The 57,671-nt window shown below is 36.1% G+C and carries 55 protein-coding genes, 1 tRNA gene and 1 pseudogene (1 of these 57 running past the window's edge); 52 read left to right on the forward strand and 5 right to left on the reverse strand.

The features are described from left to right. The coding region (locus APF76_15485) for a hypothetical protein (GenBank protein KUO50699.1) at positions 1-497 on the reverse strand (497 nt) is incomplete at its 3' end. Positions 498-737: 240 nt separating this feature from the next. Here APF76_15485 and APF76_15490 point away from each other — a divergent pair. The 16 genes from APF76_15490 to APF76_15565 all read left to right on the forward strand — a co-directional run bounded on the left by APF76_15490 (position 738) and on the right by APF76_15565 (position 19,032). Next, the gene (locus tag APF76_15490) at positions 738-1,466 is read left to right on the forward strand and encodes a hypothetical protein (GenBank protein KUO50700.1); all 729 of its coding nucleotides are present in this window, start codon (positions 738-740) and stop codon (positions 1,464-1,466) included. Positions 1,467-1,472: 6 nt separating this feature from the next. Beyond that, entirely contained in the window at positions 1,473-2,735 is a 1,263-nt protein-coding gene (locus APF76_15495) for a hypothetical protein (protein ID KUO50701.1), read from the forward strand. Between the two features lie 191 nt (positions 2,736-2,926). Beyond that, the gene (locus APF76_15500) at positions 2,927-3,559 is read left to right on the forward strand and encodes a methyltransferase (GenBank protein ID KUO50702.1); all 633 of its coding nucleotides are present in this window, start codon (positions 2,927-2,929) and stop codon (positions 3,557-3,559) included. Positions 3,560-3,627: 68 nt separating this feature from the next. Next, positions 3,628-4,428 (forward strand): methyltetrahydrofolate--corrinoid methyltransferase, encoded by an 801-nt coding sequence (locus tag APF76_15505; GenBank protein KUO50703.1) that lies wholly within the window; start codon positions 3,628-3,630, stop codon positions 4,426-4,428. Positions 4,429-4,452: 24 nt separating this feature from the next. Beyond that, complete coding sequence (locus APF76_15510; protein ID KUO50704.1) at positions 4,453-6,270, forward strand: hypothetical protein; 1,818 nt, start codon at positions 4,453-4,455, stop codon at positions 6,268-6,270. 97 nt (positions 6,271-6,367) lie between these two features. Then, positions 6,368-7,666, forward strand: coding sequence for an AraC family transcriptional regulator (locus APF76_15515; protein ID KUO50705.1), 1,299 nt, complete (start codon positions 6,368-6,370; stop codon positions 7,664-7,666). Between the two features lie 15 nt (positions 7,667-7,681). Continuing rightward, positions 7,682-8,323: a methyltransferase gene (locus tag APF76_15520; GenBank protein KUO50706.1), complete on the forward strand. Its 642-nt coding sequence runs from the start codon at positions 7,682-7,684 to the stop codon at positions 8,321-8,323. A 411-nt stretch (positions 8,324-8,734) separates the two neighbouring features. After that, positions 8,735-9,808 carry a glycine cleavage system protein T gene (locus APF76_15525; protein ID KUO50767.1) on the forward strand — a complete coding sequence of 358 codons (1,074 nt, stop codon included), beginning with the start codon at positions 8,735-8,737 and terminating at the stop codon, positions 9,806-9,808. Positions 9,809-9,813: 5 nt separating this feature from the next. Continuing rightward, positions 9,814-10,197 carry a glycine cleavage system protein H gene (locus APF76_15530; protein ID KUO50707.1) on the forward strand — a complete coding sequence of 128 codons (384 nt, stop codon included), beginning with the start codon at positions 9,814-9,816 and terminating at the stop codon, positions 10,195-10,197. After that, positions 10,198-11,544: a glycine dehydrogenase gene (locus APF76_15535; protein ID KUO50708.1), complete on the forward strand. Its 1,347-nt coding sequence runs from the start codon at positions 10,198-10,200 to the stop codon at positions 11,542-11,544. Beyond that, a complete protein-coding gene (locus APF76_15540; protein KUO50709.1) occupies positions 11,541-12,998 on the forward strand; it encodes a glycine dehydrogenase in 1,458 nt (485 codons plus the stop codon). Before APF76_15535 ends, APF76_15540 begins: the two co-directional genes overlap by 4 nt. 2 nt (positions 12,999-13,000) lie before the next feature. Then, complete coding sequence (locus tag APF76_15545; protein KUO50710.1) at positions 13,001-13,831, forward strand: hypothetical protein; 831 nt, start codon at positions 13,001-13,003, stop codon at positions 13,829-13,831. Between the two features lie 290 nt (positions 13,832-14,121). Next, positions 14,122-14,781, forward strand: a complete 660-nt coding sequence (locus tag APF76_15550) for a hypothetical protein (GenBank protein ID KUO50711.1) — start codon at positions 14,122-14,124, stop codon at positions 14,779-14,781. 12 nt (positions 14,782-14,793) lie between these two features. Beyond that, positions 14,794-16,416, forward strand: a complete 1,623-nt coding sequence (locus APF76_15555; GenBank protein KUO50712.1) for a hypothetical protein — start codon at positions 14,794-14,796, stop codon at positions 16,414-16,416. A gap of 89 nt (positions 16,417-16,505) precedes the next feature. After that, the gene (locus APF76_15560) at positions 16,506-18,536 is read left to right on the forward strand and encodes a hypothetical protein (protein KUO50713.1); all 2,031 of its coding nucleotides are present in this window, start codon (positions 16,506-16,508) and stop codon (positions 18,534-18,536) included. Further along, on the forward strand, positions 18,526-19,032 hold the full coding sequence (locus APF76_15565) for a gamma carbonic anhydrase family protein (protein ID KUO50714.1): 507 nt from the start codon (positions 18,526-18,528) through the stop codon (positions 19,030-19,032). Before APF76_15560 ends, APF76_15565 begins: the two co-directional genes overlap by 11 nt. A 108-nt stretch (positions 19,033-19,140) precedes the next feature. On the opposite strand, the gene APF76_15570 is transcribed toward APF76_15565, so the two are convergent. Continuing rightward, positions 19,141-19,428, reverse strand: a complete 288-nt coding sequence (locus tag APF76_15570; protein ID KUO50715.1) for a hypothetical protein — start codon at positions 19,426-19,428, stop codon at positions 19,141-19,143. A 182-nt stretch (positions 19,429-19,610) separates the two neighbouring features. On the opposite strand from APF76_15570, the gene APF76_15575 reads away from it, so the two are divergent. The 9 genes from APF76_15575 to APF76_15615 all read left to right on the forward strand — a co-directional run bounded on the left by APF76_15575 (position 19,611) and on the right by APF76_15615 (position 27,927). Continuing rightward, on the forward strand, positions 19,611-21,131 hold the full coding sequence (locus APF76_15575) for a hypothetical protein (GenBank protein ID KUO50716.1): 1,521 nt from the start codon (positions 19,611-19,613) through the stop codon (positions 21,129-21,131). A gap of 74 nt (positions 21,132-21,205) precedes the next feature. Then, on the forward strand, positions 21,206-21,709 hold the full coding sequence (locus APF76_15580) for a hypothetical protein (protein KUO50717.1): 504 nt from the start codon (positions 21,206-21,208) through the stop codon (positions 21,707-21,709). 108 nt (positions 21,710-21,817) lie between these two features. Further along, entirely contained in the window at positions 21,818-22,666 is an 849-nt protein-coding gene (locus tag APF76_15585) for a hypothetical protein (protein ID KUO50718.1), read from the forward strand. Between the two features lie 15 nt (positions 22,667-22,681). Further along, a complete protein-coding gene (locus tag APF76_15590; GenBank protein KUO50719.1) occupies positions 22,682-23,365 on the forward strand; it encodes a GntR family transcriptional regulator in 684 nt (227 codons plus the stop codon). A 53-nt stretch (positions 23,366-23,418) separates the two neighbouring features. Then, positions 23,419-24,180 carry a hypothetical protein gene (locus APF76_15595; protein KUO50720.1) on the forward strand — a complete coding sequence of 254 codons (762 nt, stop codon included), beginning with the start codon at positions 23,419-23,421 and terminating at the stop codon, positions 24,178-24,180. Further along, positions 24,177-24,986 carry a hypothetical protein gene (locus APF76_15600; protein KUO50721.1) on the forward strand — a complete coding sequence of 270 codons (810 nt, stop codon included), beginning with the start codon at positions 24,177-24,179 and terminating at the stop codon, positions 24,984-24,986. Before APF76_15595 ends, APF76_15600 begins: the two co-directional genes overlap by 4 nt. A 155-nt stretch (positions 24,987-25,141) precedes the next feature. Further along, positions 25,142-25,396 (forward strand): transcriptional regulator, encoded by a 255-nt coding sequence (locus APF76_15605; protein KUO50722.1) that lies wholly within the window; start codon positions 25,142-25,144, stop codon positions 25,394-25,396. Positions 25,397-25,530: 134 nt separating this feature from the next. Further along, positions 25,531-26,898 (forward strand): bifunctional N-acetylglucosamine-1-phosphate uridyltransferase/glucosamine-1-phosphate acetyltransferase, encoded by a 1,368-nt coding sequence (gene glmU / locus APF76_15610; protein ID KUO50768.1) that lies wholly within the window; start codon positions 25,531-25,533, stop codon positions 26,896-26,898. An 81-nt stretch (positions 26,899-26,979) separates the two neighbouring features. Beyond that, the gene (locus tag APF76_15615; GenBank protein KUO50723.1) at positions 26,980-27,927 is read left to right on the forward strand and encodes a ribose-phosphate pyrophosphokinase; all 948 of its coding nucleotides are present in this window, start codon (positions 26,980-26,982) and stop codon (positions 27,925-27,927) included. Here the strand turns inward: APF76_15615 and APF76_15620 are convergent. Beyond that, positions 27,924-28,640 carry a hypothetical protein gene (locus APF76_15620; GenBank protein ID KUO50724.1) on the reverse strand — a complete coding sequence of 239 codons (717 nt, stop codon included), beginning with the start codon at positions 28,638-28,640 and terminating at the stop codon, positions 27,924-27,926. The two genes, APF76_15615 and APF76_15620, sit on opposite strands and share 4 nt — an antisense overlap. Positions 28,641-28,756: 116 nt before the next feature. Here APF76_15620 and APF76_15625 point away from each other — a divergent pair, with 116 nt between their 5' ends. The 11 genes from APF76_15625 to APF76_15675 all read left to right on the forward strand — a co-directional run bounded on the left by APF76_15625 (position 28,757) and on the right by APF76_15675 (position 41,187). Continuing rightward, the gene (locus APF76_15625; protein ID KUO50725.1) at positions 28,757-29,395 is read left to right on the forward strand and encodes a hypothetical protein; all 639 of its coding nucleotides are present in this window, start codon (positions 28,757-28,759) and stop codon (positions 29,393-29,395) included. A 65-nt stretch (positions 29,396-29,460) separates the two neighbouring features. After that, entirely contained in the window at positions 29,461-30,027 is a 567-nt protein-coding gene (locus APF76_15630; protein KUO50726.1) for a peptidyl-tRNA hydrolase, read from the forward strand. A gap of 25 nt (positions 30,028-30,052) precedes the next feature. Continuing rightward, entirely contained in the window at positions 30,053-30,439 is a 387-nt protein-coding gene (locus tag APF76_15635) for a hypothetical protein (GenBank protein KUO50727.1), read from the forward strand. A 62-nt stretch (positions 30,440-30,501) separates the two neighbouring features. Next, positions 30,502-34,038 (forward strand): hypothetical protein, encoded by a 3,537-nt coding sequence (locus APF76_15640; GenBank protein KUO50728.1) that lies wholly within the window; start codon positions 30,502-30,504, stop codon positions 34,036-34,038. Between the two features lie 61 nt (positions 34,039-34,099). Beyond that, the gene (locus APF76_15645; protein ID KUO50729.1) at positions 34,100-35,116 is read left to right on the forward strand and encodes a hypothetical protein; all 1,017 of its coding nucleotides are present in this window, start codon (positions 34,100-34,102) and stop codon (positions 35,114-35,116) included. 374 nt (positions 35,117-35,490) lie between these two features. Beyond that, a complete protein-coding gene (locus APF76_15650; protein ID KUO50730.1) occupies positions 35,491-36,054 on the forward strand; it encodes a stage V sporulation protein T in 564 nt (187 codons plus the stop codon). 157 nt (positions 36,055-36,211) lie between these two features. Further along, positions 36,212-37,810, forward strand: coding sequence for a hypothetical protein (locus tag APF76_15655; protein KUO50731.1), 1,599 nt, complete (start codon positions 36,212-36,214; stop codon positions 37,808-37,810). After that, positions 37,807-39,309, forward strand: coding sequence for a hypothetical protein (locus APF76_15660; protein ID KUO50732.1), 1,503 nt, complete (start codon positions 37,807-37,809; stop codon positions 39,307-39,309). Before APF76_15655 ends, APF76_15660 begins: the two co-directional genes overlap by 4 nt. Before the next feature lie 106 nt (positions 39,310-39,415). Then, positions 39,416-39,691 carry a DNA-binding protein gene (locus APF76_15665; protein KUO50733.1) on the forward strand — a complete coding sequence of 92 codons (276 nt, stop codon included), beginning with the start codon at positions 39,416-39,418 and terminating at the stop codon, positions 39,689-39,691. Between the two features lie 67 nt (positions 39,692-39,758). Further along, entirely contained in the window at positions 39,759-39,998 is a 240-nt protein-coding gene (locus APF76_15670) for an RNA-binding protein (protein KUO50734.1), read from the forward strand. Between the two features lie 241 nt (positions 39,999-40,239). Next, positions 40,240-41,187 carry a stage II sporulation protein SpoIID gene (locus tag APF76_15675; GenBank protein KUO50735.1) on the forward strand — a complete coding sequence of 316 codons (948 nt, stop codon included), beginning with the start codon at positions 40,240-40,242 and terminating at the stop codon, positions 41,185-41,187. Between the two features lie 13 nt (positions 41,188-41,200). Here APF76_15675 and APF76_15680 read toward each other — a convergent pair whose 3' ends face one another. After that, on the reverse strand, positions 41,201-41,473 hold the full coding sequence (locus tag APF76_15680) for a hypothetical protein (GenBank protein KUO50736.1): 273 nt from the start codon (positions 41,471-41,473) through the stop codon (positions 41,201-41,203). Positions 41,474-41,615: 142 nt separating this feature from the next. On the opposite strand from APF76_15680, the gene APF76_15685 reads away from it, so the two are divergent. The 10 genes from APF76_15685 (at position 41,616) to APF76_15730 (ending at position 49,388) form a co-directional block, all read left to right on the forward strand. Beyond that, complete coding sequence (locus APF76_15685) at positions 41,616-41,885, forward strand: hypothetical protein (protein ID KUO50737.1); 270 nt, start codon at positions 41,616-41,618, stop codon at positions 41,883-41,885. 18 nt (positions 41,886-41,903) lie between these two features. Beyond that, positions 41,904-42,443, forward strand: a complete 540-nt coding sequence (locus APF76_15690; GenBank protein ID KUO50738.1) for a hypothetical protein — start codon at positions 41,904-41,906, stop codon at positions 42,441-42,443. A gap of 434 nt (positions 42,444-42,877) precedes the next feature. Further along, on the forward strand, positions 42,878-44,239 hold the full coding sequence (locus APF76_15695) for a hypothetical protein (protein KUO50739.1): 1,362 nt from the start codon (positions 42,878-42,880) through the stop codon (positions 44,237-44,239). Between the two features lie 495 nt (positions 44,240-44,734). Then, positions 44,735-45,580, forward strand: coding sequence for an ABC transporter substrate-binding protein (locus APF76_15700; GenBank protein ID KUO50740.1), 846 nt, complete (start codon positions 44,735-44,737; stop codon positions 45,578-45,580). Between the two features lie 65 nt (positions 45,581-45,645). Next, on the forward strand, positions 45,646-46,317 hold the full coding sequence (locus tag APF76_15705) for an ABC transporter permease (protein ID KUO50741.1): 672 nt from the start codon (positions 45,646-45,648) through the stop codon (positions 46,315-46,317). Positions 46,318-46,331: 14 nt separating this feature from the next. Then, positions 46,332-47,054 carry a polar amino acid ABC transporter ATP-binding protein gene (locus APF76_15710; protein ID KUO50742.1) on the forward strand — a complete coding sequence of 241 codons (723 nt, stop codon included), beginning with the start codon at positions 46,332-46,334 and terminating at the stop codon, positions 47,052-47,054. Positions 47,055-47,315: 261 nt separating this feature from the next. After that, the gene (locus tag APF76_15715; protein ID KUO50743.1) at positions 47,316-47,543 is read left to right on the forward strand and encodes an RNA polymerase subunit sigma-70; all 228 of its coding nucleotides are present in this window, start codon (positions 47,316-47,318) and stop codon (positions 47,541-47,543) included. Further along, complete coding sequence (locus tag APF76_15720) at positions 47,543-47,950, forward strand: hypothetical protein (GenBank protein KUO50744.1); 408 nt, start codon at positions 47,543-47,545, stop codon at positions 47,948-47,950. The genes APF76_15715 and APF76_15720 overlap by 1 nt, the downstream gene beginning before the upstream one ends. A gap of 94 nt (positions 47,951-48,044) precedes the next feature. Next, the gene (locus APF76_15725) at positions 48,045-48,443 is read left to right on the forward strand and encodes an RNA-binding protein S1 (protein ID KUO50745.1); all 399 of its coding nucleotides are present in this window, start codon (positions 48,045-48,047) and stop codon (positions 48,441-48,443) included. Positions 48,444-48,524: 81 nt separating this feature from the next. Beyond that, positions 48,525-49,388, forward strand: coding sequence for a hypothetical protein (locus APF76_15730; GenBank protein ID KUO50746.1), 864 nt, complete (start codon positions 48,525-48,527; stop codon positions 49,386-49,388). Here the strand turns inward: APF76_15730 and APF76_15735 are convergent. After that, positions 49,385-50,335, reverse strand: coding sequence for a hypothetical protein (locus APF76_15735; GenBank protein KUO50747.1), 951 nt, complete (start codon positions 50,333-50,335; stop codon positions 49,385-49,387). The two genes, APF76_15730 and APF76_15735, sit on opposite strands and share 4 nt — an antisense overlap. Before the next feature lie 211 nt (positions 50,336-50,546). Here APF76_15735 and APF76_15740 point away from each other — a divergent pair, with 211 nt between their 5' ends. The 6 genes and pseudogenes from APF76_15740 to APF76_15765 all read left to right on the forward strand — a co-directional run. Next, positions 50,547-51,005: a hypothetical protein gene (locus tag APF76_15740; GenBank protein ID KUO50748.1), complete on the forward strand. Its 459-nt coding sequence runs from the start codon at positions 50,547-50,549 to the stop codon at positions 51,003-51,005. Between the two features lie 106 nt (positions 51,006-51,111). Beyond that, positions 51,112-51,188 (forward strand) — tRNA-Met (locus APF76_15745). A gap of 211 nt (positions 51,189-51,399) precedes the next feature. Continuing rightward, the gene (locus tag APF76_15750) at positions 51,400-53,787 is read left to right on the forward strand and encodes a hypothetical protein (protein KUO50749.1); all 2,388 of its coding nucleotides are present in this window, start codon (positions 51,400-51,402) and stop codon (positions 53,785-53,787) included. A 122-nt stretch (positions 53,788-53,909) separates the two neighbouring features. Then, a complete protein-coding gene (locus tag APF76_15755; GenBank protein ID KUO50750.1) occupies positions 53,910-55,343 on the forward strand; it encodes a hypothetical protein in 1,434 nt (477 codons plus the stop codon). Between the two features lie 78 nt (positions 55,344-55,421). After that, positions 55,422-57,209: pseudogene (locus APF76_15760) on the forward strand. Positions 57,210-57,449: 240 nt separating this feature from the next. Then, positions 57,450-57,671, forward strand: partial view of a nucleoside-diphosphate kinase gene (locus APF76_15765; protein KUO50751.1) — the beginning only. 231 nt of this gene lie beyond the right edge of the window; 222 of the gene's 453 nt are visible here — the first part of the coding sequence; it begins with the start codon at positions 57,450-57,452; its stop codon lies off the right edge, out of view.

Below are 57,671 nucleotides of genomic sequence, written 5' to 3' on the forward strand. Positions count from 1 at the left end.
CCTTGAGTACCTTGGCCAGACTGATTTTCATACTGCTGTACAGTCTGCCTGAACTGTTGTGGACTATAAGTAGCTTGACTGCCTTGACCTTGCATACTATAGCCTTGCGTACCATACCCTTGAGTACCTTGGCCAGACTGATTTTCATACTGCTGTACAGTCTGCTGAAATCTCTGAGGATCAAAGTGAGCTTGACCAGTATATCCTGATTGGCCAGATCCCATGGTATATTGTTGTCCACTAGTGCCCATTGAAAGCTGTCCCATTGGAACTTGCTGTATCAATGATCCAACCTGTTGAATGTCCTGGGATGCTTGCTGAGCCAACTGCTGCAGTTGTTGTAGCTGTTGAGCCACGGAGCCCTCTTTTTGTGAGAGCTGCTGTAATTGCTGCTGGTTTTGCTGCTCTGATTGCTGAATTTGCCGAGCTATTGAGCTAATTGAGCTTAGTTCCTGTTGACATTGTTGTACTTTGCTTTGAATTTGTTGCGGATTCAAAGTTTCACCTCCAAAAGTTTAATTATTGTGATGGTCTTACCATCTAAAAATTATTCTTTCCTTGCAGAAAAAAATAATACCTTTTTAGGAATGTAAAAAAAAGGAAGGGATTCTATCCCAAAAAAAAATATTCATCTCGTATTAAACTTAAAGGAAAAAGTTTCATAATACAATTTGCAGGTAAATACCAAAGAAAAGGAGAAATCATAGGGCATCAAATCTATAGAGGGTGTTAAGTTAATGAATTCGAATTCCCATAATAATTGTGCAATACATAAGGCTCAAAATGGAAATGAAATAGAAAGAGAAGCTTTGCTTCTTACACATACAGAGTTTATTAGGAGAATAGGTAGTAGAGTTTGCGGACGACGGCTTGATTTTCATGATGATGAAATGAGTATTTGTTTAATTGCATTTAACCAAGCACTTGACAGCTACAAACATGAAACTAAAGTTCCATTTAAAAGTTATGCCGCAGTAGTTATTAGAAATAAAGTAATAGATTACTTGCGAAAGGAAAATAGGCACAGGCATCTACCATTAGAAATATCTAACGACAATATTGAGGAAGATACATATAGCCCAGCTGAGATTCGCGAAGCAGTAAAAATATATCAAAGTGATTCAGATGAGGAACTTAGAAAGTACGAAATAGTCCAGTTGGGTAATCTTCTTCAAAGATTTGATATTACTTGGAATGATCTACTTGAATATTGCCCTAAACATCAAAGGAAAAGAGTTTTGTGTCTTAAAGCTGCAGGCATTCTTGTTAGTGATGATGAAATGTGGGAGTATTTTTGGCGAAATAAGATGGTGCCGATTAAGAAACTGACACAGGAATTGAATGTTAGCAGAAAAACTATTGAGCGAAGCCGAAAATATATTGCCGCGACTGCTGTTCTTATAAAGTATAAAGAAGAATTTATTCTATTATATGAGTACATAAAGGATGAATTGGAAAGGGGGTGAAATACATTGGGGAAGCGTAAGGGCTTGATTACTGATATCCAAGGTAAAAAGGCAATAGTATTGACAAAAAAGGGGGAATTCCTGAAAGTTAATCTTCCTAAGGAAGCAGACGTTGGTAGCGAAATAGAATTTTCCACAAAGCTGAATTTTTTACCACTAGTTGCTGGTATTATTTTAATATTTTTTATTGGCTGGTCAATGATGTATATTACAAATCCGGCTATTGCAGCTCATATGACTTTAGAGGTCAATTCTGGATTAGAGTTAGCACTTGACAAAAAATTAAATGTAATCTCTGTAAAGTCCACAGATGAAGCAGGGGAAGAGTTTGTTAGCAAATTAAAGGTAAATGGAATGCAAGTAAGAGATGCTGTAGAAATAATTATGGATGAAGCGATAAGCCAAAATATTTTGAAACAAGGTCAAGTGGAGAATCCTGAAATAATATTAGCAACCGTAACTTCAAATAGTCCAAAGGTATCTCTAAATGAAGAAGAAGTGGGCAAGTGGGTTTCTGCTAATTTAGATAAACATGAGCTGACAAATGATGTAATGGTACAAAGAGGTTCCACAGAAGACTGGGAAAAAGCTAAAAAAGAAAAAATGCCTCCAGCAAAATACATAATGATCAAGAAAATTGAAGAAGAAGGCATTGTTGTGGCCGAAACCCAAGAGGAATTGTTGGAAATTGATGTAAGAGATCTAGTTAGAATAATCAATGAAAAGAAGACAAAATCTAATATTAAGGACCAAAAAAACCAAAAAAATCAAAAAGACCAAAAAGACCAAAAAGACCAAAAAGATCAAGAGCTTGTCATGGATGAATTCAATGAAGATCCTCATGAGGAAGACATTAATGAAAAACCGGATATGAAAGAGTCTACGAAGGAAGAGCGAATTAACAATAATAATTCATCTAGGAACGAGCCAGGTAGAGGTCATAAAGATAATAATTCACAGCAGGGATCTAAGGAATCTAGAGTTTCTAAGGAAGCTACTATGGAAACTGAATCTACTATGACTGAATCTCCTATGGTAACCGAAGCTACTATGGAAACTGAAGCTCCTAAGGAATCTAAAGATTCCACTAGGCCAAATAATATATCAGATCAGGATGAAGTGAAGGATAATGAAATAGAGAGGAAATGGAATAAAGAGAATAATAATAAAGACATACTAAATTACATAAAAATATTTGACAATAATAGGAATGTAGATGATTTCTCAATTCACTTAAAAAGAATACCCGGTTTTAAAAAGCCATATTAGCAGAATAATTTCTGTTTGGTTTACAGAAAATATAAAAAGTATCATATTCTGCAGGAGATAATAGGATTTTACCGAGGAGATTCAAGTTTTAAAAAGAATTAAACAATAAAGGCTACTTGGGTACATAATTTTTGTTAATATGTGCCCACTTTAAAAAAATAGAGAACAAAATTTTAAGGAGGTAAATGTAAATGGCAAACTTTGAAGAGCTGTCAAATGCAGTAATTGCTGGTAATGAGGCAAAGGTTAAGGATCTTACAAAAGCTTTAGTTGACCAGGGAGGAGATCCATTAGAAATTATTAACCAGGGTTTAGTAGCAGGTATGACTGTAGTTGGAACAAGATTTAAGGCTGGGGACATGTTTGTTCCTGAAGTTTTAATGGCAGCAAGATCTATGCATGGTGGGATGGATATCGTTAAGCCACTTATTGCTGATGCTGATGTACCTACTAAAGGTAAAGTTGTTATAGGAACTGTTAAGGGTGACCTTCATGACATTGGTAAAAACTTGGTTGGTATGTTAATGGAAAGTGCTGGATACAATGTAGTTAACTTAGGAGTAGACGTTCCTCCAGAAAAATTTGTTGAAGCTGTTAAGGAACACAATCCTAGATATGTAGCTATGTCTGCACTTTTAACAACTACTATGTTGGCTATGAAAGATACAATTGAATTATTAAAAGAAGAAGGCTTAAGAGACAAAGTTAAGTGCTTAATCGGCGGAGCTCCAGTTTCTCAAGAATTTTCAGATGAAATCGGCGCTGATGGATATGCACCTGATGCTGCTTCCGCAACTGAACTTTGTGACAAGCTACAAGCTTAATAATCAAAGACCAATGGGAGAAATCCCGTTGGTTCTTTAATAAAAAGAATTTGTTGGAGGTAATAAATATGTTAATAGTAGGCGAATTAATTAACACTAGTAGAAAGGATATCAAGCCTGCAGTTGAGAATAGAGATGCAGCTTATATTCAAAAGATTGCTAAAGAGCAAGTTGAAGCTGGAGCAAACTACGTTGATGTAAACTGTGGGACTCAAGTATTTAATGAGCCAGAAGTTATGGAATGGCTGGTTAAAACAGTTCAAGAAGCAGTTGAAGTTCCTTTATGTATTGATAGTCCAAATCCAAAAGCGCTAGAAGTTGGGTTAGCTTTAACTAAGACTAAAAAGCCAATGGTTAACTCCATTACTGCAGAAAAAGAGAGATTTGAAATAATACTACCTTTAATTCAAAAATATAATGCAAAAGTAGTTGCTTTATGTATGGATGATTCCGGAATGCCAGAAACAGCTGAGGACAGAATAGTAATTGTTGACAAATTAATTAAAGATCTTACTGCTAACGGAATAGCAGAAGATGATATTTACCTTGATCCTCTAGTAAAACCTGTAAGTACAGGCGATAAAGCTGGTCTGGAAGTTCTCGATACTGTTAGATACATCAGAGAAAACTATCCAAAAGTGCATGCTATTTGTGGCCTAAGTAATATTTCATATGGTCTTCCTAACAGAAAAATATTGAACCAAACTTTTATGATTCAAACTATGACCATGGGTATGGATGCTTATATTCTTAATCCAATTGATAAGAAGATGATGGGCTTTATTTACTCAGCTTCTGCAACATTGGGTCAAGATCCTTTCTGTGGAAAATATCTCACTGCTCACAGAAATGGTTTATACGAAGACTAAAATATCACAATAACGGAGGGTATTATGAAATCATTCCAGATTACTGTGCTTCCAACGAACAGGAAGATAGAGGTAACAGAGGAAAAATCCCTTCACTCAGCGTTAACTCAAGCAGGTATTGATATCGAAGGTACCTGTGGTGGAAAAGGAACCTGTGGTAAGTGTAAGGTAAGAGTCTTAGAAGGCAAAAAGGCTTTAGCCAAAGACGCAGGCAAGAAACTCTCAAAAGAAGAAAAAGAGGCAGGCTGGAGATTAGCCTGCCTTATTCCTATTGAAGAGGACATGACTATTTCCATTCCTGCTAAAGCTGAGGAAGGCGACAGAAAGACTCATTTAAGTGGTAAGGACCACTATCAAGTTGACACACAGTTTAAGAAAACAAATATTACTATGCCAAAACCTTCTCTTGAGGATCAAAAGTCAGATATTAATAGAATTATAGCAGAATTAGGAGAAGATGATTATGAAATAACTTTACAAGTTTTAGAAAAAGCACCAAAAATGATACGTGATTCAAAATTTAATGTTACCGTAACTAGTTACGGCAAAAAGATTATTGATATTGAAAAAGGAGATACCACAAAGGAAATTTATGGTGTTGCTTTTGACATTGGCACAACAACTGTTGTTGGCACATTAATAAACCTTGTCACAGGGGAAGTTACAGCCGCCAATGCAGCGGCAAATGCACAAAGGTCTTATGGGGCTGACGTTATAGCTAGAATTACTTATGTTTCTGAGAATAAAAACGGTTTAGAAGTACTAAAGAATAAAGTAGTAGAAACAATGAATAATATTATCAACTCACTTATAGACACAGCAAAGATAAATCCAGAAAATATATATAGTATTGTTACGGTTGGTAATACTGTTATGCAGCACCTTCTTATTGGATCAAACCCAATAAATATTGCTATGGCTCCTTATACCCCTGTTTTTCAGAATTCGTTAAAGCTAAATGCATACACCATGGGGATCCATGTAAATAAAGAGGCAGTTTTATATACTACCCCAAATGTAGCTGGATATGTGGGAGCAGATACAGTAGGAGTGATTTTGGCTACTCATATAGAAGAAAGTGAAGATATTCTTTTGGCTGTAGATATTGGAACAAATGGAGAGATAATGCTTGGAAACAAAGACAGGATTATAGCTTGTTCAGCAGCAGCAGGACCAGCCTTTGAAGGAGCTCAGATTAAAAAAGGTATGAGAGCTGCAGATGGTGCTATTGAAAAAGTAACAATTACAGACGATGTGTATATAGATGTTATTGGTAATAAAAAACCTATTGGCATTTGTGGTTCCGGCCTTGTAGATGCTGTGGCAGAACTTATAAAAGTAGGGATTATTAATCTGGGAGGAAGATTACTTCCATCAGATGAAGTACCCAATTTAACCAAAGCGCTAAAAGATAGAATTGTTGAGGGCCGAAATGGATATGACTTCGTAATCTATAAAGGCGAAGACTCACTTGAAGATGTGGTATTAACACAAAAGGATGTTCGAGAACTGCAACTTGCGAAGGGTGCCATATACGCCGGTATCAAGATTTTGATAAGTGAGTTAGGAATTGAGGTCAAGGATATTAACCGTGTATTATTAGCTGGAGCATTTGGTAACTATATACAGGTTGAAAGTGCTAAAACTATTGCTTTACTACCTGAGGAGCTTGAAGTTGAACAGGTAGGAAATGCAGCTGGCATTGGTGCTAGAATGGTGTTAGCATCTGATAGTGAAAAGGCTAGAGCAGACTATATTTCTGATAAAATTAAGTATATCGAGTTATCAAGCAGAAAAGACTTTCAGGATGTATTTATGACAGCCTTAGGCTTCGGAAACTAGGATGATTTGTAAGATGGTATAAAAAGAAGGAAAATAACAAGAAATATAGAATGCTATTATAATGGAAGGCCAACAGTAAAAGAGGGAGATATTGCCCATGCTGCATTCTATTGAGTTAAGAAGTTTAATAGGAGATGAAATTCTCCAAAAAATATTAAGTTCCTTCAAAAAGGCTACTGGGCTGAGGGCAATAATAGTAGACGTCAAGGGCGAGGGGCGTATTGTTCCTACAGAATTTCCTGAAGATTGTAAATTATGCCAGGTTGTCCGAAGCTCAGAAAAAGGATTAGAGAAATGCCAACGGTCTTACGAAAGAGCAGGTAAAGAGGCTGCTAAATATGGTGAGCCCTATATATTCCGTTGCCACGCGGGCCTAGTAGGGTGGGCTGCTCCTTTGATGTTGGAAGATAAACACTTAGGAGCAATAATTTGTGCTCAGGTACTTATGTGGGAACCAGAGGAATACTTTTTAGAAGAAATTAAAGAAATGTGCTCAGGCTTGGGCATTGATTTGTCAGAATTAATAGAAGCAACTAAAAGCTTAGCTGTGATTTCACCCCAGATGGTTCAAGGGGCAGCTGATTTATTATTTGTGGTAGGTAACCATTTGATGAAAACTACCATGATTACACAACAGCAGCGCAAAGAAATTGCTGATCAGCAAGCACGACTTGGAGAAGAGATGTTTGCTAGAAAGCAGCTTGAGGATGCTTTTAAAAAAATAGAAACTCGATCAAATAGAGTTTATGCCCTTGAGAAGGAACAGGATTTAGTTACTAAGGTTAGAAATGGTGATTGGGATGGCACATATAGGGTATTAAATGAACTACTAGCGGATATTTTGCAAAAATATCCTGGAGATATTCAAGAGATAAAGACTCGTGCATTGGAATTGTTGGTTGTTATGTCACGCGCAGCAGTTGAAGGTGGAGCAAACTTAAAAAACCTACTAAGTCTTAATTCTAGGTACATGGATGAAATGATGCGATTGGACAATATTGAAGACTTATGCCTATGGCTTTTAAAGATAACCCAAAAGTTTGTTGATAGTGTAGATGAAGGTGATGATATTAAAAATCTTCAGGTTATTCAAAAAGCGGCTGAGTACATGAAGGCTAACTTCATTGCAAAGCTAACAATTGATGACATCTCGCAGGCTGTATACTTGAGTCCGTGTTATCTTAGTAAAATTTTCAAGCAGGAGTTGGGATGCACCATAATGGAATTCCTAACTAAAATTAGAATTGAAGAGGCTAAGAAACTGCTAAAAAATCCTAAATATAATATTATGCAAGTTGCAGATGAAATAGGATTTGAAGATCCCAGCTATTTTACAAAGGTATTTAAGAGGAGTGAAGGAGTTACTCCCAGCCAATATAAAAGAAAAGCTCTATAAGTAGGGGGTAGTGTTGTGGCAAAAGAGTATGAAGACATTCTTAATGCAGTATTGGTCGGAGATGCCAATAGAGTTAAAGCTCTTGTGGAAGGTTTGCTATTGAGTAAGTATGATCCTATGGATATTTTAAACTATGGATTACTAAAAGGAATGGAGAGTGTTAGTTCTTTATTTAAGAATAATAAGGTATATATTCCTGAGGTATTGATATCATCTAGAGCTATGCACGCAGGAATATATGTTTTAAAACCATATATTTCTTTACCTGGAATGCATGTTCCTGGTAAAATATTAATAGGCACAGTTGCAGGTGACTTACATGATATAGGTAAGAACTTAGTAGTTATGATGTTAAGGGGTAAAGGGTTTGAGGTAATTGATTTAGGAATAGATGTTTCTCCAGAAGAGTTTGTTTATGAAGTCAAAAACCAAAAACCTGACATTCTTGCCGTATCGGCTTTATTGACTACGACAATGCCTGTAATTCCAGAGACAATTAAGCTCTTGAAAAAAGAAGGTTTAAGGGATACTATTAGGATAATGGTCGGAGGGGCACCCCTTACGAGAGACTATGCTGGAGCTGTTGGTGCTGATGCATATGGATCTAGTGCTCAACAAGCAGTTGAAGTTGCTACAGGTATTTTGAATAATAAGTAAATAAAGGTGAATGACTTTAAACGGGAGAGACCTATTTAGGCGCCGAAGAAGAAAGGCAGTTTATTGCTAATGGATTGCTGAAACTTTCAGGCAAAAGAACCGTTTGAAGGACACATCTCTGGAGAGTTTTCTTGAAAAAGAAAACACCAAAGGGGAAACCGGTATAATAACCGGCTAATCTCTCAGGTTACAAGGACAGGGAAGACAGCATTTTATTCATGTTGTCTTTTTTTTGTTGACCAAGGAGTAATGGTAATCTAAATATTGCATACTTTCAAAAGAGTTCGTTTAAAACTTTGACCAGCTTGTAATGCACGTAGAAAAAGGCAGGCATTGAAGGGGGTGGTTAGAAAGTAGAAATAATTACAATAATAATAAAAGAAAAGGGAGGTTTACAAAGTGGAATTAAAAATGACCCCTTTAAACGAAGCTCATCAAAAACTAGGGGCTAAGATGGTAGACTTTGGTGGTTGGCATATGCCAGTACAGTATCAGGGTATTATTGAGGAGCATATGGCAGTTAGAACAAAAGCTGGGCTTTTCGATGTGAGTCATATGGGTGAAGTCTGGATAACAGGTAAGGATGCTTTAAAGTTTGTTCAAAAAATGGTTACCAATGATGTATCTAAAATAGATAAGGGGCAAATACAATACGCTATCTTTTGTAATGAAAAAGGTGGCACGGTGGATGATTTACTAGTTTATATGATGGATCAAGATCAGTACCTGTTAGTAGTAAATGCAGGTAATAAGGAAAAAGATGTGAAGTGGTTGTTTGACAATAAGGAAGGAAATATTTCAATTGATGATAAATCAGATGCTACAGCCCAATTGGCCTTACAAGGACCACTAGCATTAGAAATTTTACAGCAGATAACTGACATAGAGTTAAGTAGAATAAAATATTATGGTTGGGAATATGGTAAGGTAAATGGTATTGAATGCTTGATTTCTCGTACAGGCTATACAGGCGAAGATGGATATGAAATATATATGGGGTCAGAGTATGCAGTAGAACTTTGGGAAAAAATACTTGAAATTGGTAAGGGGAATGTTGTCCCTATTGGGCTTGGAGCCAGGGACACGCTACGTTTTGAAGCAGGAATGCCCTTATATGGTCATGAGTTAGGAGAAGACATATCCCCACTTGAAGCTAAACTGGGTAAATTTGTTGTGCTTGATAAGGACTATTTTATAGGAATAGAAGCTTTAAGAAAGCAAAAAGCAGAGGGTGTTCGTCGTAAGCTAGTTGGTTTTGAAATGGTTGATAGAGGTATAGCAAGGTCAGATTACAAGGTATATGTTGAGGATAAGGAAGTTGGATTTGTAACAACAGGTTCACCAGGGCCTTATCTTAATAAGAATTTGGCCAATGCTTTGATAGATGTAGAACATGCAACTATTGGTAAAGAATTATTAATTGATATTAGAGGGAAAAAGAAAAAGGCAATTACAATTGCCACACCATTTTATAAAAGGAGGTAATTTTAATGTATCCAGTAGAATTAAAGTATTCAAAAGACCACGAGTGGGTAAAAGTAGATGGAAATGAGGTTACTCTAGGTATTACGTTTCACGCCCAAGAAGCAATGGGTGATGTAGTATTTGTAGAATTACCTGGAGTTGGTGATGCTTTCGAGGATGGAGAATCATTTGCAAACATAGAATCTGTAAAAGCAGTTTCAGATTGCTATACACCTGTTAAGGGTACGGTAACAGCAATTAACGAAACTCTAGAAGATTCCCCAGAATTAATAAACAACGAACCATATGGAGAAGGTTGGATTATTAAAATGGAGGTAGAAGATATATCCGTTTTAGATAGCTTAATGTCATCCGAGGAATATCAGGAGTTTCTCAAGGAGGAAGAGTAAATGAGATATAGTCCTAATACCTCTGAAGATAAAAAAGAAATGTTAGCAAGTATTGGATATGAGAAAATTGAAGAGTTATTTCAGGATATTCCAGAAGAAATAAGAAAGAAGGCCAATCTTGACGTTGGTAATGGAATGTCAGAGCATGAGCTTAAAAAACATGTAGGAAAAATTGCTGCACGAAATGAGACTTTAGATGACTTAATAAGCTTTTTGGGAGCAGGAACTTATGAACACTACATCCCAAGCTTTGTTGATCAACTGCTTTTAAGGTCAGAATTCTATACAGCTTATACCCCATACCAACCAGAGATCAGCCAAGGTACACTTCAGGCTATATTTGAATATCAGAGTCTAATTTGTGAGTTGACGGGGATGGATGGTACGAATGCTAGCGTGTATGATGGGGCAAATGCTACGGCAGAGGCCGCAAGTATGGCAGTATCAGCTACAAGGCGTACCAAAGTATTGTATTCCAAGGGATTACATCCAGAGTATGTACAAACCATAAAAACTTACGGTTGGGTACAGGATCTTGAAGTTCTAGGAGTAGAAGTTGAGAATGGAACTACTTCAATTGAGGAAGTTGAAAAGAATCTTACCAAAGATGTCGCTTGTATAATAGTACAATATCCAAATATATGTGGCTGTGTAGAGGATTTGCAGAAAATAGCAAAGATAGCCCATGCCCAAAAAGCCCTATTAGTTGTGGTAAATACTGAACCTGTAGCTTTGGGAGTACTGAAAACACCAGGTGAACTAGGAGCTGATATTGTGGCTGGCGAAGGACAGTCCTTTGGTAACCCTGTCGCTTTTGGAGGTCCTCACTTAGGTTTTATAGCAACAGCTGGTAAACTTATTCGTAGACTACCAGGAAGAATAGTTGGTAAAACAAAGGATGTTGATGGAAAGATTGGGTTTGTATTAACCTTGCAGGCTAGGGAACAGCATATTAGAAGGGAAAAGGCTTCTTCAAATATTTGTTCAAATCAGGCCTTATGTGCCCTTGCTGCAACCATGGCAATGTGTGCAATAGGTAAGGAAGGCTTAGTAGAAATGGCAGAAACAAATCTTCAAAAAGCACATTATGCCTATAAAAAGCTAACAGCAATAAAAGGTGTAGAAGCAGTCTATCCAGAAAAGCCATTTTTTAATGAGTTTGTAGTGAAAACACCAGTCCCAGCAGCAACAGTTATCGCTTCTTTATCTAAACAGGGTATCCTTCCTGGGGTAGATCTTGGCAAATTTGATGCTTCTATGGCTAATCACCTATTAGTATGTGTCACAGAACTTAAAACTAAAGATGAAATAGATCTCCTAGCAGAAAGATTGGAGGGTGTAGTATGAGAGAGCCTGTAATATTCGAAAAGAGTAAAAAAGGCAGAAGGGGTTGTTATTTACCTCCATGTGACGTTCCTACTCAACCGTTAGCAGAGCTTGTTCCGCAAGAGTATCTACGCGAGGAAAAAGCAGAATTTCCTGAGGTTGCTGAAATCGATGTAGTTAGACATTTTACAAAGCTTTCTAGCTATAATCATGGAGTTGATTCAGGGTTTTATCCCCTTGGATCCTGTACTATGAAGTATAACCCTAAGGTAAATGAAGAGCTTTGTAGATTAAATGGTTTTACTAGGTTACACCCATATCAGCCTGAGGAAATGGTTCAAGGTGCATTGGAATTGATGTATACCCTTGAACAAGATCTAGCAAGTATTACTGGAATGAACAGAATTAGTTTGCAACCTGCTGCAGGTGCCCACGGTGAATTAGCTGGTATAATGACTATCAAGGCTTATCATGAAAAACGAGGGGACACTAAAAGAAATAAAGTTATCGTGCCAGATTCGGCTCATGGGACTAACCCAGCTACTGCAGCCATGGCAGGATATCAGACAGTAGAAGTACCGTCAAACTCTGAGGGAGGAGTAGACTTAGCTGCTTTAGAAAAGGTCTTAGATGATTCAACTGCAGCTTTGATGCTCACTAATCCAAATACACTCGGACTTTTCGATAGTCAAATACTTGAAATTGCTGAAATGGTCCACAAAGCCGGAGGACTACTCTATTATGACGGTGCTAATATGAACGCAATTATGGGTTATGCAAGACCAGGTGATATGGGATTTGATGTGGTTCATTTAAATCTTCATAAAACCTTTTCTACTCCACATGGCGGAGGTGGACCTGGTTCTGGCCCAATAGGTGTAAAACAACACTTGGAAGAATTTCTGCCTGTTCCTACAGTAGATAAAAGAGATGATGGCACCTATTATTTGAAGAATGATATTTCTAACACCATTGGTAAAGTTAAGGGATTTTATGGGAACTTCCTAGTATTGGTGCGAGCGTATTGCTATATCAAAGCATTAGGGAGTAGTGGACTTAAAGAAGCAAGTGAAGCTGCTGTCTTAAACGCTAATTATATGATGGAAAATCTTAAAAAGACCTATTATCTTCCATATGATAAGACTTGTAAGCATGAATTCGTAATTAACTCAAAGACACTTAAGTCTCAAGGGGTTCACACATTAGATATAGCTAAAAGGTTGTTGGACTTTGGGTATCATCCACCAACAGTCTACTTCCCATTAATTGTGGAAGAAGCTTTAATGATAGAGCCAACTGAAACTGAAAGCAGAGAAACTCTAGATGAGTTCATAGAAATCATGGAAAAAATCCATCAAGAAGCATTTGACAATAAAGAGGTTGTGATAAATGCTCCTCATGACACACTAGTTCGTAGATTAGATGAAGTATCAGCAGCTAGAAACCCTGTTATTCGTTGGAAAAGAGATGAGTAAGATTGGTAGAGACCTGGAGACTCATAGATTCTAACTATAATGACGGTTTTTATAATATGGCTGTCGATGAGGTTTTGCTTAGTAGTGTTATTGAAGGTAAATCTCCTCCTACAATACGCTTTTATAGGTGGCAGCCAGCAACTGTAACCCTAGGCTACTTTCAAGACATGGATAAAGAAATAGAAACAGAGATATGCAAAAAAAAAGGTATTCAAGTGGTTCGCAGGTTAACAGGTGGCAGGGCAATTCTTCATGACAATGAGTTGACCTATAGCCTAACTGCTAATGAAAAAGAAAAACAAGTCTCTGGAAGTATAATTGAATCTTATTTGAAGATAAGCCAGGCACTTGTAAATGGTTTAAATATTTATGGGGTAGAAGTAGAGATGATGGCAAGGCCAAGCAAAGAAAAAGGCTCAGCTGCTTGTTTTGATGCGCCATCTTGGCATGAGATTGTCTGGAATGGAAGAAAGCTAGTTGGTAGCGCCCAAACAAGAAAACAAGGGTTTCTCCTGCAGCACGGTTCTTTACCATTCTCTTTAGATGTGGAATTGCTTTTTCAACTTTTAAGAATTTCCAATGCTCAGGTAAAAGAAAGATTAAAGAAAAACTTTCAACAAAAAGCTGTTTCTCTTGAAGAAATAACACAGAAAGAAGTTGATTACAAAAAGCTAGTTGAAGCTTTAGTTCAAGGTTTTAGCCAGACTTTTAATATAAAGGTTGCATGGGATGATTTAAGTAAAGAAGAAAAGGCAAATGCTCAAGAGCTAAAAGAAACTAAATATAGTCAAAATGCGTGGAACAATCGTAAAGGAAATACCTCCTGCTCTTAGTAGGAGGTATTTTTTAAAGTTAGGCTTAAAATGTTATGAGTTAGGTGATATAATAATATACTAAAATAAAGAATTGAAGTAAGATCTTAATTCAGGGGGAGATTCTACTCCTACTGAATTTTAGAGCTACGAATGAATGACTTAGTTGGCGTTGTACTCTCACTTACGCCAGTATAAGTTAATTTTAGAATAAAATTTTACTTATACCAGTGCAAAGCTAGAAGATGGGAGACTTACGCCAAGTTAGTCAGTTAAAAAGAAAAGTCAAAACTAGGTGGTGAGGGTTAACTTTGAAACGGATTAATTTTTATGATCAGTCACTAAATAAACTGTGGGATCAGGTAATTGAGATGGGTTCAAATGTTGAAAAGTTATTAGAAGAAGCCCTAGAATCTCTTTTAAAAAAAGATCCTTCTAAACTATCCCATATTAATGAACTAGAAGAAAGCATAGACAAGTTTAATGATAAAATAGAGATGCAGGCTCTTGAACTAATTTCTTTACAACAACCTATGCCAAAAGATCTAAGAAAACTAGCTGCCTTTATGAGAATTATTAAAGAACTAGAAAGAGTTGGAGATTTGGGTGTAAACCTTGGGGAAGCTGTAGTTAGACTTGATAAAATGGGGGACTATTTTAAACCATTAATAGATATACCCAAGATGGCCAGATTAGCTATAGAAATGATTTCCAAAGCACTTAAAGCCTATAAGACTCAGGATACTTCTCTGGCGGAAGAAACATGTAAAATGGAAGAAACAATTGATAAAATGTATGTTTATCTTCTGGAGGAGCTTGTTGAGTATATGAAAAAAGATGTAACCTATATAGAACAATCCTGTCAATTTCTTTTAATTGCAAGAGATTTAGAACGCATAGGAGATCATGCAGAAAACATTGCTGAAATGGTAAACTATATGGTAACTGGAAAAAAGAATTTGTTTGACTAGAAGGGACCAATTATGGAAACGGTTTTTATTATAATAGGCTTATTGGGTGGTCTTGGTTTATTTCTTTATGGGATGAATCTGGCTACTGAAGCCTTACAGAAATATTCAGCAAGTAAAGTAAAGGATATGTTTTCCAAGATAACCAAAACTCCAGCTAGAGGAGTTCTAGCAGGGATTATTATTACTTTCTTGTTGCAAGGGAGTAGTGCAGCAACAGTACTTATAGTTGGTTTTGTAAGTGCTGGTTTGATGACTTTTCCTAATGCTATTGGGGTTATAATGGGATCTGCAATAGGGACAACGTTTACAGTACAGTTAATAGCCTTTAGAGTAACTGACTATGCTCTGCTACTGGTGGCTTTAGGGGCAGGTGTTTTTGTTTTTTCTAATAAGAAAAAAGTTCGTTATATAGGACAGATACTCTTGGGTTTCGGGCTAATCTTTTATGGAATGGGAGTTATAACAACTGCCATTAGTCCACTAAAGGATAATCTAGCCTTTACTAATTTAATGGCTGAATTGGTAAATAGGCCATTTTTGCTTTTACTTGTAGCAACGGCATTTACTGCTATCGTTCAAAGTAGTGCCGCTACTCTAGCCATAGCTATGTCTTTAGCAATGGGAGGAGTTATTTCTATTGGAGCTTCAATGCCAATTATATTTGGTGCAAATATAGGAACAACAGCTACAGCTCTTCTTTCTAGCCTAGCTTCTACTAGAGAAGCTAAAAGGGCTGCCCTAGCAAACCTCATTTTTAAAGTAATAGGAGTACTTGCAATAATTCCATTTCTTACACCCCTGGTTGACGTAGTGCTTGTTTCAAGTAAAGATATTTCAAGACAAATTGCAAACGCCCATACCTTTTTCAATATAATAATAACTTTACTCTTTTTCCCTGTTATTAACTGGTTTAGCTTATTAATATATAAGCTTGTCCCTGAAAGAGAAGAAGAAATGGAGCATAAACAAAAGCTTACGAAATTTATTGATGAAAGTGTATTGGATGTACCTGACCTTGCTCTCTGGCAAGCCAAGAATGAGATAATAGGTATGGGTAATTTAGTAGGTCATAAGATGCTTGCAAAAGTGAATTTTTATATCAAAACAAAAGATGAAAGTTATTTAAGAGAATTTGTTATAAGAGAACACCAAGTGGATAGCCTTTATATGGCTATTTCAAAATATATTACCACCATTGCAGAAAGGGATTTACATGAGGAGCAGTCACAACTTCAGGTAAAATACTTATATATTATAAATGATTTAGAGCATATAGGGGACATAGTTCTAAGCCTTTCAAAAGGTTATCAAAAAGTAGTAGATGAAGGGGCACATTTTCCAGTAGATGATACAGAGGATTTTAACACCATGTTTGTTAAAATAAAAGAGAATTATTATAAGTCATTAGAGGCATTTTCAGAGGACAATTATGAATTGGCTGCTGAGGTTATAAAGGGGCAACCAGAAATTTCGAAGTTGGAGAAAACGCTACGATTTAACCATTTTTCTAGAATGGCCTCAATTGAAGGAAAGAGTTTGGATAGTAGTTCTACCTATTTGGATATGGTTAATGACTTGTTGAGAATAAATCTTCATTCTGTAAGTATTAGTCAAACTATTATGGGGATTGTTTAATAATTGTACAACAAGTCAGAAGTCTGAAGTCAGAAGTCAGAAATCAGAATGATACTGAGAGTAAGTTTTTTTACGGGAGTAGGAATGAGATGGACATAATCAGTAATTATTTTAAGGAAGAATTATTAAAACACCGTCCTGATTTTGAAATTCGGGAAGGGCAACTTGCGATGGGAATTGAAGTGGAGAAATATCTTGCTTCCCAAGACAACTACTTTATCGAAGCAGGAACTGGTGTAGGTAAATCTTTGGCTTATTTGATTCCTGCTGCCCATTGGTCCATAGAAAACAGCCAAACGGTTGTGGTTGCTACTTTCTCAAAAGCTCTTCAAAATCAGCTAATTGAAAAAGATTTACCTTTGGTAGAAGAGTTATTCAAATCCATTGGCCCCTTAAGGGTTGCTATGGTCAAGGGACGAAGTAATTATATATGTCTTAGGCGCTACAATAACGCACTAAACAATACTCAAGAGACAGCTTCCTCAAATCAAGTAAAATTTTGGGATGATGATATAAATGACCTTAAGAAAGAACAGCTTAGTCAAATTAATGCATATGTTGAGAAGGATATAGGTGAAAAGGATTATCTTGAATGTGCCACTGATTTGATTTGGGAGGATATATGTAGTCAGAGATTTAACTGCTTGAAATATAGATGCCCCTGGAAAAAGCAGTGCTTTGTTAATACTGCCAGAGAAGCACAGGCAAACGCCCATATCTTAATAGTTAATCATGCCTTATTTTTTGCAGATTTAGCGCTTAGAACCTCCGGTAACCCATTGATGCCGGATTATGCTAAAGTTATATTTGATGAGGCACATCACATTGAGGATGTTATTGCGGAATCCTTTGCAATTGAAATCAATGGATTTAAAATTCGAAATTATTCACAGATGATTGTCAATCCCTATTCTAATTTTGGACAAGCTATCAGACTGCATGAAAGCTTTTATGAAGATGTTAAAAAGTTACGTAAAGCTTTAGAGGAAGAAAGTAACAAATTTTTTAATGAAACTGGGAATCTTATGATGGGAGCAAATACTTTTCCATACCAATCTGAGCATGTAAAGGAAAATGGACTAAGGGAAAAAATTAGCGGTCTAATCAAATATCTTAGTGCTCCAGAAGTAGGAGATATATTAGGGCTTACTTATGAAGCAGAAGGTGAAAGAGAAAACTTGGTGGCTGCGGGTAATCAACTTTTGGCGGACTTGGAATTTTTGACTTCTGCAGATTCAAGTGAATTTGTTTACTGGATTGAAAAGGATGAAAGTGGTTTTGCTAGAATAAAATCTTGTCCCATTGAACCAGCAAGTATTTTGGAGATGGAGCTTTTTAGTGACTCAAAGGCATTATTTACATCTGCTACTCTAGCCACAGAAGGAAGCTTTGCATATATGGCAGAAAGGCTTGGCGTTAATAAATATTGTTATAAGATATGTGATTCGCCCTTTGATTTTAATAAGCAATGCCTCCTGTTAATACCTAGAAAGGGTTTAAATCCTAGAAGTCCAGATTATAATGAATACATTGTTCAGTGCTGCAAAAGGATACTGTCCCAAACAATGGGTAGGGCCTTTGTGCTTTTTACATCGTATAGTGCCTTGAATTACTGCTATGATAAAATGCATGAATGGTTTGAGGAAGAAGGGTTAACCCCAATGGCACAGGGTAGGGGTATATCCCCTTTTCGGCTGCTTGAGCAGTTTAAAAAGGTCGATAATCCTGTGTTGTTTGGCACAAGTAGCTTCTGGGAAGGAATGGATGTCCCAGGGGAAAAGCTATCTTGCGTGATTGTTACAAAGCTTCCATTTGCAGTTCCTAGTCATCCATTAGAAGCCGCGAGAATGAAGAAAATAAAATCACTAGGAAGAAACGATTTTCTGGAATATTCAGTTCCTAAGGCAGTAATTAAATTTAAACAGGGCTTTGGAAGGTTGATAAGAACCAGAAGTGACAAAGGGATTGTGGTTGTTTTAGATACAAGAATAAAGCTCAATACTTATGGCAAGTTTTTTTTAAACTCTCTACCAGATGTTTCTATATCGAATTATCTTTCTGACATTAGCCAGTTTTTAATGGATGAAAGTGCCACAGGAGGCTCATGCAATGATAAATGAATTTAGACAGTCTAAACCTGATCTAGACCATGAGAGCTATATTGCTGAAACAGGGGTAGCCATTGGCAGGGTGAAGCTGGGTTTTGGTAGCAGCATTTGGTATAATGCAGTAGTTCGAGGAGATATTAATTATATTACAATTGGAGATCATTCTAATGTTCAGGACAATGCTGTACTTCATGTGGGCATGAAGCACCCTGTAGAAGTGGGCGACTATACAAGTATAGCTCATGGGGCTGTTCTTCATGGCTGTACGATAGGGAATTACTGCTTAGTAGGTATGAATGCAGTAGTTTTAAATGGTGCCCTAGTAGGTGATAATTGCATGATAGGGGCGGGAACTGTTATCACCCAGAACATGGTGATTCCGGTAAATTCATTGGTCGTAGGTACCCCTGGAAAGGTAGTAAGGGAAATAAAACCTGAAGAATTAAAAGAAATTCATGTATTTGCTAGAAGATATGAATACTTATGGAGGAAATACTACAGCAAATAGAACAGAAGACAGAATTCAGAATACAGAATTCAGAAGAAAATCTAAACTGTGCAAATGGTTTTTGCCTCTTTTCTGAGTACTGGCTCCTGTATTCTGACTACTGTTTTTCTATTTACTACATCTGGGTGAAGCAGCAACTTTTACGATAGCTTTTGTTAATGCCCCTATAATATCTGCCCGGTATTGACTTTCTAAAATATTACTTTTACTATAAACCTCTCCTATTTCAGTAGCTACATACATGGGTGGAAGCTGATTGAGAGCAAGTGCAACTATGTCACTCCTACAACCATTGCAACGACAAACCTCAGGAAACTTTGGCACAATATCATTAACCATCTGCCACACGAGAATTTCCATAGTATTTTTAACTAAATAATTAGGCCCTTCTGTCATCTAAAATCCTCCCTTAACCAGATACTCTGTAATCTTAAATTTTCGCCTTTAATTTTAAATTACCTTCTTTTTATGCATTTTATATGGAAAATATTACGTGTAAATATAGGAGCAACTTAGGCTCTGGTTGTTTAACTATAACCATTATTGAGACATATAATATGTGGAGAGGGGTGAATGAAATGACTGAAGAGATACAGGACTATGGTTATGTCTGGACTGGCTATAATTTACCTGTGAATATTGAGATTTTTGTAGCTGATATTACTGGGAATGGACAGGAGGAAGTTGTTGCTGTACATCCGACTGGAAGCATTTTTATATTTCGGTATGATGGGAAGATTTTCAGAAGAATATCTGCTTTAAATCTAGGAAGAAGGATTACTAAAGCTGTAGTGGGAGATGTAGATGGAGATGGACGAAAAGAAATAGTAGTTGCATCAGGTAATGTCTTTGTTGTCTTTAAATGGATCGGTGGAAGATTTGAAAGAATTTATATCTCACCTGTTATAGAGCCTGAAATAACGGATATTACCGTAGGTGACTTAACAGGAGACATGGTTGACGAAATAGTCGTAGTTGCAGGTAGAACAAGAATAAAAGTATATAAGCATCAAGCTGGTTCTTATGTTTTGACGGCTGAAAAAACCTCAATGATGCACTTAGAAGTTAGGATTGGCAATGTTGCTGGCCTAACGAAAAAACAACTAGTTACGCTGGAATATGTGGCTACACCTGGGGGTGACAAGTTAACCCTATTTGTACTTTCTAATGACCAACTTGAAATTGTAATGCAAGGAACAATAAGAATGAATGCAGATAGACTTCTGACAGTTAAAGATGTTGATAACGATCATATGGATGAAATTATAATTGCTACCTCCAAGAGGAGGAGGCTACTTGTTATTGGAGTGTCAGGGCAGACATTTTCAAGAAAATGGCTTAGTAGCGGATTTCCTGGTGCAATCGAGGACGTTGAAACTGCTGACTGGGATAAGGATGGAGGAACAGAGATATTCATATCTGTTGGAGCACATGTTTATGTATACAAGTTGCGAGGTAGGGAATATGTACTTGTTAAGAAGATAGAAATGGACATATTTGTAGTAAGTTTTGCAAAAGGTGATGTTGAAAAGGATGGCTTTATAGAAGTTATTGTGGTTAGTAAAGCAGGGGTTATTATTATTCTAAAGGACTTTTTTGAGGCAAAAAGTCAATTTCTTGTTCAAGAAACTATTTTCATTCCAAAAAAGCAGCCACCTGCTATCAAAGTAGCAGAAGTAAAGGTTGATAAAGTTATCATTTTTAAAAAGGAAGCTATAAAAGGAAAAGTTATAATTTCTGGAAAATTTTTGGTTAACATACTGTATGTAGCTGAACCTGATAGAAGGGTGTTTGCTATAGATGCTGAAATACCATTTACTCATTTTGTACCGGTTCCAGGTTTAGTACCCAGTCATAGGATCTTTGTGGATGTAGATGTTGAATATGTTGACTTTAGGTTTAACCCAAACTCTCCAAGAGAAATTGAAGTAGTTATAGTTGCCCAAATTAATGTTTTTGATGTTATTGTAAAGGAAAGGAAATCCTTAAATGTCTTTGCAGAGGAATATGGCATTTCCTCCGAAAAACTAGCTAGAATAAATAAAAAGTCCATTGGGGCAGATATAGAGCCAGGTGAGAAGATAAAATTACCAGTATAACTGCATAAATATTTTTTGCCAGGTAAGAATACAAATGGATGCATTTTCCTAAATTGCTGCAAAGGAGTAAAGTAATGTATAATCCTGGTGTTATGCCCACAGTATTTTTACATCCAGACCTCTACATAGAAAAATACGTAATTCATTTGCTTATTTCACAAGACATTAAATGGAGGAGTATAACAAATAATTTAGCAGAAAGATTATTAGGTTATGAGCCTGAAGCACTAATTCTATCACCTGAAAAACAAAATGTAATTGTTAATCTAGGTACAAAAATAGAATTTAGACCTCGCAGAAATATTCCCATGATCTGTATTTCTGAAAGAGATGATAATATTTTTTTAAAATACTTTTTAGCATTCGGTGGGGAAGCAATCTTTTTGAAAGGTGATGAGATTATACTAGCGGTGGGTTCTAATTCACATTCGGTAGGGAGTCCTGAAAACTATAGGTTAAATGGGGTATTTGACCACAGTATAAAAGGCATACTGTTAAGTATAGCAATAGGTTACGCACTAGATATACCGCTAAATATTGTTTTACAAGAAGAAGACTATTCTTTAATTTACCAATAAGGCTAATATTTTAATCCTTTTTTCCATTTGAAAAAAGGATTTTGCAGTTAAAACAAGTATATTTATAGGAATAACAATAATAAAAATAGCTAAGGGGAATATATTGATGTGAATAAAGTTGATTTGAAATCATATGCAAAAATCAATCTATGCTTAGATATAGTAAATAAAAGGCTTGATGGTTATCATAATCTTAGGAGCATTATGCAAACTTTAGATTTATGTGATGAACTAGAAATTGAAAAGAGCCAAAATATACATATTGAATGTAATCATCCTGCAGTACCGCTAAATGAAAGTAATTTAGCATATAAGGCTGCAAAAGCTATTTTTCAGCGGGCTGGTTTTAATGGAGGGGCAAGGATTAAGATTAGAAAAAATATTCCTGTTGCTGCGGGACTAGCTGGTGGAAGTTCGAATGCTGCGGCCGTTTTACATGGAATAAATATTTTATATAATTTAAATTTTACAGTAGCTCAGCTTATTCATATAGCTAAAGGCATTGGGGCTGATGTTCCATATTGCTTGGTGGGAGGTACTGTGCTGGCCACAGGTATAGGGGAGAAGTTAAACATTATCTCTCCTATCAATGAGTATAGTATTATATTAGTAAAGCCCAATATTGGAGTTAGTACTAAACAAGTGTACGCTAAGGTTGACTTGAATAATCTAGGTTCAAGGCCAGATATAGAAAAGGCTATTGTGGCCATAGAGGATAATGATTTACAAGGTTTATTAAGGTCTATGGGGAATGTTTTAGAGCCTATTACGTGCTCAATGATAAAGGAAGTTCCAGAAATTAAAAATAAAATGCTTGAAATAGGAGCAGATGGAGCACATATGTGTGGAAGTGGTCCTACAGTATTTGCAATATGCTCCTCCAAGGATAAGGCAGAGGATATATGTAAGTATTTTAAAAATGTTTATTCAGAAGTATATTTATGTAAGACTATTTGAGGAAGGGGTCTGTATATGGGACAAAGGTTATCACCTGTAAAGCTCGAAAACTATAAGCCCCTTAGAGAGATTGTGTTAGAAGCTCTTAAGGATGCTATTGTTAATGGTCAGTTAAAGCCGGGAGAAAGATTAATGGAACAGCAGGTTGCTGAAGAATTAGGGGTAAGTAGAACACCTGTGAGAGAGGCTATTAGAAAGCTGGAAATTGAAGGATTTGTAATTATGATTCCTCGGAAAGGTGCTTATGTATCAGATATTTCTCTAAAGGATATTGCTCAGGTTTTTGAAGTAAGAGCCGCAATGGAGGCATTAGCTGCTGGACTTGCAGCGCAAAGAATAGTAGATGAACAAGTGGAACAATTAGAAAGGAAGCTAGTTGAGGTTAAAAAGGCAGTAGATAACTCAGATTTAGAAGGTACCATACAATATGATACAGAGTTTCATGAAATAATTTATAGTGCTAGTAGAAATGATAGACTAGTACAGTTTTTAAATAATTTAAGAGAACAAATTCAGAGATATAGAAGTGCGTCACTAGCATCACCAGGAAGACTTAAAGATACTCTTGAAGAACACAAGGAGCTTGTTGACGCCATATCTGCAAGAAATGTGGAATTAGCCCAGAGGCTTGCTAAGGAGCATATTGAAAATGCGGAGAATAGTATTTTAGAAGCATTTAAAGCAAATCCGCTTTCCTAAGTCAAAGAGAATAGTTTATAGGTATTGTTTTTGTAGTGAAAGGAGCTTTATGTATGCAGATAGATGCCCTTGTGATAGCCGGAGGATATAATAATGATAAACTGCAAAAATGTAGTGAAGTGGCAAAAGAGGCCTTGATTCCAATAGGTGATAAGGTAATGGTAGAATATGTGGTGAATGCACTAGAACACACGCCAGGCATTAATAAGATTGTAGTGGTTGGGCCGATAGAGCTTAAAAATATTTTTGCAGATAAAAAACACTTACTAGTGGCAGAGGAAGGGAAAACTGCCATTGATAGTGTTATTAATGGTTTAGAATTACTTAAACCTCAGGGGAGATTACTTATTCTCACAGCTGATATACCACTTATCAATCCAACCGCTATTACGGGCTTTTTAGAAGCATGTCAAGAAAAAGATATTGATATTTATTATCCAATTGTACCAAAGGAAGTAAATGAGGCTAAATATCCTGGTATTGAAAGAACATATGTGACTATTAAAGACGGTACTTTTACAGGGGGCAATGCATTTTTTGTTAATCCCAAAATAGTTAAGAAATGTGCTGAAAAAGGTAAAAAGCTTGTTAAGCTAAGGAAAAGTCCACTAGCACTTAGTAGTCTAATTGGATGGACTTTTATCCTAAAACTGGTTTCTAAAAGACTTACTTTAAAAGAGGCAGAGGAGAAATTTTCTGGGCTTCTTGATGTCAAGGCTAGAGCGGTAATTAGTCCATATCCAGAGATTGGGATAGATGTGGATAAACCAAGTGATTTACAACTTGTAAAGAAAGTAATTTTAGGTGTTTTATGAGCAAACTACGAAGAACCGAAAGATTATTGATTATAAGTAAGTTTCTATTTGATAATCCTGGCAAATTGTTTGCTTTAAATTATTTTGAAAATATGTTTAGTGTTGCCAAGTCTACAATTAGTGAGGACATTACCTTTTTTAAAGAAACTATGGAAAGTGAACATCAGGGTGAAATTGTTACCATAGCAGGTGCTACTGGTGGTATTAAATACTACCCTTGGGTAAAAGAAAGTGCCATACCTGAGTATTTAAGTCAGATAGCAGATATGCTCAATGATCCTAATAGAATAATGCCTGGAGAATTCCTTTATACTAGCGATATTATTTTTGATCCATATCATTCTCAGATGATAGGAAGAGTTTTTGCTACAAAATATAAGAACTCAAACCCAGACTATATAGTTACTGTAGAAACAAAGGGAATACCTCTTGCTCTAATGACTGCACAGGTCTTTAAAGTTCCATTGGTGATAATTAGGGATCATAGTAGAGTAACTGAGGGCACCTCAGTTAATATAAATTATGTATCTGGCTCATCTAATAGAATCCAAACCATGTCTTTGCCCAGAAGAGCAATGCAGGAGAACTCATCAGTATTGATAATTGATGATTTCATGAAGGGTGGAGGTACCATCCTCGGATGCTTAAGCTTAATGAAGGAATTTAAAGCAGAAGTAAAAGGGATAGGTGTATTGCTAAGTACAACTGAGCCAGAAAATAAACTAGTAAATGATTACTACTCACTTTTAAAGATGAAAAATATTAAAGACTTGGAAAAAGATAAATTTATTATTTCAACCCTTTAAATCACAAAAAATTGATAAATACACTACTTTTTGGTAAAAATGTTTAAAATATTATAATTTTGAGTAAAATTATAAGGAAACAAGAAGGAATTTTATGCCAGGCAGAGAATATTTAATAACTACGACTAGTAATGTGCATGAAGGGTGGTGAGGGCTTGAATATTACCGATGTAAGAATTAGAAAGATTAATCAAGATGGCAAGATGAAGGCTATTGTATCTGTAACCTTGGATGATGCATTTGTAATTCATGATGTAAAAGTTATAGAGGGACAGAATGGTTTATTTGTCGCAATGCCTAGTCGCAAGATGCCCGATGGTGAGTTTAGAGATATAGCTCACCCAATTTGTTCATCCGCCAGAGAGACTATCCAGTCTGCAGTATTAAAAGCATATGATGAAGCAATGTAAGGTTTTTAATTAAGGAGCATATATAGCTCCTTAATTTTTTTAAATATTTTGTAAAAGATGCTCAAGTGATAGATTGCTGGATTTTTATAAAGAAATGTGATATTTTTATTAAAAAGTGCTTCAAGGGGGTTTTAATAGTGATAGCATCCATTGTGCTGGCAGCTGGAAAAGGAACTCGCATGAAATCAAAAATTCCAAAGGTTTTACATGAAGTTTCTGGGAAAACTCTTATAGGGTATGTTTGTGAAGCTGCTTCACAGGTTGGTATAAAGGAATCAGTAATTGTTGTTGGCTATAAAGCAGATGAAATAAAAGCGAAATTGGGAGATAAGTTTAACTATGCTTTGCAGGAAGAGCAGCTTGGAACAGGTCATGCTGTGATGCAAGGGGAAAACTACATTAGTCAAGATATAGATACTATTATTGTTTTATGTGGAGACACACCATTATTAACGGGAATAGCTTTAAAAAAGCTACTGCTACACCACCAGGCAACAAAGGCTTCCGCAACAATCTTGTCAGCTATTATTTCCGATCCTACAAATTATGGAAGAGTAGTGAGAACCCCTGCGGGTCTTGTAAGTAAAATAGTTGAAGAAAAGGATGCATCTCTTACAGAGAAAAACATCAATGAAATAAATTCTGGCACATACTGTTTTAACAAGGAATTACTCTTTAAAGCACTTAAAGAAATCACTCCTGAAAATAAGCAGGGTGAATACTATTTAACTGATGTTATAGAAATATTAGTAAAAAACAATCAAACTGTTGAAGCTATACCTGTTGAAAATCCGGTTGAAATTTTGGGAATTAATAACAGGATCCAGTTAGCGCAAGCTGAAAAGGTAATAAAAAACAGGGTAAATGAAAGACTAATGCTAGAGGGTGTTACCATTGTTGATCCAGAGGTTACATACATTGAAAATTCTGTAGAAATAGGTATGGATACAGTAGTCTTTCCTTTTTGTCATCTTAAAGGGAATACTAAAATAGGTGAAGATTGTTTAATTGGTCCAAATACTACATTAGAAAATACTGTTGTAGATAATTCAACTAATATTAAAAATACAATAGCCATTGATGCAGAAATAGGTTCAAATTGTACCATAGGTCCATTTAGTTATCTGCGTCCAGGAACAAAATTATCCGATAATGTAAAAGTTGGAGACTTTGTTGAAATGAAAAAGACTTTTGTGGATAGAAATAGTAAAATTCCTCACCTGTCATATATAGGGGATTGCAATATTGGAGAGAATGTTAATGTAGGTGCAGGTACAATCACCTGTAATTATGACGGTAAAGATAAGTGGCAAACTATCTTAGAGGACGGATCATTTATAGGGAGTAATACAAGCTTAGTAGCTCCGGTTACTATTGGAAAAAGTGCAACTATAGGAGCAGGTTCTACAATAACGGGAGATGTCCCAGCTGAAGCTTTAGCAGTTGCTAGGCAAAAACAGAGGAACATATTGAATTGGGCAGATAAAAAGAAAAAATTATAAAAAGTTGAATTATAGAGGATTTTGTCAAAAAATATAGAACCTTGTTATGTTCATATCTTGTAGAGTTAGCGGAGGTTTAAAATGAATAGTTTTAAAAAAAAGATAAAGTTATTTACTGGTAATGCTCATCCTCGTCTAGCAGAAGAAATATCTGAATACCTGGGTATGCCACTTGGCTGTTCACAAATTCAACGTTTTAAAGATGGGGAAATTGCAATCGCAATAAATGAAAGCGTACGAGGAGCTGACGTTTATGTAATTCAGCCTACCAGCAGTCCTGCCAACGAGCATATTATGGAATTGTTAATCATGATTGATGCTTTAAAACGGGCCTCAGCTCAAAGAATAACTGCTGTAATTCCCTATTATGGTTATGCACGTCAAGAAAGAAAGGTTAAAGCTAGGGATCCAATATCTGCCAAGCTTGTAGCTAATTTAATTACTGCGGCAGGTGCTAATAGAGTGATTGCCATGGATTTACATGCCAATGCAATTCAGGGCTTTTTTGATATACCATTTGATCATCTAGTTGGTGTACCTATTTTGGCAGAATATTTTAAGAAGAAAAAACTTGAAAACTTTATTGTTGTTTCTCCTGATATTGGTGGTGTTACAAGGGCCAGGGATTTAGCGCAAAGGCTGGGATCTGAAATTGCAATTATTGATAAAAGAAGACCTGCTCCGAATCAAGCGGAAGTGATGAATATCATTGGTAAGGTACAGGGGAAAAATGTTATTATGACTGATGATATTGTAGATACAGCCGGCACCATATGTGGCGGTGCAGCTGCTTTGATAGAAAGGGGAGCCGAAAAGGTTTATGCTTGTTGTACCCATCCTGTACTTTCTGATCCAGCATTAGAGAGAATAGAAAATGCTCCATTTGAGGAGTTTGTGGTTACAAACTCTATTCCTATCAAAGAAGCAAAATTACCAAACAAAATGAAGGTGCTGTCCATTGCACCTTTATTAGGAGAAGCCATGATTAGAATACATGAGCATCTATCAGTAAGCAAGCTATTTGATTAGGATTTCTTAGTGTCTTGTGTTTCCTGTTTATTTTCTGTAAATTCTTCTGGGGAACAATCATTGCCCTGGAGGTTCTCTTCTTTTTGAGATGTGAGGTTTTTTAGAGTGGTTGATAAGTGTTTTGACCATTTAATAGTGGAACCTTTTGTTGTGTTCCATAATTTAGAACTTGAGCCTTTTAATGAATCCATTTTTTCTGATAAACCATCTTCTGATAAAAGAAGTGCTTCCTTGGAACCAGCTTTTGCTATGATGGCGTCATTACCAATGGTAGTAACTTGAGAAACAGGTAGTTCTGCACTTCCCCTAAAGATTTTTTCATAAATTTTGCCTTTAACTAGCAAACTATTGATTTGACCTGTTTTAACGTCAAATATAAAATCTTCTACCGATCCCAGAATGGAACCCTCCTCTGTGATTATTGGTGTTCCAAAAAAGTTAAGTTTTTGTTTTACTAGCTTTCCAAGGGGTGACTTTATAGATGCCCTTTCTAAACAATTACTATATTTAACAGTAATTATTTCATCAATGCTATGTACTTTATCATAGGAGATTATCATTTTATCTTTAAAAAGTGCTTTGCTTTCAAGCAATAAGGCAGCAACAGTAATGTTGTCAGGGTTGATAATAAGTCCCTTGAGTTTTCCAATTTGTTGTCCATTTTGTAAACTTATGATTATTTTACCTTGAACGTTTTTACCAGTAAATTTCATGACATATTATCCTCCTTCAAGAGTCCTTTGGAAGATAATATTCACAAGCTAGATGTATTATGCTAAAATTAGGTTACACTAATAAATAAAGTGAATCTTTAAAGAGGTGTTAAAAAATGGAAACTGTACTAATAGAAGCAAAAATGCGTAGTGAACAAACAAAAGGTTCTAATAATAGAATGAGAGGACAGAGTTTCGTTCCGGCCGTATTATACGGTAAAGAAGTTGAAAATACTTCAATTGTTGTTTCTGAAAAGGAAATGGACAAGATTATAGCTCAAGGTGGAGAGAACGTTTTTGCAAGAATGTCTTTGGATAAGGAAGGAAGTATTGAAGATTATAATGTTATTCTAAAAGAAGTCCAAAGGCATCCAGTTAAAGGTACTTTGTCACATATTGACTTCTATCAAGTGTCTATGTCAGAAAAGCTAAATACAGTTGTTCCTATTTCTTTAGTAGGAGATTGCATAGGAATAGCCGAAGGTGGAATGCTCCAGCACATGCTAAGGGAACTGGATATTCGTTGTTTACCTAGTGACATTCCTTCTTCAATTGAAGTAGATATATCTAATCTTAACATTGGGGATAGTATCTTAGTTTCTCAGATTCAAACAACTGAGGATGTTGAAATTGTTGAAGACCCCAATACGGTAATTGTTAGTATAGCTTCACCTCAAGCAGAAGAAACTGAAGAGGAAGAAACTGAAGCAGGAGGTCTAGGAGAAGAGACGCCAGAAGCTGAAGATGCCGAGTAAAGTGAATACAATTCCTTTAAAAACCTGGTGATAATGCCAGGTTTTTAACTATGGTGGTGAATAAGGTGAAATTAATTGCCGGATTGGGTAATCCTGGAAAAAAATATGAGGCAACTAGACACAATGTAGGATTCATGGTTGTGGATTACATTGCTGATATGTGGAACGTAGAGTTTAATAAGACTAAAGAAAAGGGTTTAATTGCTGAAAGCTACTATCATGGTGAAAAAGTAATATTAGTTAAACCTCAGACATATATGAACTTAAGTGGAGTATGTGTTGGTAGTCTGGTTAATTTTTATAAAATACCTATAGAAGATGTAATTATAGTTTATGATGATCTAGATTTGGAAGTGGGCACAATTAGAATAAGGCCTGCGGGATCTTCAGGAGGACACAAGGGAATCCAATCCATTATTAATCACCTAGCCACTAATGAAATCATTCGGGTCAAAGTGGGAATAGGTAGAGATGCAGACCATGCAATAGACCATGTTTTAGGTATTTTTAACAAAACTGAATGGGATATAATAAAAGAAGTAATTCCTAAAGCTTCAGAAGCTGTTGAAAAATTACTAGCTGGGGATGTAGAAAAAGTTATGAATCTATATAATAAAAGCTATAGAACTTAGCTATTAAACAAAGCAGGAGAAAACTATGGATTTTATCTTAACGGGTTTGTTTGCTAGTTTCATGGCATGGGTTGTTAACAAATTAATTCTTTCAAAAGAAGGCCTTAAAGGAGTAGTATTCTTTGGGCCTTTTACTGAAGAATTGTTTAAAACAGGAATGGCATTATTCTTTAATACCTCCATAATTCTGACCCATATTGTATTTGGCTTTGTAGAAGCACTAATAGACTATAGAAATACAAACAATAGCACGGTGGCTATAGTAAGCCTTGCTTCTCATACTATTTTGGGTATAATTACATATGGGTCATACATATTAATAGGTAATATTTTTATAGCCTTTTTAATAGCTGTGATAATACACATTTTGTGGAATAGATTGGTGATAAATATTGTGGTGCAAAAATCATGATATATTTGTACAATGATTTTTTCCTCAATGTTGCTGACAGATGGATTATGAGGTGATTTGTTTTGATTGTAAAAGAAATTAGCAAAATGCTACATAAGGACGAAGACTTCAAGGCTTATATAAAGGGTTTACAGAAATCTGCTGGGCAGCTAATACATGGATTGACAGATAGTCAACAAAGTTACTGGATTGGAGCAACGGCACATAAGACTCAAAAACCGCTAGTTATTATTACTGAGACTGTTGCAGATGCCAAAAACATGATGTTTGACTTGCTAAACTTTTTTGGTGAAGGTGAAGTGGATTATCTTCCTCCTAGAGAGATTCTTCTTCATGGTCTTTTTGCTAGAAGTCATGAATTGTCAGAAGAAAGAATGAAAGTTCTATCTAGGATTGTTAATGGTGAGCTAAATTGTTTAGTGTTACCTATAGAAACCTTAACACAGAAAATGATTCCTATAGAAATCTTTGGAAAATCCCAAATAAATATAAAAGTTGGAGATACTTATCCCCACTATGAATTAAGTAATAAATTAATTTATTTAGGGTATGAAAGGGTAGACCTTGTACAAGGTTCAGCTCAATTTAGTATCAGGGGTGATATTTTTGATATCTATCCGTTGAACCAAGGTAACCCTATAAGGATAGAGTTTTTTGATGACCAAATTGAAACAATGAGATACTTTGATGCTGTTTCTCAAAGATCCAAGGGACACTTACAAAGCTTTTATATTCATCCTGCGAAAGAGCTCCTTGCTGATAAAGAAACAAGGGAAAGGGCAATAAAAAGGCTAACACTTTATGGAGAGGAGTATATCCAAAGATTAGCCAGAAAAGGAAAACGCAATGCTGCAAGGAAACTTAAAGACCTAGTTGATGAGTGGTTGAGCTATTTGAAAAATGATCTCTGGTCAGCTGATATGGATAAATTACAGCCATTTTTTTATGAAAACCAGGTATCTATCATCGATTATTTCAAAAAAGGGTCATTAATATTTGTAAGTGAACCCATTAGGGTTATAGAAACATTAAGAAGAACAGAAGAAGAAAGGCTCACTAATTTAACAGAGTTACTGGGTCTTGGAAAAGCTCTACCAGAATTAAAAGATACTGAATATAGCAGTCAGGAAATAATGGAGTTTTTTAAAAGCCAAAATGTGACCTATTTATCAGCCTTACCAAGGGAAATACCACAGACAGAGTTAGTAAATATATTAAGCTTTACTGGAAAAAGTGTACCTCCCTTTCATGGAAAGATAAATCTCTTACTAGATGAGTATAAGGCATGGAAAAAAAGAGGCTATACAGTAGCTTTAACTGTGTCGTCTAATGAAAGGGCAGTACGGCTTAAGGAATATTTATGGAAAGAAAAAATAGAAATCCCATTTATAAAAAACATCACTTCTGTAGATGAAATAAATCAAAAGTCTTTTATAGCTATTGGTAATTTTGGCAAAGGATTTGAAATTCCATCTATCAAGCTAGTTGTAGTGTCTGATGAAGAACTATTTGGCAGAAAGAAACTTACAAAAGTTCTTCGGACATTTAAAGACGGCGCTAAAATAGGTCATCACGGGGAGCTTAAGGTGGGTGACTTTGTTGTTCATGTGCAACATGGTATTGGAAAGTATTTAGGTATTGAACATCTTAGGATTGGTGGGGTTTTTAGAGATTATTTGAATATACAATATGCAGGACAAGATAAACTTTATGTGCCAACAGATCAGGTAGAATTGATACAAAAGTATGTGGGAGCAGAGGGACATAGACCAAAGCTTCATAAACTAGGTGGTACTGACTGGCAAAAGGTTAAGACTCGAGTAAAGGAATCTGTTCGGGAAATGGCTAAACAGCTTCTGGAATTGTATGCTACCAGAGAATCTGTAGAAGGATACACATTTCCACCTGATGATAATCTTCAGGAATTATTTGAGGATTCTTTCCCCTATTCTGAAACCCCTGATCAGTTAAAGGCAATCAAAGATACAAAAATGGATATGCAGAAGAAAAAGCCAATGGATAGGCTAATATGCGGTGATGTGGGCTATGGAAAAACAGAAATTGCATTACGAGCTGCCTTTAAGGCTGTTATGGATTCTAAGCAGGTTGCTGTTTTGGTACCAACCACAGTTCTGGCGCAGCAGCATTATCAAACATTTACAGAAAGATTTGCAGATTTTCCAGTTGTAATAGATACCTTAAGTAGGTTTAGAACTGCTAAAGAACAAAGGGGAGTTGTGGAAGGGACAGAAAAAGGTCTTGTAGATATTGTAATTGGTACACACCGACTTCTTTCCGGCGATATAAAATTTAAAAATCTGGGGCTGTTAGTAGTAGATGAAGAACAAAGATTTGGAGTTAGTCATAAGGAAAAAATTAAACAAATCAGAAAAAATGTTGATGTATTAACTTTAACAGCTACACCCATCCCAAGGACTATGCATATGGCTCTTGCTGGAGTTAGAGATATGAGTGTTATCGAAACACCACCTGAAGACAGATATCCTGTACAAACATACGTAATTGAATATAGTGATAACCTTGTAAGAGATGCCATCCGTAAGGAGTTAGATAGGGGAGGGCAGGTATATTATATTCATAATAAAATTGAGGATATCCTTAAGGTAAAACTACACCTGGGGAAAATGGTACCCGAGGCATCTATAGGGGTAGCACACGGTAGGATGAAAGAGGATGAGCTTGAGCAGGTAATGTTAGACTTTATTGAAGGTAATCACCATGTGTTACTTTGTACTACGATAGTTGAAAATGGGTTGGATATCTCCAATGTTAACACTCTAATTGTAGATGAAGCAGATAAACTGGGCCTTTCCCAGTTATATCAGATTAGAGGTAGAGTCGGAAGAACAAATAGAATTGCTTATGCTTATTTTACTTATAAAAAAAATAAGATATTAAACCAGCAGGCAGAGAAAAGGCTGGGAGCTATCAGGGAGTTTACAGAATTTGGATCAGGATTTAAAATTGCGAAACGGGATTTGGAAATCCGTGGAGCAGGAAACATTCTTGGACCAGAGCAACATGGGCATATGATAGCAATTGGTTTTGATTTGTACTGTCGCTTATTAGAGGATTCTGTTAGACAATTGAAGGGAGAAAGACAGCATGAAAACCTTCAAGAAACTCTTGAAATGGAAGTAAATGTTTCGGCATATGTGTCTAATAAGTACGTACCAGACAGCAGTCAAATAATGGATGTATATCAGAACTTAGGAAATTGCGAGAGCCTTGAAGAGGTTAAAAGTATAGAGGAGAGTTTAATTGACAGATATGGAGAAATGCCAGTAGAAAGTAATAATTTAATTACCCTTACAAGAATCAAAGTGATTGCTAAGAAATTCAAGGTAATAAAGATAAAGCATGTAGGGGATGAGATAGAAATTGCCTTCGCTCCAGACTTTATTATTAAAGGGGAAAAGTTGTTCGAACTGGCAAAGGGAATGGATAGAAGGTTAACTTTTTCGGGAGCAAAAGGCTTGATGATTAAATTAAGGACCAGTAAATTAAGCCAAAAACAAATACTAGATTTTCTGGAAAATATTTTTCTTAAGCTAGCAGCTCTTGAAGGAAATCATTAGCACTGTTATAATGGCATAAGACTGTATTTAGGTAATTTAATTATAGAGAGGGTGGCTAGACTTGAAATCTATTAGATTTAAGTTATTTATTATTTTATTGTTATTCCTAGTTGCTTTCACATTTACTGCTTGTAGACAAAAGGATGAGGTAGTAGCCTTTGTAAATGGGGAAGAATTAAAATCCGATGTTTTAGAAGACAAATTAGACAAGTATATAAAATCCATGGAAAGTCAAGGATATACATTTGAAGGAGAAGATGGTGAGGCTCAGAAGGATGAATTTAGGAAACAGCTTCTCAGCGAAATGATTGAATATACTTTAATGGAGCAGGCTGCGGAGGCAGAAGGTATTACCCTTGAAAGTGGACAAGTGGAAGATGAACTTGATAGTATTAAGGAATCAATGGGTGAGGAAAACTTTAGCAAAGCTTTAGCGGAGAGTTTTCTTACAGAACAAGATGTAAAAGATATGTTGGAACAACAGCTAATAATGGAAGCATTATTTAATAAAGTAACTAGTGAAGTTACTGCTGAAGAAGAAGAATTTATTGAATTTTACGAAGAAAATAAGGAATATTTAATAACCATGAAGGTAAGCCATATTTTGATTGAGGCCAGAGAAGACACAGCAACTGATGAGGAAAGACAAGTAGCTAAGGAAAAAGCACAAGAATTAATTACAAGGCTTAATTCAGGGGAAGATTTCTCTGAGCTTGCAAAAGAATATAGTGATGAGCCAGGTGCTGCAGAAAGTGGAGGCACAATGGAGTATTACTTTACTGAAAATGATACGAATCTGGATCCAAAGTTTACCAAGGGCGCTTATGAACTGTCTGTTGGTGAATATAGTCAAGATCCTGTTGAATCAAGTTTCGGTTATCATATTATCTTTGCAGAAGATAAAATTGAAGACTATGAAAAGCTAAAAGAAGACATAGAAGCATATGTTTTAAATGGTGAAAAAAATATAGTCTTTGATGAATACTTCAGCAAAATTTATGCAGATGCTGAGATTGATAATTTATTGATAGAAGAGGAAATAGAAGAGGAAACAGAAGAGGAAACAGAAAACAACTAATATAAAAGGAGCCTAATAGGGCTCCTTTTATATTTGTTTTTGCATATATTTTTCTCCACAGGGCAATATAAGAAAAACAAAATATTCTTCTGTAGGGTAAATATAGACAGTAAACTCGTTCAGCTAAGGCTGAACAACGGGCCATTAGATGGGGACTCTACTCCACCTGATGTAGATCCCACTTATAGAGTCTTAACCCATATAGAATACTTTGGATAAAAAGGAGAGTGATTTTTATTATTTCCATTACTTTTATCTTTAACTTTTGATTTAAGGATGGAAAAAAAAGAATAAATGGATGTTGGCAGTTATATACTAACAATATAAAGATCTTACAGGCTTTAACCTTGATGAAAAGGAGGGAGAAAGAATTTATGAAAGCCACAGGAATTGTCAGGCGAATTGATGACCTAGGTAGAGTAGTAATACCAAAAGAGATACGCCGAACACTTAGAATTCGTGAAGGTGATCCTTTAGAAATATTCGTTGACCGAGAAGGCGAAGTTATTTTGAAAAAGTATTCTCCTATAGGTGAATTAGGAGATTTTGCTAAGGAATATGCTGATTCACTCTATGAAGCAATTGGTCATATAGCTTGTATTGCAGATAGAGATACCATAATAGCTGTTTCAGGGGCTCCTAAAAAAGAGTTTCTAAACAAACCTATTGGCGCAGCGGTAGAAAAGGTCATGGAAGATAGAAAATCTGTGCTTATTAATGACCCAGGAAAGCACAATTTGTGCAAGGAATGCGCCATTATAGAAGATGAAGAAGACTGCAAGTTTACTTCTGAAGTGATAGCTCCAATTATTGCTGAAGGGGATCCTATCGGTGCTGTAATATTATGCACAAAAGAGCCAGGACAGAAAATGGGTGACATGGAATTGAAATTAGCAGAAACAGCTGCAGGTTTTTTAGCAAAACAGATGGAACAGTAGATAAATTTTATTTTAGTGTGAGTTTTCGTTTCTATATATGGCTTTGATAGAATTAAGTGGCTTTGGCCACTTTTTTTATTTCTATTTTTTAGTACTCCGTTATAAGATATTATAAACAGGATTCTTGATCGGATAAAGAGGAAAAGGCGGTAAATATATGACGGGTCAAAACTTTCTGAAAGGAGCATTTATTTTATCCATTGCTGGGTTAATTGTAAAATTAATGGGTGCTTTATATAGAATACCTTTAGCTAGACTAATCGGTGGAGAAGGTATGGGTCTATACCAGATGGCATATCCTGTATATACAATGATTCTTGCACTATCTACTGCTGGGATACCAGTTGCCATATCGATCTTAGTTGCAGAGAAAAATGCTAGAGGAGATTATCAAGGAGGAAAAAGGGTATTTTGGGTATCCTTAATACTATTATCTATAATCGGAGCATTTTTTTCAGTACTTTTATATTTAAATTCCTTTTGGCTTGCAGGAAATATTTTATACGATGAAAGGGCCTTCTTTGCAATTATAGCTATTTCCCCTGCAATTTTTATAACAGCCATAAGTTCAGCTTTTAGGGGATACTTTCAAGGAAATCAGACTATGGTTCCTACCGCCTTATCTCAAGTGTTTGAACAACTAGTCAGGGTAATAACTGTAGTAGGCCTTGCCTATTTCTTGCTTCCTTACGGTATTGAATTTGCTGCAGCTGGTGCAACCTTTGGTGCTGTGACAGGGAGTCTTGCAGCCGTTGTAATTTTGATAATATTCTACTTAGTTCATAGAGCTAAGGGTATAGGCAAGCCATCGTCTTACAATTTCATTAAAAAAGAGTCTATCCTATCTATAATGATAAGAATTGCACTAATAGCAGTTCCCCTTTCCATAGGCGGTTTAGTAATGCCTGTAATGCAATTAATAGATGCTACCATTGTTCCGTTAAGACTGCAAGCAGCTGGTTATTCCATAGCTAGAGCAACAGAGTTATTTGGTCAATTTTCTGGAATGGCTAATACTTTAATTAATTTGCCCACCATTATAACTATTTCTTTAGCGGTTAGCCTTGTGCCTGCAATTTCTGAGGCAATGGCGAATAAAAATATCCAGCAGGTTAACAAAAGAATAGGAGTAGCTTTATGGATAACTTGTTTATTATGCATTCCAGCTGCAGTTGGATTATGGTTATTAGCTACTCCTATTGCTATACTTCTTTATGATATTGCAGAGGTTGGTGTCAGTATAGCAGTCCTTGCCCCTGCCACCCTCCTCCTTGGACTATATCAAACTACAAGTGGTGCTTTGCAGGGTACAGGTAAAACCTATTTGCCTGTAAAAAACCTCTTAATCGGTATCATGTTAAAGGGTTTATTAAACTATATATTGGTGGGAATACCGCTAATAGAAATAAAAGGTGCAGGAATTGCTACTGTTGTGGGTTTCTCAGTTGCATTATTGTTAAATTACCGTGATTTGAAAAAAAATACAGGTTTTAGTATTGCGTTGTATAAAAGTATTGTAGTACCATTAATTGGAGTTATTATCATGAGTTTTTCTGTGTTATGGATATATGGTTCATTAATTAATAGAGTAGGAAACAGCTTGACCGTTTTAGTTTCTATAATAATAGGAGGAATAACCTATGGATTGGTTATACTATTTTTTGGAGGAGTCAAGGCATCTGATCTAGAAATGATACCTGGTGTGGGTATTAAAATAACAAAGTTATTGCTTAGATTCAAAATTGTGAGGAGATAAAAATGAAAATAACTGTTTTAGGACTAGGCCCTGGTGGTATTGATTTGCTGCCTGTTAAAAATTTAAAGATTTTGAAGGCTGACCTTCCTATTTTTTTAAGAACTGAACAACACCCTGTAGTAGAAGAATTAAGGATGTTGGGTATTAAATTTAAAAGCTTTGATACTATTTATGAGAAGCACAATGCATTTGAAGATGTGTACAATGAGATTGTAGAAGTATTAATTTCAAAGGTAAAAGAAAGTCAAAATGAGATTATATATGGTGTGCCAGGAAACCCAATGGTTGCCGAGAAAACTGTTAAGCTACTTATTAAGAAAGTAAGTGATATTGAGATTGACCTAATCACAGCCCCTAGTGGTTTAGAAGCGGTCTATACAGCACTACGAATAGATCCGTGTGATGGGCTTGTAATATTAGATGCCCTAAATTTTAATGAAAAAAGCTTAAATGGGAAGCTACCCTTATTATTCACGCAAGTTTATAATAAAATGGTTGCCTCAGAATTAAAATTAACATTAATGGATTATTATCCAGAAGAACATGCAATAAGGGTAGTTAAAGGTGCTGGGATATCCGACCAAGAAATAATAGTTGAGGTACCTCTATATCAACTAGATAGACTAGACTGGATTGACCATTTAACAAGTTTATATATACCAGCATTTAAGGAGCAAGATGCCGGAAACAAGATCCAAGATTATAATAGTACTGTTTATCCTGCCTATTGTCTTGATCCGCTTGTTGAAGTAATGGACAAGCTAAGAGGGCCTAATGGATGCCCTTGGGATCAAGAACAAAACCACAACTCTTTAAAAAAGTATCTAATCGAAGAAGCCTATGAGGTTTTAGATGCTATTGATGAGAAAAATATGAATAAATTATGTGAAGAATTGGGAGACTTACTATTACAGGTAGTATTTCATACTCAAATAGCAGTAGAAAAGAACCAATTTGACATTAATGATGTAATTAGTGGGATAACTGAAAAGCTAATCAGACGCCATCCTCATGTTTTTGCAGGGGTGCAGGTTGAATCTGCTGGAGAAGTAGAAGTGAATTGGGAAGATATAAAAGAACAAGAAAAGGCAAACGCAGAGGCTAAAGTAACGTTGTTAGGAGATATTCCAAAGAACCTTCCAGCTTTACCTCGAGCTGAAAAAATTCAAAAAAAGGCAACCAGGGTCGGATTTGATTGGCCAGATATAGATGGCCCATGGTTGAAAGTTAAAGAAGAACTTCATGAATTTGAAGAGGCTGTTGAGTTAAATAACCATACCAGAAGACAAGAGGAAATGGGAGACATCCTTTTTGCATTAGTCAATATATGTAGGTTTTATAGGATCGATCCTGAAAAAGCATTACAGTATACTAATGATAAATTTATAAAAAGGTTTGCTTATATAGAGAAGCATATAGCTCAAAAAAAATTAGATTGGGACGAATTAAACCTGCAATATCTGGATAAGCTTTGGGAAGAAGCAAAAAAAAATGAATAAATTGGTATTTTTTTAAGAAAATTTCTATTAAAAGCAGGATATCTTGGGTATTTCTCGAATTAGCTTAAAAGACTCTTATACATATATAAACTAGGAGGGATTCAGTTTGAATAAAATGGAATTAGTTGCGAAAGTGGCAGAAGTAGCAGAAGTTACTAAAAAGGATGCTGAAAAAGCTGTAAATGCTACTTTTGCAGCAATTGAAGAAGCGTTAGCTGCTGGTGACAAGGTTCAGTTAGTGGGATTTGGAACATTTGAAGTGAGAGATAGGGCTGCTCGTATTGGTAGAAATCCAAAAACTGGTGATGAAATTAAAATCCCAGCAACAAAAGTACCTGCTTTCAAGCCTGGTAAGGCTTTAAAAGAAAGAGTAACAGGCTAACAAAGAATCAGGCGCCAATGGTGCCTGATTTTTTGGTGCGCCCTTTTCGTTAAGAGGAGGAAATATATTGAGACTAGATAAGTTTTTAAAAGTATCAAGAGTTATTAAAAGAAGGACACTTGCAAAGGAAGTATGTGACGCGGGAAAAATTCTTATTAACGGTCGTCCTGCAAAGGCAGGTACTGAAGTTAAGCCCCAGGATGAACTGAGTTTAGATTTTGGAACTAGAGTTCTTAAGGTGAGAGTCTTAGATACACCAAAAACAGCTTCGACTGAAGAAGCAAAAAAAATGTATGAAGAAATATAGGCGAACTCGTTTAGCCAAAGCTGAATATCGGGGAAGCAGATGGAGACTCTACTCCACCTGATTTAGCCAGATTGGGGACATCCCCGGTTCTACTCACAGGTGTGTCCCCTTTCCTTAAAAGAAGTGGGGGTCTTAACCCAGATAGAATATTATGGATAAAGTTAGCCCCTTCCGATAATACTAATTTTAGGTAATTCATTGAAGCTATCCTATCATTAAAAAAATTTGGAGGGGTTTTAACATGTCTAAGAGAAAAATATTTATATTACTTATTGTGGTTGTTTTTTTAATTAGTGCTACAGGATGTCCTGCACGTAAACCTAATGCAGGACCAAGTCCATTAAATCAGAGGTATCAGGAAGAGCCAACTTTGAGCGTTTATTTCGTCGAAACTGGAGATGTCCAGGATATGAGGTTAGAGGAATACCTTAAGGGAGTTGTGGCCGCAGAAATGGATCCACAATGGCCTAGTGAAGCCTTAGCTGCTCAAGCAATAGTTGCAAGAACTTTTACCATGAAGAAGATGGAGGAAGGTGGGGTTGAAGAAAGGGGTACAGATGCTTCTACAGACATTGAAGAATTTCAAGCCTACGATGCGGATAGGATTAATGAAAATGTCAAGCAGGCTGTTGCAGATACACGGGGACAGGTTGCATCGTACGAAGGCAATCTAATCAATGGATGGTTTCATGCTGATGGTGGAGGCTTGACAGCTGCAAGTGCCGCAGAAGGTCTTGCTTTTACAGAAGAAGCACCCTACATTCATAGTGTGGAGGACCCAGGCTTTGAGATAACATTACCAGAGAACAAATCCTGGACGGCTAGCTTTCCAATATCACAGGTTAGGGAAGCAGTACAAGAAGCTGTAGGTAGTGATCCAGGTGAAATAAGTACTGTTGAAGTAGTAGAAGAGGGGCCATCTGGTAGAGCTACAAAAGTTAAATTAGGTGAGGTTACTATAAGTGGGCCTGGTCTGAGATTAGCTCTTGGAAGTACAGAGATGCGTTCTACCCTTTGGAATGAGATTAGCATTTCAGGTGGCGAGTTGGTAGTTTCCGGTCAGGGGTATGGACATGGAGTAGGATTAAGTCAATGGGGTGCACGGGCTATGGCTGAGCAGGGAGAAACTCCAGAAGACATTGTAAAGTATTTCTTTAATAATGTTACAATAGAAGATCTTTGGGACTAAAGTAAAAGGCAGGTTAAACCTGCCTTTTCTTTATGAGTTTGATAATATTTTTGTTATTTAAACTTACTAAGGAGTATAGCCCGTCCGGTTCCATTCTATCAACTATGCATTCCTCCCAAATACTATCAATAGCATTTTCATCAGTTTCTATTTGAGCAGCTATACCACAACTTGAACTAATTTCTCTTGGAACTGGCCGCAATGTAAAAATTAGCTTGGTGCTGAGAAATTTCTTTTCAAAGTTTAAAGCTTGGTATGTTGAAGAAAAAGTGATTATATATAACATTTTGCCTCCTGTACCTTGTAAATATTTAATCATAAAGTCAGTTTTATAATAAAGTGTAGCTAACGGGTAGTCAACTGTATATTTTTGATGTTCTAAAACCAAAAAGTTGTAATATCCATTAATGAAAGGGGGGATAATCATTATGGATCATTTCAAAGGTCATATTTTAGAAGTTAAGGATAGAAAGATTGTTAAGGTTACCGGAGTAAAGCATGTAATCAGTTATGATGACAAGGAAATAGTTTTGGAAACGTCCATGGGTGATTTAATAATTAGGGGGAGCGACTTAAACATAAATAGCTTGAATTTAGAAGACGGAAGCCTGCAGGTTATTGGTTTAGCAGAAAACCTTCTCTATAGTGAGGAAGCAGGGGCAAGAAGAAAAAACTTTATTAAACGAATCTTAAAGTAAGAACAATGGTGACATAAAGTGACTACATTAGATCAACAGATAATTAGTTTTTTTGTAACTGTAGGGCTAGGTTTAATTATGGGCGCCATCTTTGATTTTTACTATATATTACGATGCTTTATAAAACCAAAAAAAGTATTTATCCATATAGGTGATCTTTTTATATGGCTTTTTATGATACTTCTTGTTTTTGTTACCCTGATTTATACAAATTGGGGAGAAGTAAGGTTTTATGTATTCCTAGGGATAGCATTAGGAACCTTAGTTTATTATATTGTGTTTTCTAAATATCTAAAGCTTTTTTATCGCTTTTTACTAAATTTTATAGCAAAAACGTTGGATATTATTGTAGCAGTTATTTTATTTCCATTTAAAATACTTTCTAAATTATTTTTGTACTTAGTTGGGTTAATAAGTATATTCCTTATGTGGATTACAAAACCTCTAAGAAAAATGCTTTCTAAAAGCATGCCGAGTATAAAATATAAAAGTTTACGATCTAGCCTCAAAAAAGTAATAAATATAGTGAAAAAAATTGACCCATTTAAAAGGATATGATAAATTATTAGTGTGAGATAAAAACTAATCCTCGTTAGGTGAGGCTACTGTATGAACATAGTCCACTGCCCGGAAATGTCGAGAGACGCCAACGGGTAGAACAAGCACTGCCGGATTAAGGCTTTGTTTAAGGTGGATGAGTTGATAACTCTACGTCATACAGTGTCAAAGCTCAATGAGTTGAGGAAGGTGTTTCTGGTTATAATCAAAAGGCCTTCCCTTTTACAAAAGAGAGGTCTTTTTTGTTGTGGAGATTAGGAAAGGGGTGGTAAAAGTCATGGACGATGGTACGGGTTTGCATATTCAAAATCAAACTCTGTTTAATGCTATGTTAATAGTTAAAACTATTTTTATAGCTAAAACTAATTCTATGGGTTTACCAACCCCTGAGGAGAAAATTTCTTTCTAAGGGGGTAATAAAGGAGGAATTTTCTATGGTTTCGTATAATGGGACGTTTGATTCAATAGTCCTGAACCTTTCACAAGGTAACAAGGACGAGCTCAGGGAGATTTTTGGCGAAATTCATCCCTATGATCAAGCACAAATTTTAATGCTATTATCTAAAGAAAATAGAAGGCTCTTGGCTGAAATTTTGACAGATGAAGAGATGGCAGAAATAATACAGGAGATTGAAATAGAACAGCAAAAGCTGATTATAGATGAACTTGGTATAGAAAGATATTCCAAGATTATTGTTGAAATGCCATCCGACGATGCAGCTGACTTACTTGGAGATTTGGATGAAGAAAGATTAAATCAAGTTTTAAACTTAATGGATGATAAAGAAGAAGCTGATCTGCGTGAACTAATGGAGCACCCAGAAAATACTGCTGGTGGTCTAATGACGACAGAATATATTGTATTACCAGAATACTTTACTGCTGATGAGTCGATTAAAAAACTCAGAAAAATAGCTCCAGACGCAGAAACTGTCTATTATTTATATGTTGTAGATGAAGACGGAAGATTAAAAGGTGTTCTCTCACTTAGAGACTTAATAATAGCCAGTCCTGAGACTAAAATTTATGACATCATGTATGAACGAGTTGTTTCAGTTCCAATTGATATGGATCAAGAAGAAGTGGCCAACCTTATAGATAGATATGACTTTCTTGCAGTACCGGTTGTTGATAAACACCAGGTACTAGTAGGTATTATCACAGTTGATGATGCAATGGATGTACTAGCTGAAGAAGCTTCAGAGGATATGGCAAAGCTAGGAGGTATTGGTGGTGGTGAAGCGGGAATTTTGGATATAAATGTTAATGCTTTTGATGCTGCTAAAAAAAGAATTCCATGGCTCGCCCTCTTGCTTTGTATAGGTATTTTCTCAGGTAACATTATCGCACAATTTGAGGATACACTAGAGGCAGTTGTAGTTCTTTCATTCTTTATTCCTGTTATAGCAGGAATGGCAGGAAATACTGGAACACAGTCCTTGGCAGTAGTGATAAGAGGCTTAGCTACAGGACAATTTGCTGGCAAGGATACTTTAAGGCTTATAAAACGAGAAGCAGGTGTTGGTTTAATAATAGCTACAACAAATGGAATATTAATTAGCTTTATTGCAGCAGTTTGGCAGAAAAACATTGTTTTGGGGTTTGTAATTGGACTAGCCTTATGGATTACACTATTTGTAGCAACGCTTGCTGGGACAATAGTTCCCCTTATCATAGCAAAACTAAAGATTGACCCAGCTGTTGCTTCAGGCCCGTTTATTACTACTATTAATGATATACTAGGCCTTACTATTTATTTTACTGTAGCTACCATGTTAATGGGTTATTTGGTATAATTTAGGCTGGTCCGAGGGAGGATTTTGATTGACAAATCAAGGGTATGCGTGTATAATATTTATGCAATTTAAATGAGCATTATAAAGGTGAATTACTCTCAAGCAGTAGCTTAAGTAATGTGAGCTTATACACGCTAGTTAGCGGGTATGAGTAAGCATTAAACTGTAATAAGAAAAGCAAAACTTGAGGTGGAAAAATCTTTGACACTAGAGAACTGGGGTCTTTATTAGTTCGTTTTTAGACTGGGCTAATAAAAGGCTATACGGCAATAACGTATGGCTTAAGGTGAGTCGGGAGGCGAAACCTAGACACTCTAACTCTCTTTCTGATTTAAGGCAGAAAGAGTTAGAGTATCTAGGTTTTTTGTGTTCTTCAAAAGGCATAAAATTACTTATATAGAGATAGTTGGGAGGTGAGCAGGGAGTTTTTGAAAGGTTTTGGTTAGTTCACTTATAGGATTACTATAAACTTAAAATAAAGAGGAGTGTTTTGGAGTGTTACGTAAACAAGGATTACTTTTAATAATGATAATGATGTTGATTTTTTCATTGGCTTTAGTGGGGTGTAGTGAAGATCCTGGAACAGAAAATAATAATGATGTAAATAATGAAGATCCAGTTGAGGATGTAGAAAATAGCTTGGATAGAGTTCTAGAAGCAGGAGAACTTACTGTCGTTGGTAGTGGTGGATATCCTCCATTCAACTTCTTTGATGAAAATGATGAGTTAGTTGGTTTTGATGTAGATACAGGGGCGGCTATAGCCAAAAGGTTAGGAGTAGAATTGAATTATGTAACTGGTGAATGGGCTGGGCTTATTGAAGGACTTAGAGCCGGGCGCTACGATGGTATTTTAGGGAGTATGGCTATTACCCCAGATCGCTTAGAAGAGGTAAACTTTACTGTTCCTTACTACTATTCAGGAGCTCAGCTAATAGTTCGAAAAGATTCAGGAATCACAGATCCTAGTGAAATGGAAGGCAAGTCAATTGCTATAGCTACAGGAACAACTTTTGAAGGTGACGTAGAAAGCTTAGGGGCAACAGTTGAACTTTATGATGATGACAACTTAACCCTAAGCGAATTAGTAACTGGTCGGGTTGATGGTGTTATAACTGACCGCTTGGTTGGTATGGGCGCAATGAGAGAAATTAGAGGCGGAGACGAGTTGGTAATGGTAGGAGAACTGCTCCGTACTGAAGAAATGGGCATAGCTGTCCATAAAGATGATGTAGAGCTATTAGAAAAGCTTAACGAAATATTAGAAGGAATGCATGCTGATGGAACTTTAACAAAGATAAGTGAAGAATGGCATGAAGGAGAAGACATTACTGTAAAATAAAAGATCTGATGAGAGCGCGGCTCCACAGTGTGCCGTGCTCGTTTTTTTAAAAGGGAGATGGAGAAATGTTTAACTTACCTTATGATTTTAGTGCTATACCAAAATATTTCCCTACTTTTTATGAAGCTGCTTGGCTTACTTTACAATTAACAACTCTTGGTATACTCGTAGGTCTTATTTTAGGATTAATTGTTGCTTTAATGAGAATTTCAAAATTAAAGATATTAAACAAGCCTGCTCAATTATATATTTGGATGATTCGTGGCACCCCTTTATTATTGCAGCTTTGGATAATATATTACGGCTTTGCCAGCATTGTCAATATTCCAGGTCTTCCATCAGCTGTAATAGCATTGGGCATTCATAACGGAGCATATATAGCCGAAATTTTCAGGGGCTCTATTCAATCAATTGATCGCGGCCAAACTGAAGCTGCGCTGTCCTTAGGCATGACTCCATGGCAAGCCATGAAAAGAGTTATTTTGCCTCAAGCCTTTAAGAGGTCAGTACCACCTCTGGGGAACCAGTTTATTATTGCATTAAAGGACTCTTCCCTGGCCAGTACTGTAGCTGTGAGAGAGTTGCTTTTACGTAGTAGACAAATAGGGTCTTCCCAGTATCTGCTGATGGAAATGTTGATTATTGCTGCAGTCTATTATCTAATCATGACTTCAGTTTTAACTATAATAGTATCAAGTATAGAACGTCGCTTGCAAGTAAGCGATTATAGGGGCTAAGGAGTGAGCTATTCATGATAGAGGTAAAAAAGCTAAACAAGTGGTTTGGAAAACTCCATGTTCTTAAAGATATAGATATGTCTGTGAAGGAGAAAGAATGTGTAGTTGTAATAGGAGCTAGTGGCTCAGGGAAAAGTACCCTTCTAAGATGTATCAATTTCTTAGAAATAGCACAAAAAGGACAAATATTCATAGAAGGAAAAGAGGTTAAACCCAAAAGAAAAGACCTGCATCTAATTAGGCAAGAGGTTGGCATGGTCTTTCAGCACTTTAATCTATTTCCCCATATGACGGTTTTGCAAAATGTACTAGAGGGGCCCACCCAGGTCAAAGGGATGCCTAAAGCTGAAGCCTTTGAACTAGGTCATGATTTATTGCAAAAAGTTGGCTTAGAAGATAAAGCTAATGTTTATCCTAGTATGATATCAGGTGGGCAAAAGCAGAGGGTTGCCATAGCAAGGGCCTTGGCAATGCAACCGAAGGTTTTATTATTTGATGAACCTACATCTGCCCTTGATCCTGAACTAGTAGGAGAGGTTTTAGTGGTAATGGAAGATTTAGCAAAAGAAGGGATGACTATGGTTGTTGTAACCCATGAGATGTGGTTTGCCAAGGAAGCGGCCGACAGGGTCATTTATATGGATGAAGGAAGGATCGTAGAAGAAGGAAAACCTGAAAAGATTTTTAGTAATCCAGAAAATGAACGAACTCAAGCATTTTTGAGTCAGATACTATAAGTCAGATGGCGAACTTGATAATTAGATTATATTCTTATAAACCCTGCTTTGGTGGGGTTTATTTTCTTATATTCTGGGACTTAGGTCCTAGTTTTACAAAAACATACAAAAAAATGTACTAAGTAAGCAGGATTTTTTTTACTTGTGGAGAACTTAAAACATACTATAAATGTACATATTATGTACTAAGATTGTGGATACTTATCAACAGACTGTGGAAAAACCTGTGGAAAAAACTTTGGAAAAGTAAAGGACATATAAATGCAGATTGAGATAAGAGGGGCAGAAAAACTGAGTTTTAGAGAAAAACAAGTTGTAACTCTTAAAGAAATGGGACGATCTAATGAAGAGGCAGCTAAACAGTTAGGGCTAACAGCAAGTACTGTAGCTACACTGTCTCATAGAGCAAAACAAAAGGGCTATCAGGTAGTTATTGTGTTACCTGGTGATGCTTTAAACCTATTCTCACAGGAGGATTCTGAAATCTAATGATTGATAATACGAATGTGATAATTCATCCCCGTTGTTTGGGTAAAAGAAGAGATTTGAAAGTAGCCCCCCCAAGCAAGAATAAAAAGAGGCATATCAATAAAGTAATACTGACGCTAGTAGTGCTTATCTTAGGTTTGGTCTTATTTGCATTTGCGAGGTTTGCTTGGGTAAGCTATCAACTAGACAAAGAGATAAATGAATATTTAATTCAAATAGAAGAGGCAAAAATGGTGAATGCTCAATTAGTAGAAGAAATAAAACTGGCCCAGGACCCTGCCTTTATTGAAAAACTTGCAAGAGAAAGGCTTGGCCTAGTTAAGGAGGGTGAAAGAGTCGTTATGCCTGCCAAACCTGGCGACGTAATGCCCTTTAAGCAAATAAAAGAAGGTGAAATCCAGCATTAATTCTAATATCATTTAAAGGTCAATGTATTGACCTTTCTCCTACCTTTTTGTATAATAAATACAATGTAACAAAGATAGGAGGAATACTATCAGAATGACTGTCACAAAAGGCAGCATATTAGAAGGTGTTGTAAAAGGGATTACTAATTTTGGAGCCTTTGTTGAATTGCCCGGAGGTGTTACCGGTCTGGTTCATATTTCAGAAGTAGCCGACGCTTATGTGAAAAGTGTTAGTGATTACTTAAAAGAAGGCGATGCGGTTAAGGTCAAAGTAATTAATGTTGACCAGGATGGTAAAATAGGACTATCAATTAAACAGGCTAACCCTAAGTATGAATCAAAAAAGCCTAGAAGACAGCAGGTTAGGGTACAACCTCAGGTATCGTTTGAGGATAAACTTGCTAAGTTCATTAAAGATAGTGATGAGAGGCAAGCTGACGTAAAACGCCAATCCGAAGGAAAAAGGGGAGGGCGAGGCTCAAAATTGTTTTAATAGGATTATTTTCATAACAAAAAACCTCCTTTTTTCTTTGGAGGTTTTATTATGTTGGATAAATATTGGAGGGTATAGTACATGTATGCGGCGATAGATATTGGCACTAACTCAGTAAGGCTTCTTATTGCTCAAAGGAACAGCAATAAGATTATTCCAGTATGTAGAGAAGTAAAGATGACTCGATTAGGTGAAGGGCTGGGTGCAACAGGAAGAATTTCTCATGAAGCCATTTCCCGAACTGTTGAGGTTTTAGTTTCTTATATGGACACTATACGCAGTTATAACGTTGATAAGGTTAAAGCTGTAGCAACAAGCGCTATGAGAGAGGCTTTAAACTCTCAGGAATTAATTGATTTAGTTAAAGAAAAAACTAACTTGGAAATTAATATTATTTCTGGTGAAGAAGAAGCACAGTTAAGCTATTCAGGAGCAACTACAGGATTAGGATTTACAGAAGGTGGTGTAGTTGTAGACATAGGTGGTGGGAGCACAGAAATAGTATTTGAGCAAGGTGAAGAAATAGTTGTAAATAGCAGTCTAGTAGGAGCAGTAAGATGCACAGAAAACACATCAACTCCTACGCAAATATTTGCACAACTAGAAGATGCGTTGGAAAAGATAAATAAATTGGAAAACTATAAATTAATTGCTGTGGGGGGTACCGCTACAAATCTAGCTGCTATAAATCAGAAACTTATCACATATGATCCTGAGGCGGTTCATGGAAGCGAGATAAGTATTGAAGAACTTGGGAAAATAATATTTTATATAGGTGGAAAATCCCTAGCTCAAAGACTAGCTATACCTGGACTACAACCAGAGAGAGCGGACATTATAATTGCAGGTTTGCTAATTTTATGGGTTATTATGACCTATCTCAATATTAATACTGTTACCATAAGTGAAACAGATCTACTTCACGGAATTATTTTAGCAGCCTAATCACGCAACTTCAATGCTTTATAATAGGTTTCATTTATAATTCCATCATCTTCTAGATTGTTTAGAAGCTGAAAATACGTAGTTGAAACTTCAGTCATTTTACCGTATCTGCCATCTACTGGACCCCAGTATACACCAAGCTCTCTAAGTTTTTTTTGTACATGCAACATATCCCTAGAGGCTGTACCTGGTTTAATGGTTCTATACATGAGACTAGGATAATCCCCTTCTATGATTACAGGTGTGCCTATGGGGACCAAAGGATATAAGTCTTCCACATCTTTGTTAAGCATTCTTATACACCCATGGGATGCATAGGTTCCAACTGAGTAAGGTTTATTGGTGCCATGAATTCCAAATTTTCCCCATGGCACATTTAACCCCATCCATCGTGTTCCAAATCCTCCTCCCCATACGCCCTTGCTTGCAATTTTCCATTCTCCTACTGGGGTAGGGGTTTCGGCTTTTCCAACTGCTACAGGATATTCTTTGATAAGCTTCCCGTCATCATATAAATAAATTTTCCTTTCACTTTTATTTATAACAAGATGGAGTGAACCTGTAGGTTTTGTATTAGTTACAGGAGTTATTTCATCATAATTCCCGGTAAGGGTTTGCCAAGTTTTATATGTTACCCATCCATCAGAATTTATCCCACTATCTTTTTGAAAAGTTTTGAGGCTTTTTTCAGTTAAATCATTATATATACCATTTATAGGACCAATATAATAGTCTATTTCTCTTAGTAGCATCTGCAATTCTATTATATCAGGGCCCTCCATTGGAGGCGAGGTCGGCCGTATAACCATATCAAAATCTGAACAGGTGATTATTTCATTATCTGGATTTGGTGAATAAATATCTAGGGCATAAGTCATAGGTGAAAAAAGAGCAACCACTAAAAAAAAAGTCAAAACTAAAATAGATTGCTTTAATATTCTTTGCATTTTTTTGTCTCCTTCTTGTATTAATTCGATTGACTTGACATCCTTGACATCATAATAGTTTTAGGATGCCTTATTATCATTTCCATCATACTTTGCAATAGTTGGTAAAAAATAAAAGTTAAATAGAAGGCTAAGTGTGTATATGTGAAGTGTTATGCGGGGGATATTAGCAATAAAGAATAAATAGTTTGAAAAAAGAGGTAATGAATTTATGAACTTAGTCTTGACTGGAACACTACTAGCACTTCTGTTTGCGCTTGCATCTGGAATAGCAATGGCCTTACAGGGGTCCTTAAACTCAGCTCTTGCTAAAGTCATTGGTCTTTTGGAAGCCACTTTTATCGTGCATGCATCTGCAGCAGTTTTATTAATTATTATGGTTTTTATACTACGTATAGGACATGGGGATTTTAGTGTTTACGATCATGCTCCATGGTATTTATATGTAGGGGGAGCAATTGGTATAGCTATTACAGTTGGAGTTGTGGCAAGTATTCCCAAATTGGGTGTAGCGACAGCCACTACAGCAATAATTGTCGGGCAAGTTGCAACAGCTTGTCTTGTTGATCAATTTGGGCTATTTGGCTTACAGAAAATATCCTTTACTTGGATGAAGCTAGTAGGCATAATTCTATTAGCAGCAGGAGCAAAGTTAATGCTTGTTAAGTAAATTAGATAAATTGACTATCCATGACTGTCCATCTAAAAGCTTCTTGACAATTAAATGTTTATACTGGATAATATGTTATCAGTTGTTGAGTAAAAAAATCAATTACGGCGGTGTAGCTCAGCTGGCTAGAGCATGCGGTTCATACCCGCAGAGTCGTAGGTTCAAGTCCTACCACCGCTACCAAAATATTTGTCCGATACTGGCTTAAAAGCCAGTTTTTTCTTTTAAGGCTTCCGCCTGCGTCTAAGGACTTGGCGCAATCCAAGTTTTGTTTTATGTTGAAAAGTGACTTATATTGTCAATAAAATAAAGCTTTTTATACCGTAACCTGACAATGATTGCAACAACCATATACTATAATTGTTAAAGACGTTATTTTAGGGTGGTGCAGTAATTGTCAGAACCTACAGAAGTTTATTCATTCTACAGAAGTGGTGTTCTTTCTAAGGATAATGAGGATTCTACAGCTTCCCCTTTAGTAGGACAAACTATCAATAATTGGACTCCTTTAATTATATTATATGGACTGATAGCGCTGATTTTTGCAAAGGGACAACTTATGCAAAGCATTTGGGTGCTTGCACCTGCGTTTTGTGTTGCAGTAGTGGGGATTGAAGGCAAGAGGTTTACTGTGATTGTAACCCTAGCCTGTTTGCTAGGTGTTTGGTTGGGAACTGAGGGCCAGTTGGCCATTTCAGCATTAAATAGTGTTATAGTAATAGTTCTTGTTGCTTCTTTATCATTATTTAGACCATTTTTTTTGAAATCTATATGGCATGTACCTGTTTTAGTCCTTTTGGTAATGATTTTTATAAAAGGTACATATTTTGTAATAAGTGATTACCCGACATATTATTTCCTTGAAATAAGCTTTGAAGGGTTTATTGCTGGAGCTCTTAGCATAGCTTTTGTTAAGGGCTTATCAGGCATTAATGAATTGCGAAAGGGTCTATTATCTAATGAAAATGCATTAGGATTAACTATACTTGGTGTGGCAATTCTAATAAGTTTAATGGAAATAAGTGTCCTATACTGGAATCTAGGTAGAACCGTAGCCTTGGTATTAATTTTGTGTGTTGCTTATTTATATGGTGGAGGATACGGTGCAGCTTTAGGAGTTGTTTCAGGATTTGCCCCGAGTTTGTTGACCACTCTGGTTAGTCCATATGCAGGGATTTTTGCCTTATCGGGCTTACTGGCCGGACTTTTTAGAGGGTTTGGCAAACCAGGCTGCATTACTGGCTTTATGATGGGACAATTTGGCCTAGCCTATTATTTACTATATATTGAGGATCTTAATTCCTTGCTCATAGAGAGTATTAGTGCCGGATTGATATTCTTATTATTGCCGATATCTTTAATCCATAAAGCAGATATGATTATTCTAAACAAGGATAAAACCCAGGAAACTGAGAAAGTACTTCTCAATAAAATTTATGATGTTAGTAATATTTTTAAGGAATTATCAAAAACTTTTAAACAAATTTCTGATGACATAGAATGGGAGGATAAAGCCAGATTTGACTTAATATTAAAAACCATAACTAATAGGGTTTGTTCAGGTTGTTCAGTATTTATGATCTGCTGGCAGAAAGAAAAAAAGTCCACATGTCAGCATATATGTACTCTTTTTAATCTAATTGAAGTTCAAGGTACGGTTAATAAGGGAGATTTACCAGGAGAACTCAGAAAAAGGTGTATTCGGCCCGAAGAGTTAGTAACAGTAGCAGGATGTCTCTTTGAAACGCACTTAATGGATAGACATTATAGGAAAAAGCTAAATGAAACAAGGGGTTTAGTAGCTGAGCAACTCCAGGGTGTATCTGCTGTGATGGAAAACTTAGCGGGAGACATCAAAATAGAAAGAGATCAATTTTTTGAAAAAGAGACATATATTTATAATAAACTTGTGGAAATGGGCATTGAAATTATGGCCCTTAATTTGTCCAGAACTAATAGTAACAATATAGAACTAGATATAACTAAAGAGGCTTGTAGAGGTAAAATGGAATGTAATTTACTTATTAAGCCTTATTTGGAGGATTACCTGCAAGACAACTTTATAGTCGACAGAAGTAATTGTGCCATTAAAAAGGGACAGTTAATCTGTACTTGTAAATTTAGGCCAAGTACTGCACTAAAGGTCACAGTGGGATTTAGCCAGATTAAATGTGAAGGTACAGTTATTTGCGGTGATACATATAAATCTTTCGAAATAAAAGGTGGTAAGCATATTGTAGCTTTAAGTGATGGTATGGGGGTAGGTCCAAAGGCTGCCAAGGAGAGTAATACAGTTATATCTCTTTTGGAACAGCTTTTAAAAAATGGCTTTGAAAAAGAAATGGCTGTGCGAACCATTAACTCTGTCCTCGGGGTTAGGTCCGAGGATGAAACTTTTGCAACTTTGGATTTGGCCATAATAGACATTTATACAGGAGAAGTAGAGTTCATTAAAATAGGAGCAGCACCAGGTTTTATTAAACGGGGGAATCAGGTTGGCATTGTAAAAGCCAATAGTCATCCTTTGGGTATTCTAAATGGAATCGAATTAATAAGGCAAAGCAAACATCTTTGTAAGGGTGATGCATTAATAATGGTTTCGGATGGAGCCCTAGAAGCAGGTGAATTTACAGATAAAGAAGGTTGGATGGTAGAAGTGTTAAGAGATTTGCGTATCCAGGATGCACAGGAATTAGCCCATATAACTTTACGTCATTCTCTAGCAGTTGCACCTGATATAATAAGTGATGATATGACGGTTATTGTAGCAAAATTGGAGTAAAGGCTAAAGGTTAAAGGTAAACTAGAAACACAGGAAAAAACAACCATTAGTGGCAGGAAAATGTCGACTTTTATCGAAAGGTATAGAATAGATTAAGATGGTGTGGAGTGTTTAGATCGATAATGATTACCATAGTGGAAAAAACCATTGCGAGATATGATTTGCTACAGCAAAATGATAAAATATTAGTTGCAGTTTCAGGGGGGGCAGATTCACTGGCCCTACTTCATTGTTTAAACCTACTTAAAAATAAGTATGAGTTAACTCTAATTGTAGCACATTTGAATCATATGTTTCGAGGAATGGAAGCGGATAGAGATGCAGAATATGTAAAGCAAGTTGCAGATAAACTCGGACTTCAATCTATTATAGAAAAAATTAATGTTCCTGAAGTTTTAGCAGAGAACAACTATTCACCACAAGAAGGTGCGAGGGTTGTGAGATATGGATTTCTTAGAAAGACTGCTAAAGACTTATCGTGTAACAAAATAGCTTTGGGACATCATAAAGATGATCAGGCTGAAACCATTCTTCTTAATCTTTTAAAAGGAGCTGGATTGGATGGTTTAAAGGGTATAGCTCCAAAAAGGGATTTGTATATAAGGCCACTATTAGAGGTTAAAAAAGAGGTTTTAGAGAGATACTGTGAAGAGAATAAACTGTCTGTTCGTATAGATCTATCAAATTTCAAGGAAGTTTATTTAAGGAATAAGATAAGAAATAGTTTGATGCCTTTACTTATCAAGGACTTTAACCCAAGATTAGTAGATGTTCTCGCAACTACTGCGGATATATTACGAGAAGAAAATGCATATCTTGAGGAAAATGCTGAGAACCTTGAAATAGATTGTAGAATTTCTATCAATAAGGAGAAACAAAAAGGTGAATGGCTTACACAACCATTTTTGGAGTTGCCCATAGCTATCCAGAGAAGGATTATCAGGCAAATATTCTTCATGGTAAGTGGAAATAATTATAATCTATCATTTTATCATGTAGAATCTGTCAGAAACCTAATATCTTACAGCTCTTCAGGAAGCACAACAGAATTACCAGGTCAATTAAAGGCAATTTTTAGTTATGATAGGCTTAAAATCATGCGAAAAGAGGAATATTATTCAGAAGAGAGCATTGATTATTATCATGAAATGTCTATCCCAGGTACTTTACTTGTCCAGGAGACTAATACCATTATAGAAAGCAAATTTTTAAGTCCATCTGAAACTATGGAAAGATTGGAGCTTAAAGATAGAAACGAAGCTTTGGTGAGTATTAATCCTGGGGATACACTTATAATTAGAAACAGAAGAACAGGCGATAGAATGAGACCTGTGGGTATGACAGGCACAAAAAAACTTAAGGATTTATTCATAGATGAAAAGATTGATAAACTTGAAAGGAATAGGTTGCCTATTATTCTAAGCAAACAAACAGGAAAAATTATTTGGGTTGCTGGGTTAAGAATATCAGAAGAATTCAAGAATACACTAGATAAAAACAGCATTCTATTAAGAATTTCAAAGTATAATAATGGAGAATTTATGAAAAATCCTTAGATTCTTTTTAAAACTATAGGATTTTATGGTATAGTTTCTTTTAGTAGCATAAGTATTTAGCTTGAGAGGAGGATACGTTTGAATCGTATATTTAAAAATTTAGCAATTTATCTCTTGATTGTCCTTATTGCAGTATCTGTTATAAGATTGACTACTCCTACTGGGGAACAACCTAGAGAATTTACTTTGACTTCTCTTTTAGCAGAGATTGATCAGGGAAAAATTAGATCAGTTGAAGTAACCTTGCGGGAGGACATATATATTATAGCTGGTGAACTTAAAACTGATGAACCTTTTACAGCCAACATTCCTCCCAATCCTGAATTGTTGCAAAGAATGGTTGATAAGGGTATAGATGTAACGCCTGTAGCAAAACCGGAGCCTGCTTGGTATATGGGGTTATTGGGTACATTTTTACCTATTCTATTAATTGTGGGCTTGATCTTATTTATGATGCAGCAGACTCAAGGTGGAGGAAATAAGGTTATGCAGTTTGGTAAAAGTAAAGCCAGACTGCAAACTGCAGAGAAATCCAAGGTCACCTTTGCGGATGTTGCAGGTGTGGATGAGGTTAGGGAAGAACTAGAGGAAGTTGTGGAATTTCTGAAGAGTCCTAAAAAATTCAATGACATAGGGGCGAAAATTCCTAAAGGTGTTCTTTTATTTGGCCCTCCAGGTACAGGAAAGACATTACTAGCTAGAGCAGTAGCTGGTGAAGCTGGAGTACCCTTTTTCAGCATTAGTGGTTCTGACTTTGTTGAGATGTTCGTAGGTGTTGGAGCTTCTAGAGTTAGGGACCTTTTCGAAAATGCTAAAAAGACTGCTCCATGTATAGTCTTTATCGATGAAATTGACGCTGTTGGTAGACAGCGGGGTGCTGGCCTTGGTGGTGGACATGATGAAAGAGAACAAACACTTAATCAGCTACTTGTTGAAATGGACGGTTTTGAAACAAATGAAGGAATTATCATGATAGCTGCAACAAACAGACCTGACATTCTTGATCCGGCATTATTAAGGCCAGGAAGATTTGACCGTCAGGTTACAGTAGATGTACCTGATGTGAAAGGAAGAGAGGAAATACTCAAAGTTCATGTGAAAAACAGATTATTAGCTGATAAGATAGATTTAAATGTTTTAGCAAGAAGAACTCCAGGCTTTACAGGTGCGGATTTACAGAATCTAGTAAATGAGGGTGCATTACTTGCTGCCCGTCGTGGACGTAAAAAAATTGGTATGGATGAGCTTGAAGCGTCCATTGAAAGGGTTATAGCAGGACCAGAGAAAAAGTCCAGGGTAATAAGCGATTATGAGAAAAAGTTAGTTGCTTACCATGAGGCTGGCCATGCTTTAATGGGACATTATTTAGAGCATACAGACCCCCTTCATAAGGTTTCAATCATTCCACGTGGTAGAGCGGGTGGTTATACCCTTCTCTTACCTAAAGAAGATAGAAGATATATGACTAAATCTCAAATACTAGATATGGTTGTAATGCTCTTAGGAGGCAGGGTGGCTGAGGATATAGTATTAAAAGAAATTAGTACTGGTGCCCAAAATGACCTTGAAAGGGCTAGTGAGCTTGTAAGAAAGATAATTACTGAATACGGTATGAGTCAAGAACTAGGCCCTTTAACCTTTGGAAGAAAGCAGGAACAGGTATTCCTGGGTAGAGATATCTCAAGAGATCGTAATTATAGTGAGGCCGTAGCATTTTCCATTGATAAGGAAGCTAGAAAAATTATGGATGAGTCTTATATTCGTTCCAAGCAGATTTTAAATGACAATATGGACAAATTACATTTAGTTGCTCAAACTTTAATGGAAAAAGAAACATTAGAAGCTAATGAATTTGAGACTTTAATTAATAGTATGGAAGATGGTTTATCTGCAGAGGAAGCAAAAAACAAAATGGAAGAGCTTATTAAAAAAGGACACCATGCTCGTGAAGCACAAGAAAAAATTGATTTAAAAGAAAGTCAAGATAAAGACAAAATAGGTAATGAAGGTTATAATAGCGACGAAAATCTTGATAATCCTCCACCAAAAGATGAAGGAAATGGACCTAGAATAACATTTAAATATAATAAGTAGGAGTTGATGTTGTTGGAGCAGACGTATGTTATGATAAAGCCTGATGGAGTACAAAGGAATTTAATTGGGGAAATTATTAGCAGAATAGAGAATAAAGGATTTAAAGTTGCAGCTATGAAAATGATTAAGCTATCTAGAGAAACTGCAGGGGTCCACTATGGTGAACATAAGGGAAAACCTTTTTTCAACGGTTTAGTAGACTTTATCACCTCAGGTCCTGTTGTAGCAATGGTG

The sequence above is a fragment of the Desulfitibacter sp. BRH_c19 genome, assembly GCA_001515945.1.
Classification (GTDB): domain Bacteria; phylum Bacillota; class DSM-16504; order Desulfitibacterales; family Desulfitibacteraceae; genus Desulfitibacter.

What these genes read in the sequence shown, in the direction of transcription:
- APF76_15490 (KUO50700.1), top strand. Translation starts at nt 738, where the DNA reads ATGAATTCGAATTCCCATAATAATTGTGCAATACATAAGGCTCAAAAT.
- APF76_15500 (KUO50702.1), top strand. Translation starts at nt 2,927, where the DNA reads ATGGCAAACTTTGAAGAGCTGTCAAATGCAGTAATTGCTGGTAATGAG.
- APF76_15505 (KUO50703.1), top strand. Translation starts at nt 3,628, where the DNA reads ATGTTAATAGTAGGCGAATTAATTAACACTAGTAGAAAGGATATCAAG.
- APF76_15510 (KUO50704.1), top strand. Translation starts at nt 4,453, where the DNA reads ATGAAATCATTCCAGATTACTGTGCTTCCAACGAACAGGAAGATAGAG.
- APF76_15515 (KUO50705.1), top strand. Translation starts at nt 6,368, where the DNA reads ATGCTGCATTCTATTGAGTTAAGAAGTTTAATAGGAGATGAAATTCTC.
- APF76_15525 (KUO50767.1), top strand. Translation starts at nt 8,735, where the DNA reads ATGACCCCTTTAAACGAAGCTCATCAAAAACTAGGGGCTAAGATGGTA.
- APF76_15530 (KUO50707.1), top strand. Translation starts at nt 9,814, where the DNA reads ATGTATCCAGTAGAATTAAAGTATTCAAAAGACCACGAGTGGGTAAAA.
- APF76_15535 (KUO50708.1), top strand. Translation starts at nt 10,198, where the DNA reads ATGAGATATAGTCCTAATACCTCTGAAGATAAAAAAGAAATGTTAGCA.
- APF76_15540 (KUO50709.1), top strand. Translation starts at nt 11,541, where the DNA reads ATGAGAGAGCCTGTAATATTCGAAAAGAGTAAAAAAGGCAGAAGGGGT.
- APF76_15555 (KUO50712.1), top strand. Translation starts at nt 14,794, where the DNA reads ATGGAAACGGTTTTTATTATAATAGGCTTATTGGGTGGTCTTGGTTTA.
- APF76_15560 (KUO50713.1), top strand. Translation starts at nt 16,506, where the DNA reads ATGGACATAATCAGTAATTATTTTAAGGAAGAATTATTAAAACACCGT.
- APF76_15565 (KUO50714.1), top strand. Translation starts at nt 18,526, where the DNA reads ATGATAAATGAATTTAGACAGTCTAAACCTGATCTAGACCATGAGAGC.
- APF76_15570 (KUO50715.1), bottom strand. Translation starts at nt 19,428, where the DNA reads ATGACAGAAGGGCCTAATTATTTAGTTAAAAATACTATGGAAATTCTC.
- APF76_15575 (KUO50716.1), top strand. Translation starts at nt 19,611, where the DNA reads ATGACTGAAGAGATACAGGACTATGGTTATGTCTGGACTGGCTATAAT.
- APF76_15580 (KUO50717.1), top strand. Translation starts at nt 21,206, where the DNA reads ATGTATAATCCTGGTGTTATGCCCACAGTATTTTTACATCCAGACCTC.
- APF76_15590 (KUO50719.1), top strand. Translation starts at nt 22,682, where the DNA reads ATGGGACAAAGGTTATCACCTGTAAAGCTCGAAAACTATAAGCCCCTT.
- APF76_15595 (KUO50720.1), top strand. Translation starts at nt 23,419, where the DNA reads ATGCAGATAGATGCCCTTGTGATAGCCGGAGGATATAATAATGATAAA.
- APF76_15600 (KUO50721.1), top strand. Translation starts at nt 24,177, where the DNA reads ATGAGCAAACTACGAAGAACCGAAAGATTATTGATTATAAGTAAGTTT.
- APF76_15615 (KUO50723.1), top strand. Translation starts at nt 26,980, where the DNA reads ATGAATAGTTTTAAAAAAAAGATAAAGTTATTTACTGGTAATGCTCAT.
- APF76_15620 (KUO50724.1), bottom strand. Translation starts at nt 28,640, where the DNA reads ATGAAATTTACTGGTAAAAACGTTCAAGGTAAAATAATCATAAGTTTA.
- APF76_15625 (KUO50725.1), top strand. Translation starts at nt 28,757, where the DNA reads ATGGAAACTGTACTAATAGAAGCAAAAATGCGTAGTGAACAAACAAAA.
- APF76_15635 (KUO50727.1), top strand. Translation starts at nt 30,053, where the DNA reads ATGGATTTTATCTTAACGGGTTTGTTTGCTAGTTTCATGGCATGGGTT.
- APF76_15650 (KUO50730.1), top strand. Translation starts at nt 35,491, where the DNA reads ATGAAAGCCACAGGAATTGTCAGGCGAATTGATGACCTAGGTAGAGTA.
- APF76_15655 (KUO50731.1), top strand. Translation starts at nt 36,212, where the DNA reads ATGACGGGTCAAAACTTTCTGAAAGGAGCATTTATTTTATCCATTGCT.
- APF76_15675 (KUO50735.1), top strand. Translation starts at nt 40,240, where the DNA reads ATGTCTAAGAGAAAAATATTTATATTACTTATTGTGGTTGTTTTTTTA.
- APF76_15680 (KUO50736.1), bottom strand. Translation starts at nt 41,473, where the DNA reads ATGTTATATATAATCACTTTTTCTTCAACATACCAAGCTTTAAACTTT.
- APF76_15685 (KUO50737.1), top strand. Translation starts at nt 41,616, where the DNA reads ATGGATCATTTCAAAGGTCATATTTTAGAAGTTAAGGATAGAAAGATT.
- APF76_15695 (KUO50739.1), top strand. Translation starts at nt 42,878, where the DNA reads ATGGTTTCGTATAATGGGACGTTTGATTCAATAGTCCTGAACCTTTCA.
- APF76_15705 (KUO50741.1), top strand. Translation starts at nt 45,646, where the DNA reads ATGTTTAACTTACCTTATGATTTTAGTGCTATACCAAAATATTTCCCT.
- APF76_15710 (KUO50742.1), top strand. Translation starts at nt 46,332, where the DNA reads ATGATAGAGGTAAAAAAGCTAAACAAGTGGTTTGGAAAACTCCATGTT.
- APF76_15715 (KUO50743.1), top strand. Translation starts at nt 47,316, where the DNA reads ATGCAGATTGAGATAAGAGGGGCAGAAAAACTGAGTTTTAGAGAAAAA.
- APF76_15720 (KUO50744.1), top strand. Translation starts at nt 47,543, where the DNA reads ATGATTGATAATACGAATGTGATAATTCATCCCCGTTGTTTGGGTAAA.
- APF76_15725 (KUO50745.1), top strand. Translation starts at nt 48,045, where the DNA reads ATGACTGTCACAAAAGGCAGCATATTAGAAGGTGTTGTAAAAGGGATT.
- APF76_15730 (KUO50746.1), top strand. Translation starts at nt 48,525, where the DNA reads ATGTATGCGGCGATAGATATTGGCACTAACTCAGTAAGGCTTCTTATT.
- APF76_15735 (KUO50747.1), bottom strand. Translation starts at nt 50,335, where the DNA reads ATGCAAAGAATATTAAAGCAATCTATTTTAGTTTTGACTTTTTTTTTA.
- APF76_15740 (KUO50748.1), top strand. Translation starts at nt 50,547, where the DNA reads ATGAACTTAGTCTTGACTGGAACACTACTAGCACTTCTGTTTGCGCTT.
- APF76_15755 (KUO50750.1), top strand. Translation starts at nt 53,910, where the DNA reads ATGATTACCATAGTGGAAAAAACCATTGCGAGATATGATTTGCTACAG.